This is a genomic window from Inquilinus limosus DSM 16000, from assembly GCF_000423185.1.
In the GTDB taxonomy this organism is placed as follows: Bacteria; Pseudomonadota; Alphaproteobacteria; order DSM-16000; family Inquilinaceae; genus Inquilinus; species Inquilinus limosus.
The window spans coordinates 56,503-111,510 of record NZ_AUHM01000030.1 but is presented as its reverse complement, the minus strand read 5'-3'; the positions used below and the strand labels follow the sequence as shown (position 1 = coordinate 111,510).

At 69.9% G+C, this 55,008-nt stretch carries 47 protein-coding genes (1 of these 47 only partly in view); 29 read left to right on the top strand and 18 right to left on the bottom strand.

Annotated features, from left to right (window positions below):
- Positions 1 to 292 (top strand): transposase (locus G537_RS0122870; protein ID WP_026872098.1); only part of this gene is annotated, 292 nt, incomplete at its 5' end.
- A 110-nt stretch (positions 293 to 402) separates the two neighbouring features.
- Here G537_RS0122870 and G537_RS39390 read toward each other — a convergent pair.
- Positions 403 to 1,317: a LysR family transcriptional regulator gene (locus G537_RS39390; RefSeq protein WP_064742194.1), complete on the bottom strand. Its 915-nt coding sequence runs from the start codon at positions 1,315 to 1,317 to the stop codon at positions 403 to 405.
- Positions 1,318 to 1,422: 105 nt separating this feature from the next.
- Here G537_RS39390 and G537_RS0122860 point away from each other — a divergent pair, with 105 nt between their 5' ends.
- The 12 genes from G537_RS0122860 to G537_RS39375 all read left to right on the top strand — a co-directional run bounded on the left by G537_RS0122860 (position 1,423) and on the right by G537_RS39375 (position 14,927).
- A complete protein-coding gene (locus tag G537_RS0122860) occupies positions 1,423 to 2,457 on the top strand; it encodes an aldo/keto reductase (RefSeq protein ID WP_026872097.1) in 1,035 nt (344 codons plus the stop codon).
- 100 nt (positions 2,458 to 2,557) lie between these two features.
- A complete protein-coding gene (locus G537_RS0122855) occupies positions 2,558 to 3,778 on the top strand; it encodes an aromatic ring-hydroxylating oxygenase subunit alpha (protein ID WP_081688978.1) in 1,221 nt (406 codons plus the stop codon).
- A gap of 107 nt (positions 3,779 to 3,885) precedes the next feature.
- Positions 3,886 to 5,517: a phytoene desaturase family protein gene (locus tag G537_RS0122850; protein ID WP_026872095.1), complete on the top strand. Its 1,632-nt coding sequence runs from the start codon at positions 3,886 to 3,888 to the stop codon at positions 5,515 to 5,517.
- A 34-nt stretch (positions 5,518 to 5,551) separates the two neighbouring features.
- On the top strand, positions 5,552 to 6,592 hold the full coding sequence (locus G537_RS0122845) for a M14 family metallopeptidase (protein WP_026872094.1): 1,041 nt from the start codon (positions 5,552 to 5,554) through the stop codon (positions 6,590 to 6,592).
- A 43-nt stretch (positions 6,593 to 6,635) separates the two neighbouring features.
- Positions 6,636 to 7,412 (top strand): ABC transporter substrate-binding protein, encoded by a 777-nt coding sequence (locus G537_RS0122840; protein ID WP_026872093.1) that lies wholly within the window; start codon positions 6,636 to 6,638, stop codon positions 7,410 to 7,412.
- 9 nt (positions 7,413 to 7,421) lie between these two features.
- Positions 7,422 to 8,135 (top strand): ABC transporter permease, encoded by a 714-nt coding sequence (locus tag G537_RS0122835; protein WP_026872092.1) that lies wholly within the window; start codon positions 7,422 to 7,424, stop codon positions 8,133 to 8,135.
- Between the two features lie 3 nt (positions 8,136 to 8,138).
- Positions 8,139 to 8,882 (top strand): ABC transporter permease, encoded by a 744-nt coding sequence (locus G537_RS39385; protein ID WP_064742193.1) that lies wholly within the window; start codon positions 8,139 to 8,141, stop codon positions 8,880 to 8,882.
- Positions 8,883 to 9,007: 125 nt separating this feature from the next.
- On the top strand, positions 9,008 to 9,841 hold the full coding sequence (locus tag G537_RS0122825; protein ID WP_034852678.1) for a transporter substrate-binding domain-containing protein: 834 nt from the start codon (positions 9,008 to 9,010) through the stop codon (positions 9,839 to 9,841).
- A gap of 16 nt (positions 9,842 to 9,857) precedes the next feature.
- Positions 9,858 to 10,847 (top strand): amino acid ABC transporter permease, encoded by a 990-nt coding sequence (locus tag G537_RS39380; RefSeq protein WP_245579080.1) that lies wholly within the window; start codon positions 9,858 to 9,860, stop codon positions 10,845 to 10,847.
- A 177-nt stretch (positions 10,848 to 11,024) separates the two neighbouring features.
- Entirely contained in the window at positions 11,025 to 12,314 is a 1,290-nt protein-coding gene (locus tag G537_RS0122815) for an ABC transporter substrate-binding protein (RefSeq protein WP_026872090.1), read from the top strand.
- Positions 12,315 to 12,387: 73 nt separating this feature from the next.
- Positions 12,388 to 13,029: a ThuA domain-containing protein gene (locus G537_RS0122810; protein WP_026872089.1), complete on the top strand. Its 642-nt coding sequence runs from the start codon at positions 12,388 to 12,390 to the stop codon at positions 13,027 to 13,029.
- Positions 13,026 to 14,927, top strand: coding sequence for a DUF2264 domain-containing protein (locus G537_RS39375; RefSeq protein WP_051248920.1), 1,902 nt, complete (start codon positions 13,026 to 13,028; stop codon positions 14,925 to 14,927). Before G537_RS0122810 ends, G537_RS39375 begins: the two co-directional genes overlap by 4 nt.
- A 12-nt stretch (positions 14,928 to 14,939) precedes the next feature.
- Here the strand turns inward: G537_RS39375 and mdoH are convergent, their stop codons facing one another.
- The 4 genes from mdoH to G537_RS0122785 form a co-directional block, all read right to left on the bottom strand.
- A complete protein-coding gene (gene mdoH, locus G537_RS39370; protein ID WP_051248917.1) occupies positions 14,940 to 17,021 on the bottom strand; it encodes a glucans biosynthesis glucosyltransferase MdoH in 2,082 nt (693 codons plus the stop codon).
- Positions 17,022 to 17,047: 26 nt separating this feature from the next.
- Positions 17,048 to 17,512 carry a hypothetical protein gene (locus tag G537_RS0122795; RefSeq protein WP_026872088.1) on the bottom strand — a complete coding sequence of 155 codons (465 nt, stop codon included), beginning with the start codon at positions 17,510 to 17,512 and terminating at the stop codon, positions 17,048 to 17,050.
- A 20-nt stretch (positions 17,513 to 17,532) separates the two neighbouring features.
- Positions 17,533 to 19,065: an OpgD/OpgG family glucan biosynthesis protein gene (locus tag G537_RS0122790; protein ID WP_064742195.1), complete on the bottom strand. Its 1,533-nt coding sequence runs from the start codon at positions 19,063 to 19,065 to the stop codon at positions 17,533 to 17,535.
- A 333-nt stretch (positions 19,066 to 19,398) separates the two neighbouring features.
- The gene (locus G537_RS0122785; RefSeq protein WP_051248914.1) at positions 19,399 to 21,057 is read right to left on the bottom strand and encodes a sulfatase-like hydrolase/transferase; all 1,659 of its coding nucleotides are present in this window, start codon (positions 21,055 to 21,057) and stop codon (positions 19,399 to 19,401) included.
- A gap of 118 nt (positions 21,058 to 21,175) precedes the next feature.
- Between G537_RS0122785 and G537_RS0122780 the strand changes: the two genes are divergently transcribed.
- The 3 genes from G537_RS0122780 to G537_RS0122770 are packed head-to-tail and all read left to right on the top strand — an operon-like array spanning position 21,176 to position 24,391.
- Entirely contained in the window at positions 21,176 to 22,312 is a 1,137-nt protein-coding gene (locus G537_RS0122780) for a peptidase C39 family protein (RefSeq protein WP_026872085.1), read from the top strand.
- Complete coding sequence (locus G537_RS0122775) at positions 22,309 to 23,772, top strand: RimK family protein (protein WP_026872084.1); 1,464 nt, start codon at positions 22,309 to 22,311, stop codon at positions 23,770 to 23,772. The genes G537_RS0122780 and G537_RS0122775 overlap by 4 nt, the downstream gene beginning before the upstream one ends.
- A 25-nt stretch (positions 23,773 to 23,797) precedes the next feature.
- Positions 23,798 to 24,391 carry a DUF4893 domain-containing protein gene (locus G537_RS0122770; protein WP_026872083.1) on the top strand — a complete coding sequence of 198 codons (594 nt, stop codon included), beginning with the start codon at positions 23,798 to 23,800 and terminating at the stop codon, positions 24,389 to 24,391.
- Between the two features lie 22 nt (positions 24,392 to 24,413).
- Here G537_RS0122770 and G537_RS0122765 read toward each other — a convergent pair whose 3' ends face one another.
- Positions 24,414 to 25,268, bottom strand: a complete 855-nt coding sequence (locus tag G537_RS0122765; protein ID WP_026872082.1) for a helix-turn-helix domain-containing protein — start codon at positions 25,266 to 25,268, stop codon at positions 24,414 to 24,416.
- 162 nt (positions 25,269 to 25,430) lie between these two features.
- On the opposite strand from G537_RS0122765, the gene G537_RS0122760 reads away from it, so the two are divergent.
- From G537_RS0122760 to G537_RS39360, 4 genes are read left to right on the top strand one after another with little or no spacing between them, the layout of a single operon-like run.
- Positions 25,431 to 26,186, top strand: a complete 756-nt coding sequence (locus tag G537_RS0122760; RefSeq protein WP_026872081.1) for an SDR family oxidoreductase — start codon at positions 25,431 to 25,433, stop codon at positions 26,184 to 26,186.
- Between the two features lie 12 nt (positions 26,187 to 26,198).
- Positions 26,199 to 26,780 carry a hypothetical protein gene (locus G537_RS39365; protein ID WP_026872080.1) on the top strand — a complete coding sequence of 194 codons (582 nt, stop codon included), beginning with the start codon at positions 26,199 to 26,201 and terminating at the stop codon, positions 26,778 to 26,780.
- Between the two features lie 34 nt (positions 26,781 to 26,814).
- Entirely contained in the window at positions 26,815 to 28,008 is a 1,194-nt protein-coding gene (locus tag G537_RS0122750) for a low temperature requirement protein A (RefSeq protein ID WP_026872079.1), read from the top strand.
- 14 nt (positions 28,009 to 28,022) lie between these two features.
- A complete protein-coding gene (locus G537_RS39360; RefSeq protein ID WP_051248911.1) occupies positions 28,023 to 30,143 on the top strand; it encodes a mechanosensitive ion channel domain-containing protein in 2,121 nt (706 codons plus the stop codon).
- Positions 30,144 to 30,155: 12 nt separating this feature from the next.
- Here G537_RS39360 and G537_RS0122740 read toward each other — a convergent pair whose 3' ends face one another.
- From G537_RS0122740 to G537_RS0122730, 3 genes are all read right to left on the bottom strand, one after another.
- Complete coding sequence (locus tag G537_RS0122740; RefSeq protein ID WP_026872078.1) at positions 30,156 to 31,697, bottom strand: SpoVR family protein; 1,542 nt, start codon at positions 31,695 to 31,697, stop codon at positions 30,156 to 30,158.
- Positions 31,694 to 33,001 (bottom strand): YeaH/YhbH family protein, encoded by a 1,308-nt coding sequence (locus G537_RS0122735; protein ID WP_026872077.1) that lies wholly within the window; start codon positions 32,999 to 33,001, stop codon positions 31,694 to 31,696. The genes G537_RS0122740 and G537_RS0122735 overlap by 4 nt, the downstream gene beginning before the upstream one ends.
- Before the next feature lie 179 nt (positions 33,002 to 33,180).
- Positions 33,181 to 35,127: a PrkA family serine protein kinase gene (locus G537_RS0122730; protein ID WP_034852676.1), complete on the bottom strand. Its 1,947-nt coding sequence runs from the start codon at positions 35,125 to 35,127 to the stop codon at positions 33,181 to 33,183.
- Between the two features lie 655 nt (positions 35,128 to 35,782).
- Between G537_RS0122730 and G537_RS0122725 the strand changes: the two genes are divergently transcribed.
- From G537_RS0122725 to G537_RS0122715, 3 genes are all read left to right on the top strand, one after another.
- Positions 35,783 to 36,664: a LysR family transcriptional regulator gene (locus G537_RS0122725; RefSeq protein ID WP_026872075.1), complete on the top strand. Its 882-nt coding sequence runs from the start codon at positions 35,783 to 35,785 to the stop codon at positions 36,662 to 36,664.
- A gap of 80 nt (positions 36,665 to 36,744) precedes the next feature.
- A complete protein-coding gene (locus G537_RS0122720; RefSeq protein ID WP_026872074.1) occupies positions 36,745 to 37,476 on the top strand; it encodes an AzlC family ABC transporter permease in 732 nt (243 codons plus the stop codon).
- Complete coding sequence (locus G537_RS0122715; RefSeq protein ID WP_026872073.1) at positions 37,469 to 37,798, top strand: AzlD domain-containing protein; 330 nt, start codon at positions 37,469 to 37,471, stop codon at positions 37,796 to 37,798. The genes G537_RS0122720 and G537_RS0122715 overlap by 8 nt, the downstream gene beginning before the upstream one ends.
- Here G537_RS0122715 and G537_RS0122710 read toward each other — a convergent pair.
- Positions 37,795 to 39,462 (bottom strand): thiamine pyrophosphate-binding protein, encoded by a 1,668-nt coding sequence (locus tag G537_RS0122710; protein WP_034852675.1) that lies wholly within the window; start codon positions 39,460 to 39,462, stop codon positions 37,795 to 37,797. The genes G537_RS0122715 and G537_RS0122710 overlap by 4 nt on opposite strands.
- Positions 39,463 to 39,594: 132 nt before the next feature.
- On the opposite strand from G537_RS0122710, the gene G537_RS0122705 reads away from it, so the two are divergent.
- Positions 39,595 to 40,605, top strand: a complete 1,011-nt coding sequence (locus tag G537_RS0122705; RefSeq protein ID WP_026872071.1) for a serine hydrolase domain-containing protein — start codon at positions 39,595 to 39,597, stop codon at positions 40,603 to 40,605.
- 10 nt (positions 40,606 to 40,615) lie between these two features.
- Here the strand turns inward: G537_RS0122705 and G537_RS0122700 are convergent, their stop codons facing one another.
- On the bottom strand, positions 40,616 to 41,269 hold the full coding sequence (locus G537_RS0122700) for a TetR/AcrR family transcriptional regulator (RefSeq protein WP_026872070.1): 654 nt from the start codon (positions 41,267 to 41,269) through the stop codon (positions 40,616 to 40,618).
- Positions 41,270 to 41,435: 166 nt separating this feature from the next.
- Here G537_RS0122700 and G537_RS39355 point away from each other — a divergent pair, with 166 nt between their 5' ends.
- From G537_RS39355 to G537_RS0122685, 3 genes are all read left to right on the top strand, one after another.
- Complete coding sequence (locus G537_RS39355; RefSeq protein WP_155888725.1) at positions 41,436 to 42,668, top strand: lipase family protein; 1,233 nt, start codon at positions 41,436 to 41,438, stop codon at positions 42,666 to 42,668.
- A 188-nt stretch (positions 42,669 to 42,856) separates the two neighbouring features.
- Positions 42,857 to 43,306: a Dps family protein gene (locus G537_RS0122690; RefSeq protein ID WP_034852674.1), complete on the top strand. Its 450-nt coding sequence runs from the start codon at positions 42,857 to 42,859 to the stop codon at positions 43,304 to 43,306.
- Positions 43,307 to 43,423: 117 nt separating this feature from the next.
- On the top strand, positions 43,424 to 43,942 hold the full coding sequence (locus G537_RS0122685) for a hypothetical protein (RefSeq protein WP_155888724.1): 519 nt from the start codon (positions 43,424 to 43,426) through the stop codon (positions 43,940 to 43,942).
- A 78-nt stretch (positions 43,943 to 44,020) separates the two neighbouring features.
- On the opposite strand, the gene G537_RS0122680 is transcribed toward G537_RS0122685, so the two are convergent.
- Together G537_RS0122680 and G537_RS0122675 are read right to left on the bottom strand one after the other, a co-directional pair.
- Entirely contained in the window at positions 44,021 to 46,075 is a 2,055-nt protein-coding gene (locus tag G537_RS0122680) for a calcium-binding protein (protein ID WP_026872067.1), read from the bottom strand.
- A gap of 188 nt (positions 46,076 to 46,263) precedes the next feature.
- Positions 46,264 to 47,163: a LysR family transcriptional regulator gene (locus tag G537_RS0122675; RefSeq protein ID WP_026872066.1), complete on the bottom strand. Its 900-nt coding sequence runs from the start codon at positions 47,161 to 47,163 to the stop codon at positions 46,264 to 46,266.
- 121 nt (positions 47,164 to 47,284) lie between these two features.
- Here G537_RS0122675 and G537_RS0122670 point away from each other — a divergent pair, with 121 nt between their 5' ends.
- Positions 47,285 to 48,115 carry an oxidoreductase gene (locus G537_RS0122670; protein ID WP_026872065.1) on the top strand — a complete coding sequence of 277 codons (831 nt, stop codon included), beginning with the start codon at positions 47,285 to 47,287 and terminating at the stop codon, positions 48,113 to 48,115.
- Between the two features lie 82 nt (positions 48,116 to 48,197).
- Complete coding sequence (locus tag G537_RS0122665) at positions 48,198 to 49,619, top strand: APC family permease (protein WP_026872064.1); 1,422 nt, start codon at positions 48,198 to 48,200, stop codon at positions 49,617 to 49,619.
- A 13-nt stretch (positions 49,620 to 49,632) separates the two neighbouring features.
- Here the strand turns inward: G537_RS0122665 and G537_RS0122660 are convergent, their stop codons facing one another.
- The 5 genes from G537_RS0122660 to G537_RS39350 all read right to left on the bottom strand — a co-directional run.
- Positions 49,633 to 50,448: an ABC transporter permease gene (locus G537_RS0122660; RefSeq protein ID WP_034852673.1), complete on the bottom strand. Its 816-nt coding sequence runs from the start codon at positions 50,446 to 50,448 to the stop codon at positions 49,633 to 49,635.
- 5 nt (positions 50,449 to 50,453) lie between these two features.
- Positions 50,454 to 51,686: an ABC transporter permease gene (locus tag G537_RS0122655; protein WP_026872062.1), complete on the bottom strand. Its 1,233-nt coding sequence runs from the start codon at positions 51,684 to 51,686 to the stop codon at positions 50,454 to 50,456.
- Between the two features lie 189 nt (positions 51,687 to 51,875).
- Positions 51,876 to 52,916, bottom strand: a complete 1,041-nt coding sequence (locus G537_RS0122650; RefSeq protein ID WP_026872061.1) for an ABC transporter substrate-binding protein — start codon at positions 52,914 to 52,916, stop codon at positions 51,876 to 51,878.
- 48 nt (positions 52,917 to 52,964) lie between these two features.
- Positions 52,965 to 53,717, bottom strand: a complete 753-nt coding sequence (locus tag G537_RS0122645; RefSeq protein ID WP_026872060.1) for an SDR family NAD(P)-dependent oxidoreductase — start codon at positions 53,715 to 53,717, stop codon at positions 52,965 to 52,967.
- A gap of 123 nt (positions 53,718 to 53,840) precedes the next feature.
- Positions 53,841 to 55,008 carry the 3' portion of a bifunctional DedA family/phosphatase PAP2 family protein gene (locus G537_RS39350; protein ID WP_051248905.1) on the bottom strand. The gene runs 803 nt beyond the window's last position, so the window shows 1,168 of its 1,971 coding nt (coding positions 804-1,971); its start codon lies off the right edge, out of view; it ends in the stop codon at positions 53,841 to 53,843.

Genomic DNA, 55,008 nt, shown 5'->3' with positions numbered 1-55,008 from the left:
CCCGACGCTGAACCCGGGCGACATCGTCGTCATGGACAACCTGCCCGCCCACAAACCTGCTGCCGTGCGCAGCGCCATCGAAGGCACCGGCGCCAAGCTGCGCTTCCTGCCGGCCTATAGCCCAGACTTCAACCCGATCGAGATGGCCTTCTCCAAACTCAAGGCCTTCCTCAAGAAGCTCGCCCCCAGGACCGTCGACGACCTCTGGCAGGCGATCGCACTGGCCGTCGACGCCTTCACACCTGACGATTGCCAGAACTACTTTACTGCTGCCGGATATGACCGCGACTGATCGGAAAATGCTCTAGACAATTGGCGGAGCCGGCTTCTCCCTCACCGTCCCGTCGCTGACGCGACGGGCCCCTCCCTCTCCCCGAGGAGAGGGATCAGGAGCTGCTGCTTCTACACCTCTCCTTGGGGAGAGGTCGAAATCGCGTCAGCGATTTCGGGTGAGGGGGCGGCTCCGCCCTCGCCGCTGAACAGCGCCCGGTTCTCCCGCATCAGCCGCACGATGCGCTCGATCACCGCGCGCACCGCGGGATGGCGGCGCTCCTCCTGGTGCAGCACCAGCCATTGCTGGTGGCGCAGTTCCTCGATCTCCTGCAGCCGCTCCAGCCCGGGATCGGCATCGCCGACGAAACAGGGCAGCACCGCCCGGCCGACGCCGCGGCGCAGCAGATCCAGGATCAGCCGCGGGTCGTTGCCGCGGGCGACGATGGCGGCGGCGTGCCGCTCCGCCACCCAGCGGGCCGAGGGGGTGACGGCACCGTCCCCGGTCACCCCGATCCAGCGATCCTCCGGTACGGCGCCGCGCCGGCCATAGACGGCGAAGGCGACGTCGCCGGTCCGCCGCCCGGCCAGCCAGGGCTCCTCCGGCCGGCGGTTGCGCAGGCCGATATCGGCTTGGCCGCGGGCGATGTCGAGCCGGGCGTTGGCGGCGACGAAGTCGATCGTCCACGGCTCGCCGGGCGACCACAGCGCGTCGATGTGCCGGGCCAGGAACCAGGAGGTCCAAGTCCCGGCCGAGATCCGCACGGTGCGGCGCGGCGACAGCCCGTCGCGCCAGCGCTCGATGCCGGTGGCGGCGGCCTCCATCTCCTCCGCCTGGGCCAGGAACTGGCGTCCCGCCTCGGTCAGGCGATAGCCCAGCCGCTCGCGCAGGAACAGGCGCTGGCCCAGGCTGCGCTCCAGCGCCGTCATCCGGCGCCCCAGCGTGGCCGGGCTCGACCCCGACTGACGGGCCGCCGCGCTCAGCCCCTCGCCGCGGGCCACGGCCAGGAACAGGCGGATGTCCTCCCAGTCGACCGGCCTTTTCATCTTTGAAATGGTCTTTTCAGCGCTGCGTGTTCCGGGGCCGGATCATAGCCGATAGCCTGCCTTCGTCTGATCCAGTTTCTTTTCGATCCTGAAAAGGAGGGCGCCATGAACGATCAAGCCGGACCTCTTCCCGCCACCCTGATCCGCCTGTGGGACGGGCGCGAGGTGCCCCGCCTCGGCCTCGGCTGCTGGGCGGTCGGCGGTCCGTTCTTCGCCGGCGACACGCCGCTCGGCTACGGCACGGTCGACGACACGGACTCGATCGCCGCGATCCGCTGCGCGGTCGACCTCGGCATCCGCTTCTTCGACACCGCCGACGTCTACGGTGCCGGCCATTCCGAGGAGGTGCTGGGCCGGGCTTTGGAGGGGCGGGACGACGTGGTGATCGCGACCAAGCTGGGCAACCGCTTCGACCCGGCGACGAAGCAGCTCACCGGCAGCATCGCGGAGGGCGACCTGCGGCGCGAAGCCCGCAGCGCGGTGGAGGCTTCGCTGCGACGGCTGCGCCGCGACCGCATCGATCTGGTGCAACTGCACCTCAACAACCTGCCGATCGACCGGGCCGGCGAGGTGTTCGAGGTGCTGGACGATCTGCGCGCGGCCGGCACCATCGGCGCCTATGGCTGGAGCACCGATTTCCCGGAGCGGGCGGCCGCCTATGCCGGGCGCGACGGCTTCGTCGCCGTGCAGCACGGCATGAACCTGTTCTTCGACGCGCCGACCATGCTCGGCGTGATAGAGGCGCATGGGCTGATCTCGATCAACCGCTCGCCGCTGGCCATGGGGCTGCTGACCGGCAAGTTCGCGGCCGGCCAGGCGCTGCCCACGGACGACGTCCGGTCCAATACCTTCGCCTGGATGGACTATTTCAAGGACGGCCGCGTCGCGCCCGGCTTCGCCGACCGGCTGGCGCGGATCCGGCACCTGCTGACCGCCGACGGCCGCACCCTGGCCCAGGGGGCGCTCGCCTGGCTGTGGGCCAAGTCGCCGCGTACCCTGCCGATCCCCGGCTTCCGCTCGGTGGCGCAGGTGCGGGAGAATGCCGGGGCGCTGGAGAAGGGGCCGCTGCCGTCCGAGGCGATGACCGAGATCGAGCGGCTGATCGACCGCCCGCCGGAGGGCGCGGCGCGGGAGCGGTGAGGGGAGGGCCGGTGCCGGTCGATCGGTGATTGACCGCCTCTCCGAAGCTGTTATACGGTCGTATAACAAGGGCGGCCGGAAAGGCCGCGGGAGGCCAGCCATGATCGAACCGATGCACCGGCGCGCCGAGGCGCCGCCGACCGAGGCGCGGCTGCCGGAGGACGATGTCAGCCTGCCGGCCTGGATCTATCACGATCCCGAGTTCTTCGCGGTCGAGCGGGAGGCCGTCTTCCGCTCCTCCTGGCAGGTGGTCTGCCATCTCAACGACATCCCGCAGCCGGGGGACTTCCACACCTTCGACTTCCTGGGCGAGAGCATCGTGGTGCTGCGCGGCCGCGACGGGGCGGTGCGGGCCTTCCACAATGTCTGCCGGCACCGCGCGGCGCGACTGCTGGACGGGCCGAAGGGCCAGTGCGGCAGCCGCATCGTCTGCCCCTACCACGCCTGGACCTACGAGCATGACGGCCGGCTGGTCGGCATGCCGCAGCGCGCCAGCTACGGCGATCTCGACCTCTCCGGCCACGGCCTGGTGCCGGTCGAGCACGAGCTGTTCTGCGGCTTCGTCTTCATCCGCCTCGCCCCCGGCACGCCGAGCGTGGCCGAGATGATGGGCGCTTACGCCGAGGAGATGGCCGCCTACCGGATCGAGGAGATGGTGCCGCTGGGCCGGGTGACGCTGCGGCCGCGCTCGGTCAACTGGAAGAACGTCGCCGACAACTATTCCGACGGGCTGCACATCACCGTCGCCCATCCCGGCCTGACCCGGCTGTTCGGCCGCGGCTACGGCGTCGAGGCCAGGCCCTGGGTCGACAAGATGTGGGGCCATCTGCAGGAGCGGCCCTCGGCCGTGCTGTCGGAGCGGGCCTATCAGCACTTCCTGCCGAAGGTCGCCCATCTGCCGCCGGAGCGGCAGCGGCTGTGGACCTATTTCAAGCTCTGGCCCAACATCGCCTTCGACATCTATCCGGACCAGATCGACTTCATGCAGTTCATCCCGGTCTCGCCGACCGAGACGATGATCCGCGAGATCGCCTATGTCCATCCGGACCATCGGCCCGAGATGAAGGCCGCGCGCTATCTCAACTGGCGGATCAACCGCCGGGTCAGCCTCGAGGACAAGGCGCTGATCGACCGGGTGCAGGCCGGCATGGGCTCCTCCAGCTACACCGTCGGGCCGCTCGGCCAGACCGAGGTGTGCCTGCGCAGCTTCGCCCGCGCCATGCGCCGGCTGATCCCGGAAAGCCGGCTCGATCGGCCGCCGCCCGCGGGCTGGAGCCTGCGCCGCGCGGCGCCGGAGACGCCCGCCTTCGCGGCGGAGTAAAGTCAGTTTTGTCGTCACTCCCGCGAAAGCGGGAATCTCGATGAGACTGCGAAAAGATCCCTGTTTCCGCAGGGATGACGAAGAAGGACAGGGCCAGGCGGATCTTCATGGCGAATTCACAGATGTTCGACGTCGCGGTGATCGGCGGGGGCCACAACGGCCTGGTCTGCGCCGCCTATCTGGCCGCCTCCGGGCTGAAGGTGGTGGTGCTGGAACGCCGCAAGGTGGTCGGCGGCGCCGCGGTGACCGAGGAGTTCCATCCCGGCTTCCGCAACTCCGCCGCCTCCTACACGGTCAGCCTGCTGAACCCGAAGGTGATCCGCGACCTCGACCTGCCGGGCCACGGGCTGAAGGTGATCGAACGGCGGCTGGCCAATTTCCTGCCGGTGGACGACAGCCGTTCCCTGATCGCCGCCCCGGGCGGCCGGACCAAGCAGGAGATCGCCAGGTTCTCGGCCCGCGACGCCGAGCGCTACGACGCCTACAGCGACCGGCTCGATGCCATCGCCGACGTGCTGCGCGACATCGTGCTGCGCACCCCGCCGAACGTGATCGAGGGCGGCTGGTCGGCGGCGCTGCCGCAGCTGGTCCGGGCCGGATCGCTCGGCAACCGGCTGCGCCGGCTCGACATGGTGATGCGGCGCGACCTGCTGGACCTGTTCACCAAATCGGCCGCCGATTTCCTCGACGGCTGGTTCGAGACGCCGGCGGTGCAGGCGCTGTTCGGCTTCGACAGCATCGTCGGCAACTACGCCAGCCCGTACCATCCCGGCACCGCCTATGTGCTGCTGCACCACGTCTTCGGCGAGGTGAACGGCAAGAAGGGCGTCTGGGGCCACGCCGTCGGCGGCATGGGCGCGATCACCCAGGCCATGGCGAAGTCGGCGGCGTCGCGCGGCGCGGTCATCCGCACCGATGCCGCTGTGCGCGAGGTGATCGTCGAGGGCGGCCGCGCCGCCGGGGTGGTGACCGAGGCGGGCGAGACCATCCGCGCCGGCTGCGTCGTCTCCAACCTCAACCCGAAGCTGCTCTACGGCAAGCTGGTCGACCCGGCGGTCCTGCCGCAGGATTTCCGGGAGCGGATGGCGCGGTTCAAATGCGGCTCCGCCACCTTCCGCATGAATGTGGCGCTGTCGGAGTTGCCGGACTTCACCTGCCTGCCCGGCAAGACCCTGGCCGACCACCACACCAGCGGCATCATCATCGGCCCCAGCCTCGACTACATGGACCGGGCCTATCTCGACGCCAAGGCCGGCGGCTGGTCGAAGGCGCCGATCATCGAGATGCTGATCCCGTCCACCCTCGACGACTCTCTGGCGCCGCCGGGCCAGCACGTCGCCAGCCTGTTCTGCCAGCATTTCGACCCGAACCTGCCGGACGGGTCGAGCTGGGACGACCATCGCGAGACGGTGGCCGATCTGATCATCGACGCGGTCAACGCCTGGGCGCCGAACTTCAAGGCCTCGGTGCTGGGCCGGCAGATCAACAGCCCGCTCGACCTCGAACGCACCTTCGGCCTGGTCGGCGGCGACATCTTCCACGGCGCCCTGTCGCTGGACCAGATCTTCTCGGCCCGGCCGGTGCTGGGCCATGGCGACTACCGGGCGCCGGTGCCCGGCCTCTACATGTGCGGATCGGGCACCCATCCGGGCGGCGGCGTCACCGGCGCGCCCGGCCACAACGCGGCGCGCGAGATCCTGGCCGATTTCAAGCGACGGCGGCTGAGGCGCGCGGCATGATCATGCCCCCATCCGAACAGGAAGCAGGAAGGGCATGGACCGATCCTGGGAAGTGATTCCCGGCGATATGCCGGGCGCCGAATGGCGCATTCCGGTGCTGCGTTTCAAGGGCCGAGGCGACGGCCCGCCCGCCTATCTCCAGGCCGCGCTGCATGCCGACGAGCTGCCGGGCGTCGTCGCCCTCGACGCCCTGTGCACGAGGCTTCGCCGGGCCGAGGCCGCGGGCGACATCCGCGGCGATATCACCATCGTCCCCTGGGCCAACCCGATCGGGCTGCAGCAGCAGCTGCACGGCGCCTGGCAGGGGCGCTACGACCTCGACACCCGGGTCAATTTCAACCGCGACTTCCCGCTGCTCGACCGGCCCGACCCGATGCTGCTGCCGGGCGAGGATGTGGTGCTGCCGGCCAGCACCCGACTGAAGACGCGGCTTCTGGCCCTGGCGCTGCAGTCGGACGTCATCCTCGACCTGCATTGCGACGAGAACTCGCTGCTCTACCTCTACATCCCGGCCTCGCTCTGGCCGCTGATGTCCGACCTGGCCGACGCCATGGATCCAGGGGCGGTGCTGGCCTGGGACGGCGACGGCGGCGGCGCCTTCGACGAGGCCTGCGTCGTGTCCTGGCTGCGCGGCGGCGTCGAGCTGGCCGGGAAGGCGGTGTCGACGGTGGAGCTGCGCGGCCGGGCCGATATCGACGCCGAGCTGGCGGAGCGCGATGCCGAGGGCCTGTTCCGCTTCCTCGCCGGGCGCGGCGTGATCGCCGGCGACCCGCCTCAGCATCGCTGGTCCGGCCCGGTCAGTGCGCTCGACCACATCGAGATGATCCGGGCCCCGGTGGGCGGCGCCGTCTGCTTCATGCGGGCGCCGGGCGACCGGGTCGAGGCCGGGGACCTGCTCGCCACCGTCCTGGTACGGCCGGGGGAGGAGGGCGGGGCGGTGCCCGTCCGCGCCCCGCAGGCCGGGCTGGTGCTGAGCCGGCGCGACCACGGCCGCACCAAGCCGGGCGAGGACATGATGAAGCTGGTCTGCGGTTCGCCGAGCGCGACCGCCCGGCCGGGCCCCCTGGAATCCTGAGAGGCCCGGCCACCCTTCAAGCAAGACGCAGGGAGCGCAGCAGATGAACCGACCGATCCTGTCCGCCTGTCTGGCGATCGCCGCCCTCGCCGGCCTCGCCGTCCCCGCCGCGGCGCAGGAAGTGGTGCGCATCGGGACCACGCCGGAATCCTACCCGCCCTTCTCCTGGGTCGACGCGCAGGGCAGGCTGAACGGCTTCGAGATCGAGCTCGGCGAGGCGCTCTGCGCCCAAATGCAGGTCAAATGCGAATGGGTGCTGCAGAGCTGGGACGGCATCATCCCGGCGCTGCAGGAGAAGAAGTTCGACGCGATCATCGCCTCGATGTCGATCACCGACGAGCGCAAGCAGGTCGTCGACTTCAGCGACAAGTACTACAACTCGCCTGCCGTCTTCATCGGCCGCAAGGACGAGGCTGTCGAGATCAGCCCCGAGGGGCTCGACGGCAAGACCGTCGGCGTCCAGGTCTCGACCATCCACGCCAACTATGTCGAGGCGAAGTACAAGGGCGTCGTCACGATCAAGACCTACGACACGCAGGAGAACGCCAATCTCGACCTGATCGCGGGGCGGGTCGACCTGCTGCTGGCCGATTCCGTGGCGCTGACCGACGGCTTCCTGAAATCGCCCGAGGGCGCGGATTTCGAGGTGAAGGGCCAGCCGATCCGCGATCCGCTGCTGGGGGCCGGCGCCGGCGTCGCGGTGCGCAAGGGCGATCCGCTGGCCGCCAGATTCTCCGCCGCCGTCCAGGCGATCCGCGCCAACGGTCTCTACAAGACGATCAACGACAAGTACTTCTCCTTCGACATCTACGGCGACTGAGCCGGAACGATGGAGGATCTCGCCGCCCTGCTGGGGTTCGGGGAGAAGGGCTGGGGGGCGCAGCTTCTGGCCGGGGCGCTGGTGACGATCGAGATCGCCGTCGCCTCCTATCTCGTCGGCCTGGTCCTCGGCCTGCTCGGGGCCTGGGCCAAGCTGGCCGGACCCCGGCCGCTGCGGGCCCTCGGCAACGCCTACACGACGATCGTCCGCGGCGTGCCGGACATCCTGATCATCCTGTTCGTCTATTACGGCGGCACCGGCGCCCTGCGCTCGCTGATCGGCCTCGTGGTGCCCGGGGTGACGGTGGAGATCGACGCCTTCGCCGCCGCCGTCGCCTCCCTCGGCTTCGTCTCCGGCGCCTATGCGACCGAGCTGTTCCGCGGCAGCATCCTGGCGGTGCCGCCGGGGCAGGTGGAGGCGGCGAAATCCCTCGCCCTGCCGCCGCGGGTGATGTTCTTCCGCGTGCTGCTGCCCCAGGCGCTGCGCTTCGCCCTGCCGGCCCTGGGCAATCTCTGGGTCGTGGTGCTGAAGGACAGCGCGCTGATCAGCGTGGTCGGACTGCGCGACCTGCTGGGCAGCGCCGCCACCGCGGCCGCGACCACGCGCATGCCCTTCACCTTCTACGCCGTGGTGGCGCTGATCTTCCTCGTCCTGACCATGGCCTCGGTCGGGCTGTTCCAGCTGGCCGAGCGCGCCTATGGCCGCGGCTTCCGGCGGTCCTGAGCCATGGATCTCGACTTCGTCCAGCGCATCCTCGGCAGTCTCTTCGACGGCGTCCTCGTCACCATCTTCCTGGTCACCGCGTCGATGGTCTGCGGCAATGCCCTGGCGGTGCCGGTGGCGCTGGCGCGGGTGTCCCGGCGCTGGTGGCTGAAGGCGCCGGCCTTCCTCTTCATCCTGTTCATCCGCGGCACGCCGCTGATCGTGCAGATGTTCATGATCTATTACGGCCTGGCCCAGTTCCCGGCGGTGCGGCACAGCGTGCTCTGGCCGATCCTGCGCGAACCGATGTGGTGCGCGGTGATCTCGCTCAGCATCAGCACGGCCGCCTATTCCGGCGAGGTGCTGCGCGGCGCCATCCAGGCGGTGCCGCGCGGCGAGGTCGAGGCCGCGCGCTCGGTCGGCATGCCGCCCGGCCTGATGCTGCGCCGGATCGTGCTGCCGATCGCGCTGCGCCAGAGCCTGCCGGCCTTCGCCAACGAGACGGTGCTGCTGCTGAAGGCCAGCGCCATCGTCTTCACCATCACCGTGCGCGACCTGATGGGCGAGGCCAACATCATCCGCGCCCAGACCTTCCGCACCTATGAGCCGCTGATCACCGCCGCGCTGATGTATCTGGTCCTGACCTGGATCATCGTCCGCGGCTTCGCCTGGCTCGAGGCGCGGCTGAGCGTCCACCGGCGGGCCGTGTCCGCCGGGGCGCCGGGCCGCGTCGCCCCGGCCGCGGCGGTGCCGCTCGACGCGCGATGACCCAAAAGGGGGAGGGGGCCGGCTCGGCTGCCTTGCCGATTGTGCGGCGCGGCGGCGCGGGATTAGGCTTGCTCTGACGGATTGCCCGGAAGAGGCGCCGTCCTTGCGTCACTGGGAGATCGATCATGCGTCTGCGCAGCATCGTCCTGGCCGTTGCCGCCATGGGCGTCCTGTCCTCGGGCCCGGCCTTCGCCGGCGCCGTGCTGGACCGGATCATGCAGAACAAGAAGATGGTGATGTCGACGGATCCGGAATATCCGCCGCAATCCTCGCTCAACGCCAGCAACCAGTTCGAGGGCTTCGACATCGATGTCGGCACCGAGATCGCCAAGCGGCTCGGCGTCTCGATCGAATTCGTCACCCCGGGCTGGGAAACCATCGTCTCCGGCAAATGGGCCGGGCGCTGGGACGTCTCGGTCGGGTCGATGACCCCGACCAAGGCGCGGGCCGAGGTGCTGGACTTCCCGGCGATCTACTACTACACGCCGGCCGCTCTGGCGGTGCATTCGGCCAACACCACGATCAAGACCCCGGCCGACGCCTCGGGCAAGAAGATCGGCGTCGGTGCCGCGACCACCTATGAGAGCTATCTGCGCGGCGACCTGGTGATCGACGCCGCCGGCGCGCCGCCGTTCCAGTTCCTGGTCAAGGACGCGCAGATCCAGTCCTACGACACCGACGTCCCGGCGCTGGACGACCTCCGGCTCGGCGACGGCACCCGGCTCGACGCGGTGGCCACGGCGCTGCCGACGATCCAGGGGGCGATCAAGAACGGCTACCCGATCAAGGTGGTGGGCTCGCCCCTGTTCTACGAGCCGCTGTCGGTGGCGATCGAGAAGGGCGATCCGGAGCTGCACGCGAAGCTCGCCGAGATCGTCAAGGCGATGCATGACGACGGCACGCTGAGCACGCTGTCGATGAAGTGGTATGGGGTCGACCTGACCAAGCCCGCGGCCTAAGCCCTTGGCTGGTGGCGTGATCCGCCTGTTCGAAGCCCTGGCGCAGCCGCTGGTGCTGCGCGGGCTCCTGTTCCTCCTCTCCGTTGCCGCGCTGGCCAGTTTCGACTATGGCGGGCTGGTCGCGCGGCTGGCGGCGATCGTGCCGGCGCTGGCCCTGCCGGCCGGCCAGGCGGCCGGGCCCTGGCTCGTCGTCGCCGCGCTGGCGGCGCTGGTGGTGGCCAATTTCTGGCTGCTGTCCCACCTGCCGTTCCGGGCCCAGGTGACGATCATCTGGGTCGAGCTCTTCGCCCTGTTCCTGGCCTTCTGCTGGAGCTTCGGCCTCAGCTATCCCTTCATGCTCGCCCGGGCGCCGATCCTGCTCGGGCTCGAGCTGCGCGACGGCTTCATCCAGGGCGCGGCGCTGACCCTGTTCATCTGCGCCGTGTCGATCGCGATCTCGACCGTGATCGCGCTCGCGGCGGCGCTGGCCCGGCTGTCGCAGAGCGGCCCGGCCTTCGGCGTCGCCACCTTCTACATCTCCTTCTTCCGCGGCACGCCGCTGCTGCTGCAGACCATGCTGATCTATCTCGGCCTGCCGCAGCTCGGCGTCGTCATCGACGCCATCCCGGCCGGCATCATCGCCCTGTCGCTGTGCTACGGCGCCTACATGGCCGAGATCTTCCGCGCCGGCATCCTGGCGATCCCGCGCGGCCAGACCGAGGCCGCGCTGTCGCTCGGCCTGAAGCCGGGCGAGGTCACCTGGCTCGTGGTGCTGCCCCAGGCGATGCGGCTGATCATCCCGCCGACCGGCAACCAGTTCATCGCCATGCTCAAGGATTCGTCCCTGGTCTCGGTGATGGGCGTCTGGGAGATCATGTTCCTGGCCCGCACCCATGGCCGGGCCGAGTTCAAATACATGGAGATGCTGATCGTCGCCGCGGTGATCTACTGGGCGATGTCGGCGGTCTTCGAGGTGGTGCAGGCCCGGATCGAGAAGCGCTTCGGCAAGGGCGTGTCGGCCCGCTGAGTCGGCCCGGCGCGCCGCTTCTAGATATATCCAATTGGTTACATCCGGCAGCACAGCAAGGCAGAGCCTGGCTCGACCATTCCTGGTTTGACATCACCCGAGTCCGGCCAATAATTAGTAACCAAATGGTTATAACGTGGCGGCCGAACGCCGCCGTGCCAGAAGGGGAGGCAACCGATGAAGGCTTTCAACCGCCGTTCGTTCCTGCAGGGCTCGATCGCCGCCGGGGCGGCGTTGTCCCTCGGCGCCGGCCGCGCCATGGCTGCGGAGACTCGGCTGCGCATGACCTGGTGGGGCTCGCAGGAGCGGGCCAAGCGCACCCAGGACGTGGCCAAGCTGTACGAGCAGAAGGTGCCGGACATCGCCATCGTCGGCGAGCCGCTGAGCGGCGACGCCTACTGGACCAAGCTGTCGACCCAGATGGCGGGGCGCAACGTCTCCGACATCTTCCAGCTCGAGCCCAGCACCGTCTCCGACTACTCCAAGCGGGGCGCCTGCATGGCGCTCGACCAGTTCATCCCGAAGCCGCTCGACGTCGAGGCCTTCGGGCCCAAGATGCTCGATCTGTGCCGGGTCGACGGCAAGATCTACGGCGTCGGCCTCGGCCTCAACTCCTTCTCGATGTTCTATGACACCACCGTCTTCGCCAAGGCCGGCATCCCGGTGCCGACGCCGGAGACGACCTGGACCCAGTTCGCCGAGCTGGCGGCCGAGCTGACCAAGGCGGCGGGCAAGGACCAGCTCTGGGGCGCGGCCTACGGCGCCCGCTACGCCTATGTGCTGGACGTCTGGCTGCGCCAGCGCGGCAAGGCCCTGTTCTCGCCGGAAGGGTCGATCGGCTTCGGCGTCGAGGACGCCAAGGAGTGGTACGCCTACTGGGAGGATCTGCGGCAGAAGAACATCTGCGTCTCGGCCGACCTGCAGACCCAGGACCAGAACACCATCGAGACCAACCCGCTGACCCGCGGCAATGCGGTCATGGGCTTCACCTATTCCAACCAGCTGATCGGATACCAGGCGATGATGCCGAACAAGCTCGGCATCACCATGGTGCCGGCGCTCGGCGGCGGCGCCCCATCCGGCCACTATTACCGGCCGGCGCTGATCTGGAGCATCGGCGCGACCTCCAAGCATGGCGAGGCGGCGGCCGCCTTCATCGACTTCTTCGTCAACGACATCGAGGCCGGCAAGATCCTCGGCGTGGAGCGCGGCGTGCCGATGTCGCCGAAGGTGCGCGAGGCGATCCTGCCGCAGCTGAACGAGACCGAGCGGGCAACGGTCGACTACGTCAACCTGCTGGCCGACAAGGTCAGCGCCTATCCGCCGCCGGCGCCGGTCGGGTCGCAGCAATTCGACCGCGACGTGGTGCGCAAGACGGCGGACCAGGTCGCCTTCGGCAACCTGTCGATCGACGAGGCGGCGCAGCAGCTGGTCGATCAGGGGAAGGCGATCCTGCGGCCGAAGTGAGCGGACGAATGGGTGAGGGCGGCATGATCGGTCGCGCGATCGTGCCGCCCGGCCGGGAGCGAAGGGGATCGCGATGAAACGCGCCATGATCGTCTGGGGCGGCTGGGACGGGCACGAGCCGGAGCCGGGGGCCGCCTATGTCGCCGCGATGCTGCGGGACGAGGGTTTCGAAGTCCGGGTCGAGGGCGATATCGGCGCCTTCGCCGATTCGGCCCTGCGCGACATGGACCTGATCGTGCCGGTGATCACCCGCGCCGCCATCGCCAAGGAGCCGCTGGACAACCTGCTGGCGGCGGTCGAGGGCGGGGCCGGGATCGCCGGTTATCACGGCGGCCTCGCCGGGTCGTTCCGCGAGGCGGTGGCCTTCCATTTCATGGCCGGCTGCCAATGGGTGGCGCATCCCGGCGGCATCATCCCGTTCCGGGTCAACGTCATCCGGCCGGACGACCCGATCATGGAAGGGATCGGCGACTTCGACTACCGGTCGGAGCAGTACTACCTGCATGTCGATCCGGCGGTGGAGGTGCTGGCCACCACCACCTTCTCGGGCCAGCACGCGCCCTGGATCGACGGCGTCACCATGCCGGTCGTGTACAAGAAGCGCTACGGCGCCGGGCGGGTGTTCTACACCGCGCTCGGCCATGTGGTGCGCGAGTTCGACCATCCGCAGATGCGCGAGATCCTGCGCCGCGGCCTGCTCTGGGCTTCCCGATGACCGATATTTCCGAACGCGTCCGCGCCAATCCGCTGGCCACCCGCGCCGATGCGCAGCGCCTGCTGCGCGACCTGACCGCGCCGCTGGAATCCGGCTTCAGCCCGGGCCGGGCGCAGATCCGCCTCGGGCTCGATTCCGCGCATTTCAACCGCAAGGCGCAGTGGTTCGAGGGCTATGCGAGGCCGCTCTGGGGCTTGGCGCCGCTGCATGCCGGCGGCGGCGGCTTCGACTTCTGGGACAGGTTCCGCGAGGGTCTCGCCAGCGGCACCGATCCGAACCACCCGGAATACTGGGAGGCGGTGACGGATCTCGACCAGCGCTCGGTCGAGATGGCGGCGCTGGGCTTCGCCCTGGCGCTGGCGCCGGACCAGCTGTGGGACCCGCTGCCGGAAGCTGCGAAGCGGCGCGCCGCGGCCTGGCTCGGCGGCGTCCAGTCGGTCGAGATGGCCGACAACAACTGGCACTTCTTCCCGGTGATGGCCGGGCTGGGGCTGCAGCGGGTCGGGGAGGCGATCGACACCGCCTCGCGCGACAGGCACTTGGCCCGGATCGACGAGTTCATCGGCGCCGAGGGCTGGTACGGCGACGGCGCCGGCGGCTGGATCGACCACTACAACGGCTTCGCGCTGCATTTCTACGGCCTGATCTACGCCGCCCATCGGGCGGAGCGGGATCCGGCGCGAGCCCAGGCCTACAAGGATCGCGCCGCCGCCTTCGCCCAGGGCTTCCGCCACTGGTTCGGGGCCGACGGCGCGGCGCTGGCCATCGGCCGGTCGCTGACCTACCGCTTCGCCATGGCCGGGTTCTGGGGCGCGCTGGCCTATGCAGGGGTCGAGGCGCTGCCCTGGGGCCAGATCCGCGGCCTATGGGCCCGGCAGATCCGCTGGTGGATGCGGCAGCCGATCTTCGACGCCGCCGGCCGCCTGCCGGTCGGCTATCGCTGGCCCAATTACTTCATGAGCGAGGAGTACAACTCCCCCGGCTCGCCCTACTGGGCGTTCAAGGCCTTCCTGCCGCTGGCTCTGCCGAACAGCCATCCCTTCTGGACGGCGCGGGAGGAGGCGCTGGACGCGCCGGACGGCACCACGACGCTGCGCGGCGCCTCCATGCTGGTGCGGCGCAGCCAGGGCGATGTGGTGGCCCTGCCGGCCGGCCCGGTGCGCACCGAGATGCGCGGGTCGACCGACAAATACGGCAAGCTGGCCTACTCCTCGCGCTGGGGCTTGGCGGTGGAGGCCGACCGCTGGCTGCAGCTCGGCTTCTGCGGCGACAACATCCTGGCCGTCAGCCGCGATGGGCAGGAGTTCCGGGCCCGCGGCGCGCTCACCGCCTCCCGGGTCGGCGACGGCTGGATCGAGACCGTCTGGCAGCCTATCGCCGGGGTGCGGGTGACGACGCTGCAGGCCTTCGCCGGCGACTGGGAGGCGCGGCTGCACCGCATCGCGTCCGACGCGCCGCTGGCGGTGATCGAGACCGGCCATGCCGTGCCGGCGCACAGCCGCACGCGGGGCAAGCTGAAGCAGGCGTTCGAGACGCGGGAGGCGGGGCCGCAGGGCCTGACCCTGGCGGTCGCCGACGGCCACGCCTCCAGCCTGGCCGACCTCGGCGGGCTGCGCCGCGCGGTCGAGGCGGATGTGGCGCCGAACACCCATCTGGTCTTCCCGCAGGCCTCGGTGCCGGCCCTGGTTGGCCGCATCGGCGCCGGCGAGACGCTGCTGGTCTCCCTGGTCCGGCCGTCCTGGGGCCTGGATCCGGAGGCGCTGCCGGCGTCGCTGCCCTCGGCCGACGACCTGCGCTCGATCGCCGAGGCCGCGGGCTGGAACGCCGCGATCCTCGACTGGGTGACCGTTCCCCGCAGCCTGGAGATCCGCCGCCGGCCGGTCGCGGAGTGGGAGTGAGGCCGGGCCGCCTCAGCCGCGCGGTGCGGCCTGCAGGCGGCCGCCGGCCAGGGCGGTCAGGTGCAGCTCGCTCAGGGACCGGGGGTCGAACAGCAGCGCGACCTTCTCGTCGCGGCTGAGGGCGCCGGTGTTCAGCGTGCCGGGGCCGCCGGCGGTCAGCTTGCGGCGCGCCGCGTCGACCGCCTTCGGGTCCTCGCGCCCAGCTTCGGGCGACCCGGTCAGCAGCGTCATGTGGATGGCGTTGGCCAGCGGGTCGCGAACCACCATGGCCAGCCCATCCTCCACCGGCTTGGTGGTCGCGGCCAGCTGCTCGCCGAGCGCCGCCGCCTCGACTACGATCTGCGGCTTCTGCCGCTCCTCCGGCGTGACCAGCAGGCCCAGCTTCCGGGCCCAGACGCCGGCGGAATGGCGCGAGGTGATCACCGACAGCGGGATCGACAGCAGCAGGCCGATCACCAGCGGTGACAGCCAGGCCAGCATCGAGGGCGAGATCCACAGCGCCACCACGCCCAGCACCACGCCGAAGATGGTGTGGCCGCGATGCATCTGCACCGCGTCGCCCCAGGTGGTGCCGCGGTCGTCGCGCGACTGCGTGCCCCAGCCGGAATCCCGGCCGAGGAACGCCTGCAGCACGAAGCTGGAGTGGAACAGCATCATCACCGGCGCCTGGAAGACCGAGAAGAAGGTCTCGAACAGCAGGCTCACCAGCGCCCGGAAGGCGCCGCCGTAGCCGGCCGCCAGCTTCCGGTCGAACAGCAGCAGCAGCCAGCCGAAGATCTTCGGCGCCAGCAGCATGCCGAAGGAGATCACCAGGAGGCGCACCGCCAGCGTTTGGTCCTGCACCGGCCAGACCGGGAACAGCGACTCGGCCGTCGGGAAATAGACCGGTATCTCCAGCTTGTGCTCCAGCGCCGTCAGCATGCCGACGCAGATGAAGACCAGCCACAGGGGCGAGGAGACGTAGCTCATCACCCCCATCGCCATGTGCTGGCGCGACAGCGGGTGCAGGCCGCGCGCCACCAGCACGCGCAGATGCTGCATGTTGCCCTGGCACCAGCGCCGGTCGCGCTTGGCGTGGTCGATCATCGTCGGCGGGCATTCCTCGTAGCTGCCGCCCAGCTCCGGCACCAGCCAGGCCGTCCAGCCGTTGCGCCGGATCAGCGCCGCCTCGACGAAGTCGTGCGACAGGATGTGGCCGCCGAAGGGCGGCCGGCCCGACAGGATCGGCAGGCCGCAGCTCTCGATGAAGGCGCGGGTGCGGATGATCGCGTTGTGGCCCCAGTAGTTGCCGTCGCCGAGCTGCCAGAAGGCCAGGCCGGCGCTGACGATCGGGCCGTAGAGGCGCCCGGCGAACTGCTGCATCCGGGCCCACAGCGTGTTGCGGTTCACCACCAGCGGCGGCGCCTGGATGATGCCGGCGCGCGGATTGGCCTGCATCAGCCGGGCCATGGTGACCAGCGTGTCGCCGGCCATCAGGCTGTCGGCGTCCAGCACCACCATGAAGTCGTAGCGGGCGCCCCAGCGGGTGCAGAAATCGGCGATGTTGCCGGCCTTCTTGGCGACGTTGTGCCGGCGCTTGCGGTAGAAGATGCGGCCGCTGCCTTCGGTGCGGCGGCACAGCGCGCTCCAGCCGATCTCCTCCGCCACCCAGACGTCGGGGTTGGTGCTGTCGCTCAGGATGAAGATGTCGAAGGCGTCGAGATGCCCGGTCCGTGCCAGGCTGTCGTGGATCGCCTGCAGGTTGGCGTAGATGCCGGTCGTGTCCTCATTGTAGACCGGCATCAGCACGGCGGTGCGGCTCTTCAGCGGCGCCACCGCCTCGGCCCCTTGCGGCCAGACCAGGCCGGGCTGGCCCCAGCGCAGCAGCAGCGTCAGGAAGCCGGGCAGCGCGGTCCAGAAGGACAGCGCGATCCAGGAGAAGTTGATGGCGAACATCACCACCAGGGCCAGCTCCAGCCCGGTGACGCCGCCGACAGACAGGAAACGGTAGAGCGCGAAGGCGGCCGCGATCGTCGAGAGCCCGGTCGCGCCGAAGACCGCAAGGCGGCGCCAACGAGCCGCGGAGGCGTAGGACGCCGCTTCGAGTCCGGTCATCGGTTAGGTCGGACGCCTTTCTTCCGTCAGGCCGGACGCCGTTCGGCGGCTTCGGGCGACCACCAGCCGGCCCAGATCGGGTCGAGCGGCTGGTCCAGCATCGGCGTCGGCTTGGAGCGCGGCACCGGCACCGGCGACACCCGGCGCAGCGCCTGCTCCATGGCCTGGGGCAGGGGGTCTTCGGACAGGAAGTGCTCGGGCCAGCGGCGGGCGGCGTCGGTCAGCAGATAGGCGGCCCGGCCGATGGTCAGGATGGCGTCGTCGCTCTTCTCGTTGCGGTTCAGCACCACGGCGAACCAGTCGGCGGTCCGCCGGCGCGCATGCTCCAGCAGCGCCTGGGCCGGCATTGTCGACGGGTCGACGTCGCAGAACGCCGTCTCGATCGCACCGGAGAGCGCGGCCGGGTCGGTGAAGCCGAGACCCTGGAAGAAGGCGATGACGTTGTCGGGCATGTTGATGTTGACCGGGGTTTGCAACCCGACCTGGGACATGGGACGATTCCGATGCGTCGTCAAGGCGTCCATTGGAAACTCCATGTTTCGGTCAGGGCATCGCTGCCCTGCCGTAAGAAGCACCGAAGCTCGGCGGGATCGTCGCCGGCGGGCTTCAGGTCGAAGAAGGCCCGCCAACCGCCGATCTCCGGATTCCGCTGCGCGACGGGAAACTGGATTTCCCCCGCGGAAGCCGTGACCACGGCCTCCAATGACGCGTCCTGCGGCAAAGAGTCAAGCGCGCCGCCCCGGAAGTCGATGACGAACTTGCGGGTGTCGCTGGTCTTGCTGTCGCTGCCGGACACGCCGCCGGCGCCGGTGCGGGTCGACACCACGGCGCCGCGGTCGCTGCTGACCGGCGGGTTCATGCCCCAGTGCAGCCGGTAGGACAGCTTCCATTCCTGGCCTGCATCGACCGGCTGCTTCGGCACCCAGAAGGCGACGATGTTGTCGTGGATCTCGCGGTCGGTCGGGATCTCGACCAGCTGCACCACGCCCGGGCCCCAGCCGCTCAGCGGCTCGACCCACAGGCTCGGCCGACGCTCATACATCGCCTCCAGGTCCTGATAGGCGCTGTAGGAGCGCTGGCGCTGCATCAGCCCGAAACCGCGCGGGTTCTCGTCCATGAAGGAGCTGATCAGCAGGCGCGACGGGTTGCGCAGCGGCCGCCAGATCCACTCGCCGGCCCCGCTCCACATCGACAGCCCGTCGCTGTCGTGCACCTCCGGCCGGAAGTCGTCGAAGCTGCGGTGGTCCTGCGGCCCGAACAGGAACATGCTGGTCAGCGGTGCGATGCCGAACTTCTCGATCGGGTGGCGGGGGTAGAGCGTCGCCTCGATGTCGACCGTGGTGATCTCGCCCGGCTTGATCAGGAAGCTGTAGGCGCCGGTCACGCCCGGGCTGTCGAGCAGGGCGTAGAGCCGGATCTGCTTCGCGTCCGGCGCCGGCGTCTCGACCCAGAACTGGCGGAAATACGGGAACTCCTCGCCGCGGGTCGATCCGGTGTCGATCGCCAGGCCACGGGCCGACAGGCCGTAGATGTTCTTGCGGCCGAGGCAGCGGAAGTAGCTGGCGCCCAGGAACACCGCGATCTCGTCCAGGAACTCCGGCCGGTTGATCGCGTTGTGGATCCGGAAGCCGGCGTAGCCGAGATGGTCGGGCGGCGTCTCCGGGAACTTGGTGCCGCCCAGGTCGAACAGGTCCTGGCGGTACAGCACCTCCCGCGCCTGGTAGCCGTCGACCTGGAAAATGTGGACCGGCTTGTCGTAATAGGCGCCCAGATGGAAAAACTGCATCTGGAACGGCAGGTTCTCGGGCTTCCACAGCGCCTGCTCCGGCAGGAAGCGGATGGCGCGAAGCTGGTCGTAGCTGAGCTGGGTGATCTCCGCCGGCAGGTTCTCGTCCATCGGCACGAACGGGGCCTGCGACACGGTCTTGGCCCGGTCGATCAGCCAGGTCATGCTGAACGGCGTGGCCTCGCCCAGGCTGGGGGCGGCGAGAACGGGCCGTGCGGTTCCGAACAGCGAAGACGCCGCGAGCGCGGTCGTTCCCATCAAGATCTGGCGTCTGGTCAGCCCCACGTTACCACCACCGGCTTTTTGCACCGCAACATCCCGGTACCTTCGATCGTGATTGTGGCGGTTCCTGGACAAAGACCACCGCACGCGGCACCGGGTCGCGCCGCGCACGGCCAAGCCACCACAACCCGGTCCCGACGTGCGGCACTTCTGCCGCAGGCCGAAGCCGTCCGATCAACGCAACCTTCGTGAATTTGTTCCGATGTTACCCTAACCGCTTCGCAAACCGCGCAGAAGCGGGCGAATCCAAGCGCTTCGGCCGGTGCTGCCCTGCACTTTCACAGATTGACACGCGACAATGACTCGCTTTTACGGGGAGAAGGACCGCGCGAACGCATCCCGGAAACCCGCCATCGGCGCCACCGGCCCGGCGGCCGGGGGCACCAGCCCGTCGGCGAAGCCCCAGTCGCGGAACCGGGCGACCAGATCCGGATCGCGGCTGAAGACGTGCACCGGTACGTCGCGCGGCGTGCCCGGGCCGGTCACGATCGGCGCCGGCTGGTGGTCGCCCAGCACGATCATCAGCGTTTGCTCGTCCAGCCGCCGGGCGGCGTAGTCCAGGACGGCGCGCAGCGAATAGGCCACCGACAGGCCGTACTGGGTGCGGATCCGGTCCGGGTCGCGCCACACCTCCTCGGGCGTACCGCCGCCCGCCGGCAGGGTCCGGTACAGGCTGCCGTCGCCGATGCTGTCCCAGTCCTCGACCATGGTCGGCACCGGGGTCCAGGGTGCGTGGCTGGACACCAGCACGACCTCGCTGAACAGCGGCCGCGGCTGGTGCCGCCGCCAGCGCTCATAGGCGGCGAGCGTGTACTGGTCCGGCATCGTCACCCAGCCGAAGGGCGGGCCGGCATAGCCGAGATCGTCGGCGAACAGCGTCTGGTCGAAGCCGTAGAAGCGGGTCGCCTCCGGCAGGGGACGCGTGATCGCGGGGGCGATCAGCGCGGTGCGGTAGCCGGCATCGGCGAACAGCCGGACCAGCGTCATGCGCTTGCCGGTGACCAGCAGGTCGTAGCGCAGCTGGTTGTCGACCTCGAGGCCGCTCGCCAGCGTCGCATGCGCCAGCCAGGACTGGCCGCCGCGGGTCGGCGAGGCCAGCCAGCCGGAGGCGGTGTGGACCCCGGCGGCGGCCAGCTTCGGCGCCGCCTCGGCCAGCGCCGCCGTGGGCGCGGCGTCGAAACGCGGATCCTCCAGCGCGCTGCGGCCATAGGATTCGATGAAGACGACGGCGACGTCGGCCCCGCCCAGCCCGGCCAGCGGCGTTCCCGGCAGGGCACGGAGCAGCGGGTCCGCCGCCTCCTCGGCCCGGAACCGGCCGGCCATCGCCAGGGTCGAGGCCAGGCGGCCGACCTGGTCGGCGATCATGTGGCTGGCGACATCGCCGACCGGCTGCGCCGCGCCATATGCGTCGGGCACGGCGCGGCCGACGGCGAAGGCCAGGATCGCCAGCACCGCCAGCCCGCCGGCGGCGGCGCGGCGGGGGGCGGAGGCCGCGAGGGCGCGCTGCAGCGCGCGGATCGACCGCATGGTCGCCCACCAGACGCCCCAGCCGGCGACCAGCGCCGCGAGGGTCAGGCCGATCAGGCCGAAGGCGCCGATCACCCCGGTCGCGAGGTGCAGGCCGTTCACCAGCAGCAGCCGGTCGACATAGAGGTTCACCGGCCGGCCGAAGGAGAGCTGGACGACGAGGTCGGCGAGCTTGAGCGCGGCGAGCCCCAGTCCGAGGCCGCCGAGGGCGGCGGCGAGGGCCCGGGACCGGCGCAGCGGCGGCGCCAGCGCCAGGAGCGCGACCAGCACCGCCAGCTCGACCGGGACCGAGACGAGACCATGGGCCTGCCAGCCGTTCGGGTCCGACGGCGCGCCGAGCAGCAGCGTCAGCCAGACCAGCGCCGCGGCCACGCGCAGCCCGCCGAGCAGCGGCGCGAGCCGGCTGCGCAGACGGGGCAGGGCGGTGTCGGTCGAGGCCATGATGCGGGACGATGGCACAAAGGCGCATGGCCGGTGGATGAAATCTCCGTCAGCTTCGAATACGCCCTGGTGCCGGACCCGCATCGGCGCGATAACCAGAACGAGATTCGACCGCGCGATGCCCGACGACAGATCCGCCGCCCCCACCGCCGAGACCTTTCGGCTCGCCACGCCCGACGACGTGCCGCGGCTGCTGGAGATCGAATCCCGCGCCTTCGACCACGACCGCCTCAGCCGCCGCAGCTTCCTGCATCTGCTGACCAAGGGCCATGCCGTCTGTCTGGTGGCGGAGGCGGGCGGCCGGCTGCTCGGCTACGCCCTGGTGCTGCTGCGCCGGACCACGGCGCTGGCGCGGCTCTACTCCCTCGCGGTCGATCCGGAGGCGCGCGGCCGCGGCCTCGGCGCCCGCCTCCTGGAGGCGGCGGAGCGGGCGGCGCATGACGAGGCTGCCTTGTTCCTGCGGCTCGAGGTGCGGCCGGACAATGCGAAGGCGATCGCGCTCTACGAGTCGCGCGGCTACCGCCATTTCGGGCGCTATCTCGACTTCTATGAGGACCACGCCGACGCGCTGCGCTTCGAGAAGCGGTTGGGCACCGAGGACCTGCCGCAGATCGACCTGCACGTGCCCTATTACGCGCAGACCACCAACTTCACCTGCGGCGCCGCGGCGCTCCTGATGGCGCTGAAGGGGCTGGACCCGGACACGGAGCTGAGCCGGGCGCGCGAGCTGCGGCTGTGGCGCGAGGCGACGACGATCTACATGACCTCGGGCCATGGCGGCTGCGACCCCTACGGACTGGCGCTGGCGGCGCATGACCGCGGGCTGCGGGCGCGGATCTTCGTCAGCGATGATTCGATCCTGTTCCTCGACGGCGTGCGCAGCCCGGACAAGAAGGCGGTGATGACGGTGGTGCAGGAGGATTTCCGTGCCCGCTGCGCCCGCCGCCGGATCGAGGTTGCACACCGTGCCCTCGCTTTGCCCGAAATGTGCGCCTTGATCGCCGAAGGGGCGATCCCGATCGTCCTGATCAGCATGTTCCGCGGCTATGGCGAGAAAAATCCGCACTGGGTGGTGGCGAACGGCTTCGATGAGCGTTTCATTTATGTGCACGACCCCTGGGTCGCCGTGACGGAGATGGAAAGCGCCTCGGCCAAGGCCAATCTCCCGATCCCGCGCCAGGAATTCGAGCGTATGGCCCGCTACGGCCGCACCCAGCTCAGGGCCGCGGTCGTGCTCAGCAGGAAGGGCTCATGAGCGGTTGGATCATCGTCGTCGACCGTATCGGCGATTTCAAGGGCGACCCGGACGGCCGCCAGCTCGTCACCACCCGGGACTACATCGCCCGGCCGCAGACGCTGAAGGGAGGGGACGCCAAGGTCATCAACCTGTCGCGCTCCACCGCCTACATGACGCGGGGCTACTACGTCTCGCTCCTGGCCGAGGCCCGCGCCCACCGGGTCATTCCGATGGTCGAGACCATCCTCGATCTCGGCCAGAAGACGCTCTACAAGATCGCGCTGCCGGACCTGGAGGACGACCTCAACCGCCGGATCAAGCGGCTGTCGCCGCCGCCGGGCGGTCCGTTCAAGCTGATCATCTGCTTCGGCCGCGCCGACGACGACCGGTTCCAGGATTTCGGCCGCCGGGTGTTCGACTGGTTCCGGGCGCCGATCCTCGAAGTCAAGGTCCGCTTCACCGACCGCTTCCGCATCGCCTCGATCGGCGAGCTGTCGATCGCCGACATCGAGGGCGAGACCGAGGCCTTCTTCTACGACACGCTCGACCTCTACACGCGCCAGAGCTGGCGCAACCCGAAGGAGAACAAGCCGGCGAAATACACCCTCGCGGTTCTCTACAACCCGAAGGAGGAGTTCGCGCCCTCGACCCACCGCTCGATCCTGAAGCTCGCCCGCGTGGCCGAGACCATGGACATGGAGGTGGAGATCATCGAGAAGAAGGATCTGCTGCGCCTCGCCGAATACGACGCGCTGTTCATCCGCGAGACCACCGCGATCGACAACCACACCTTCCGCTTTGCCCGACGGGCGGAGCAGGAGGGCATGCCGGTGATCGACGACAGCACCTCGATCCTGCGCTGCACCAACAAGGTCTATCTCTACGAGCTGCTGACCGCGAACAAGATCCCGACGCCGAAGACCGTGGTGGTCGACAGCCTGAAGAACATCGAGCGGCTGGAGGAGGAGTTCGCCTATCCGCTGGTGCTGAAGATCCCCGACGGGTCCTTCAGCCGCGGCGTGTTCAAGGCCAATGACCGGCGCGAGCTGGAGCAGATGGCCGAGCAACTGCTGGACGATTCCGACGTCATCCTGGCGCAGGAGTTCATGCCGACCGACCACGACTGGCGGGTCGGCGTGCTAGATGGCGAGCCGCTGTTCGTCTGCCAGTACATGATGGCGAAGAAGCACTGGCAGATCGTCCGCCACTCCGCCGACGGCAAGGTCGGCTGGGGCAACTTCAAGACCTTCGCGCTGGACGAGGTGCCGCCCGAGGTGCTGGACGTGGCGGTGCGCGCGGCCAGGCTGATCGGCGACGGGCTCTATGGCGTCGACCTGAAGCAGACCGAGAAGGGCGTGTTCGTGATCGAGATCAACGACAACCCCAATCTCGACCATGGCTGCGAGGACATGATCGCCAAGGACGAGCTGTGGCGGCGGATCTGCCGCTGGTTCATCGACCGCATCGACGCCGGCTGATCCGGCCGACCGAGGGAGGGGGGAAATGGGGCTTCGCGCAGCGCTGGCGATGGTCCTGGCCTTGAGCGCGGCCATGCCGGCCCAGGCCGACGGCACGCTGGACGCCAGGCTCTCGGCCGACGACCGGCAGCGGCTCGAGGCGTTCGATTCCGTGCGCGGCGAGGCGATCGGCGCCGCCCGCGAGAGCGACGACAAGGCGGCGCTGGCGACGCTCGACGAGATCCTGTCCGGCCGGCCCGAGACGATCCGCGGCGCCGGCGACCTCGCCGGCGACTGGCGCTGCCGGGTGGCGAAGCTGGGCGGCAACCTGCCGCTCGTCGTCTATGGCTGGTTCCGCTGCCGGATCACCGACGACGCGGCCGGGCTGCGGCTCGACAAGGTCTCCGGCTCGCAGCGCACCAGCGGCACCTTCTACGACGACGCGAATTCCGAGCGGCTGACCTATCTCGGCGCGCTGTACTACGGCACCGAGGGCAAGCCCGGAGCCTATGGCAGCGACCCCGAACGCGACCAGGTCGGCTACCTGGTCCGGGTCGGGCGCGACCGGCTGCGGCTCGAATTCCCGTCGCCCCGCTTCGAATCCCAGTTCGACATCATGGAGCTCGAGCGCGTCCGCTGAACGGCGCGATCAGGCCCCGCGGTCAGACGTCCTCGCGCCAGCGCCGGCGGAAATCCCGCGGCGTCAGGCCGACATGGCGCTTGAAGGCGGTGGTCAGGTGGCTGTGGCTGGCGAAGCCGGTCTCCAGCGCGATGGTGGTGATGTCCTGCGCGGTGTTGGCCAGGAGCCAGCGCACCCGGCGCAGCCGCTGGGCGATGACGTATTGCGCCGGAGTGGTGCCGAAGGCGTGCCGGAAGGCGACCAGCAGATTGTGCGGGCTCATGCCGGCGAGGTCGGCCAGGTCGTCCAGCGTGATCCGCTCGCCGAGATGGGCGTGGATCCGCTCCTGCAGCCGCGCCTGGGCCTGCTCGGTCAGGCGCGGCCCCCGCTGCCCGGGCGTGGGGTCGCCGGCCTGGTAGCGCTGGATCAGATGCAGCGCCAGCGCCTGGCCCAGGCTCGTCCCCAGCATCTCCGACACGTCGTCGCCATGGCCGATCAGCTCGGCCAGGCGCTCCACCGATCGGTACAGGAACTCGTCGCGATGGGCGAAGCGCGGCGCGATCTCGCCGCCCTCCGGGCCTGTCCCGGCCAGCTCGGCCAGCGACCGCGGATCGACATACAGCACGCCGTACCGGATGGTGCCGCCGCGGGCCTGGCTGGCATAGCTGCGGCCGGCCGGCACCACCCAGATGTCGCCGGCGGCGGGCGGGCCGGGCCTGGCCGCCACCCCGTCCAGCTCCGTCTCCAGCTGCCGCATCGGGCCGCCGAAATGGATGATGACGGCATGCCGGTCCTCCCGCATCCGCCAGGCCGTGGCGGCGCGGATGTCCTCGCGCGTGACCACCAGCTCGACCGCGCCCCAGCGCCCTTGGATCTCGGTCGGGATCGTCTCGGCCATCTCACCTGCCTGCAAGGTCGAGAAAGATAAAATTTGATAAATCCTAGGCCTCGCCGGAGATTTTGCAATCGGGGCGGGCAATCTGGAAGCACCGCGGGACGGGCGAGGACAAGATCCGACGGTCAGCCGGCTTCCATGTCGGCCGGATCTCAGGAGCATGCCATGACCAACCAGCCCCTCAAGGACAAGGTCGTCGTCATCGGCGGCGGCGCCAAGAATCTCGGCGGCCTGATCAGCCGCGACCTGGCCGGTGCCGGCGCGAAGATCGTCATCAATTTCAACAGCGACGCCACCCGCGCCGCGGCGGAGGAGACCGTTGCGGCGGTCAAGGCGGCGGGCAGCGACGCCTTCGCCCTGCAGGGCGACCTGACCCGGGTGGCCGAGGTCGAGCGTCTGTTCGCCGAGGCGAAGTCGCGCTACGGCCGGATCGACATCGCCGTCAACACCGCCGGCAAGGTGCTGAAGAAGCCCTTCGTCGAGACCACCGAGGCGGAGTATGACGAGATGTTCGCCGTCAACGCCAAGGCGGCCTATTTCTTCATCCGCGAGGCGGGCCGGACGCTGGAGGACGGCGGCCGGATCATCACCATCGTCACCTCGCTGCTGGCCGCCTTCACCGGCCTCTACTCGACCTATGCCGGGGCCAAGGCGCCGGTCGAGCACTTCACCCGGGCGGCGGCCAAGGAATTCGGGCCGCGCGGCATCTCGGTCAACAACATCGGCCCCGGCCCGATGGACACGCCGTTCTTCTACCCGGCGGAGACGCCGGACTCGGTCGCCTACCACACCGCGGCGTCGGCCCTGGGCGGGCTGACCAGGATCGAGCAGATCGTGCCGATCGTCCGCTTCCTGGCGACCGAGGGCGGCTGGATCACCGGCCAGACCCTGTTCGCCAATGGCGGCTACACCACCCGCTAGCGGGACCGGATGATGGCCGAGGCCCTCGCGGATGGCACGAGCGGATGGGCGCTGGCGCCCGTCCTGCTGTGGCTGTTCCGCGAGGGCCGGTTCCTGGCCGACCCGAACGAGCTGACCCGGACCCTGGCCCTGCGCCTGGTCGAGGCCGGGGCGCCGCTGGTGCGGCTGCGCCTGTCGCTGCGGGCCGACGGACCGCGCCTCGCCGGCTGGGCCGCGGTCTGGACGCGGGGGCAACCGCTCGACCGCGACCGGGTCGCCCGGACGGGGCTGGAGACGCTGCCGGCCTATCGCGGCAGTCCGCTGGAGCATGTCGACCGCACCGGCACCGCGTTCCGGCTGCGGCTGGAGCCGGCCGTGCCCGCCTCGGCCCACCCGTTGCTGCACCGGCTGGCGGCGCAGGGTGCCTCCGACTATCTGGCCCTGCCGATGCCCTTCGCCGACGGCCGGATGGCGTCGCTGGTCGCGGTCACCGACCGCTGCGGCGGCTTCCGGCCCGACGACATCGACAAGCTCGCGACGCTGGCAGGGGGCCTGAGCCCGGTGCTGGAGGCGGCCGCCGCGCGGCATCTCGCGCGGATCCAAGGCCAGGCATAGGATCGGGAACGATCGGATTCGGGGGAATTCGCACATGACCACGCGCAGCCTGCTCCGACCGCGCAAGGCGCATGAGCACGGCAAGGTCACCTTCGTCGAGCTGTTCTTCGACCTGGTCTTCGTCTTCGCCGTCACCCAGCTGTCGCACGGGCTGCTGAAGGACTTCACCCCGCTCGGGGCGGTGCACACGGTCCTGCTGTTCCTGGCCGTCTGGTGGGTGTGGATCTACACCTCCTGGGTCACCAACTGGCTCGACCCGGACCGCACCCCGGTGCGCCTGCTGCTGCTGGCGCTGATGCTGGGCGGGCTGGTGCTGTCGACCTCGCTGCCCGAGGCCTTCGCGGAGAGGGCGCTGGGCTTCGCCGGGGCCTATGTCGCCATGCAGGTCGGGCGCAGCCTGTTCATGGTGGCGGCGCTGCGCGGGCACAGCCCCGGGAATTACCGCAATTTCCAGCGCATCACCGCCTGGCTCGTGCTCTCCGCCGTTTTCTGGATCGCCGGCGCCTTCGCGGAGGCGGAGGCGCGGCTGGCGCTCTGGGCCGTGGCGCTGGCGATCGAATACGTCTCGCCCTCGCTCGGCTTCTGGACGCCGGGCCTCGGCCGCTCGACCACCGCCGACTGGGATGTCGAGGGCGGCCATCTGGCCGAGCGCTGCGGCCTGTTCGTCATCATCGCGCTGGGCGAATCCATCCTGGTCACCGGCGCCACCTTCGCCGAGCTGGAGCCGGACGCCGCCACCGTCGCCGCCTTCATCGTCTCCTTCATCGGCAGCGTGGCGATGTGGTGGATCTATTTCGACATCGGGGCGGAGCGCGGCAGCCGCCGGATCGCCCATGCCGACGACCCCGGCCGGCTGGCGCGCATCGCCTACACCTACATCCACCTGCTGATCGTCGCCGGCATCATCGTCGGCGCAGTGGCGGACGAGCTGGTGCTGGCCCATCCCGAGGGCCATGCCGACGGCAAGACCGTGGCCGCCCTGCTGGGCGGGCCGGCGCTCTACCTGCTCGGCAACGCCCTGTTCAAATGGACGACCGCCGGCCGGATCCCGCTGTCGCATCTGGTCGGCCTCGTCCTGTTGGCGCTGCTGATCCCGGCAGCGGAGGCGCTGTCGCCCTTGCTGCTCGCCACAGCCGTGGCGGCGGTGCTGATCGTTGTTGCGGTGTGGGAGCGGCTGTCGCTTCGCCGTGTGCGGGCGGAAGCCCTATCATCGCCCGAGATCGGCTGAAGGGCTGTCCCGCCATGCATCGCCTGCTGCTTCTCGTCGTCCTCCTGCTCGGGCTGGGCGTGTCCGGTGCTGCCCCGGCCCAGACGCCGGCGCAGCCGAGCCCGGAGAAGCTGCGCAGTCTGGCCGAGCTGCTGCAGGATCCGGAGGTGCGCGGCTGGCTGCAGGCCCAGGTTGCGGCGCCCGCCGTGGCCCCGGCGGAGAGCGGACCGGGCGTGGCGCCGGCCTTGGGCTCGGGGATGCAGCAGAGCATGGCCGGCGGCATCGAGGCGACGCGCGGCTTCCTGCGGTCGCTGATCGCCGCCGCCCCGACCCTGCCGGCGGAGCTCGCCGCCGCCTGGCGGACCCTGACGGCGCAGCTGATGGAGCAGGGGCTGGCCTGGACGGTCCTGTCCCTGGCCGTGTTCATCGGCCTCGGCTTCGGCGCCGAGCAGCTGTACTGGCGGCTCTCCACCCGGTTCCGGCAGCGGCTGATCGGCACCCAGCTCGACACGCTGCGCGGCCGGCTGCGGGCGGTGTGGCTGCGGACGATCTACGGACTCGGCCTGATCTTCGTCTTCGCCCTCGGCAGCATCGGCGCCTTCCTGCTGTTCGACTGGCCGCCGCTGCTGCAGGAGATCGTGCTGTCCTACCTGCTGCTGGTGCTGATCGTGCGGGTGATGCTGGTGGCCGGCCGCATCATCCTGGCGCCGGGGGCGGAGCGGTTCCGGCTGGTGCCGATGGCGACGCGCACCGCGCGATTCTGGTTCATCTGGTCCGCCATCCTGGTCGGCTGGTTCTTCTTCGTGCAGTTCACCCTCGGCGTGCTGGCGACGCTGGGGCTGCGGCGCGAGTCCTGGTACCTCGTCGGCCTCGCCTGCGGCGTGGTGCTGCTGGGCCTGGCCCTGACCTCGCTGTGGCGCGCCCCGACCTTCGACGGGCGCGAGCGGGTCGGCCACGACCACCGGATCGGCACTTGGCTGCTGACCCTCTACATCGTCGGGATCTGGCTGGCGCTGTTCACCGGGTCGGTCGCGCCCTTCTATGTCGGCATCATCCTGCTGCTGCTGCCGATCGCGATCCGCGGCACCCATCTCGCCGTCAAGCACGTGCTGCGCCCGGCCGGCGCGGCGGTGGCGGAGGAGGTGCCGTCGCTGCTGGCGGTGTCGCTGGAGCGCGGCCTGCGCGCCGTCCTGGTGATCGGCGCGGCGCTCGCCGTCGCCGACGTGCTCGGCCTGGATCTCGGCGCCCTGACCTCGCGCGACACGCTGGCGACGCGGCTGCTGCGCGGCGCCATCAACGCCGCGATCGTGGTGCTGGTGGCGGATTTCGCCTGGCATCTGCTGCGCGCCTGGCTGGACCAGCGCATCGCCGCCGCCAACGCCGGGGGCCCCGGCTCGGGCGACGACGCCCGGCGCCACGCCCGGCTGCGCACCCTGCTGCCGATCCTGAAGAATGTGCTGTTCGTGGTGCTGGCGGTGATGGCCGGGCTGATCGCGCTGTCGGCGCTGGGGGTGGAGATCGGGCCGCTGATCGCCGGCGCCGGGGTGGTGGGCCTCGCCGTCGGCTTCGGCGCCCAGACGCTGGTGAAGGACATCATCTCCGGCATGTTCTTCCTGTTCGACGACGCCTTCCGCGTCGGCGAGTACATCGAGAGCGGCAGCATCCGCGGCACGGTGGAGGGGTTCTCGCTGCGCTCGCTCAAGCTGCGCCACCACCGCGGCGCGCTGCACACCATCCCCTTCGGCTCGCTGGAGAAGATCACCAACTATTCGCGCGACTGGGTGATCGACAAGATGACGGTGTCGGTCACCTACGACACCGATCTCGACAAGATCAAACCGATCGTCAAGCAGGTCGGCAAGGAGCTGCTGGCCGACCCCGAGATGGCGCCGCACATCCTGGAAACGCTGAAGATGCAGGGTGTGGAGCAGTTCGGCGACTACGCCATCCAGATCCGGCTGAAGATGATGACCAAGCCGGGCGAGCAGTTCGTGATCCGGCGCAAGGCCCTGGCCATGATCAAGAAGGCCTTCGAAGCCAACGGCATCGCCTTCGCCGTGCCGACCGTCACCGTGGCGGGCGGCGGCGGGGCCGCGACGCCGGCTGTGGCCCAGCACGCCCTCGACCGCGCCAGGCCGGCGGGGGAGGCGGGGTAGGGGCGTCCAGCCTCAGAAGAACGTCGACCGGGCGCTGGCGGAATGCTCCTTCAGCACGGCATTGCTGGCCGGGTCGATCTCCTTCAGCAGCACGTCGTAGCCCCAGAGGTCGGCCAAGTGCTGCAGCACGTGTCTCGTGTCGTTCTCGGCCAGCAGGATGCCGTTGACGACGCTGTGGTGCAGGATCAAGCGGCGGTCGCCGGCGAGGTCGACATCGACCACCTGGATGTCCGGGTCGATCCAGGCGACGTCGTATTGCCGGGCCAGCGTCCGGCGGATCCGGCGGTAGCCGCTCTCGTCGTGGATGGCATCCACCCGCAGCTCGGGCTGGCCGGAATCGTCCAGCAGGTGGAACATCCGCCACTGCCGGATCAGCCGCGGGCTGAGGAACTGCGAGACGAAGCTCTCGTCGCGGTAGTTCGCCCAGACGTCCTGCAGCACCGCGGTGGCATCGCCGCGCCCGGCGATGTCCGGGAACCACTCGCGATCCTCATCGGTCGGCTCGGTGCAGATCCGCTCGATGTCCTGCATCATGCCGAGGCCGAGGGCGTAGGGGTTGATGCCGTTGTAATGCGGCTCGTTGAACTCCGGCTGGTACACGACGTTGGTGTGCGACTGCAGGAACTCCAGGAAAGCGCCGTCGTTCAGCGCGCCCTGCTCGTGCAGCGTGGTCATGATCTTGTAGTGCACCCAGCAGGCGCAGCCCTCGTTCATCACCTTGGTCTGCGACTGCGGGTAGAAGTACTGCGCCACCAGCCGGACGATGCGCAGGATCTCGCGCTGCCAGGGCTGCAGCCGCGGCGCCGTCTTCTCCAGGAAATAGAGGATGTTCTCCTGCGGCAGCTCCAGCAGGGCGCGGCGGCGCTCCTCGCTCAGCGTCGGTCCGGCGGCGCGGGCCGGGGCGTTGGGCAGGGTGCGCCACAGGTCGTTGAACACCTGCTCCTGATAGGCCTGCCGCTCCTTCGCCCGCTGCTCTTCGGTCCTCAGGTCCGGCCGGCGCGGCCGCGGGTAGCGGTGGACGCCGTGGCTCATCAGCGCATGGGCCGCGTCCAGCAGCTGCTCGACCGCCATCTGGCCGTAGCGCTCCTCGCATTGCGCGATATAGCCCTTGGCGAATTCGAGATAGTCGAGGATGCCCTCGGCGTCGGTCCACTGCTTGAACAGGTAGTTGGTCTTGAAGAAGGTGTTGTGGCCGAAGGCGGCATGGGCGATCACCAGCGTCTGCAGGGTCGCCGTGTTCTCCTCCATGATGTAGCTGATGCAGGGGCTGGAATTGATCACCAGCTCATAGGCCAGGCCGCGCAGCCCCTTGCGGTACAGCACCTCGTTCTGGGCGAACTGCTTGCCGAAGGACCAGTGCTTGTAGAACAGCGGCATGCCGATCGAGGAATAGGCGTCGAGCATCTGCTCGGCGGTGATCACCTCGATCTGGTTGGGATAGGTGTCGAGCTTCAGCTCCTGGATGCCGACCCGCTCGACCCGGTCATAGATCCGCTGGATCGTGCCGAAGTCCCAGTCGGTGCCGGGGAAGAGCAGCGTGTCGTCCGCCATCATTCGGCCCCCACGCCGACGTCCCGACGCTGGAACAGCTCGCGGAACACCGGATAGATGTCGCGGCGGTGCCAGACCTTGCGCATGGCGAAGGGGGCATCGGCCTTCCGCACCCGGTCATAGGTCTGCCAGAGATCGGTCTGCCGCGGCACCACGCCGGAGGACATCGGGTCCTCGTCTCGGCCGACCTCGAGATAGGCGAAGTACTGGCACAGCGGCAGGATCTCGTCGCTCAGCAGCGCCGCCGACTTGGCGCTGTCGCTCGACAGGTTGTCGCCGTCCGAGGCCTGGGCCGCGTAGATGTTCCAGTCCTCCGGCCGGTAGCGCTGGGCGACGATCGACGCCATCATCTCCAGCGCGGTGGAGACCACCGTGCCGCCGCTCTCGGTCGAATAGAAGAACGTGTCCTCGTCCACCTCCTCGGCCTGGTGGGTGTGGCGGATGAAGACGATCTCGACATGCTTGTAGCGGCGCTTGAGGAACAGGTGGAGCAGGGCGAAAAAGCGCTTCGCCAGGTCCTTCATGTGCTCGGTCATCGAGCCGGAGACGTCCATCAGGCAGAACATCACCGCCTGGGCCACCGGCTTCGGCGTCGCCTCCAGCCGGCGGTAGCGCAGGTCGACCGGGTCGATATAGGGGATGCGCCGGCTGCGCGTCAGCAGGTGGTCCAGCCGCTCCTGCAGCTGATCGATCTTCTCCTGGTCGGCGTCCTCGTCGCCCTCCAGCGCCGCGATCTCGGCCTCGACGTCCTTGATCTCGCCGGATTTCGGGCGGCGCAGCGCGATCCGGCGCGACATCGCCTTCTGCATCGTGCGGGTCACCGCCAGGCTCGCCGGCGGTCCGCTGGTGGAATAGCCGGCCCGCCGCCAGCCCACGCTCTCGGCCGCGACCAGCTTGCGCTTGGCCAGGTCGGGCAGCTCCAGATCGTCGAGGAACAGCTCCAGATACTCTTCCTGCGACAGGACGAAGCGGAACTCGTCCTGGCCGTCACCGTCGGGCGCGCCTTCGGTGCCGCCGCCCCCGCCGCCGCGCTTCGGCCGCGGAATGGTGTCGCCCTCAACGAACTCCTTGTTGCCCGGCAGCACGTGGTCGCGGATGCCGCCGGAGACCGAGCGGTGCAGCCGGGGCTCGTTCACCCCGGTGACCGGGATCGAGACCTCACCGCCCTGCTCGAGATCCTTGATGCTGCGCTCGCGCGAACTGTCCCGGACCGCCCGCTGCACCAGGGCCTTGGCCCGGCGCAGGAAACGCTGGCGGTTGACGAGGCTCTTGCCGCCCGGATTGAGCCGCCGGTCGATGATGTGCATGGACATCGTTGCGTCGCTTCCGACCTCCGTCCTCAAGGGCCTCCTGGAAACGCGGCTGGCGTGGCCGGCCGACGGCGGTTTCTCCGCTTCCGGTGCTCGCGGCCGTCCAGGCCCGCCGCGCTCCGGTTCTCGAAACCACCGCCAGTCGACTCACGCCAGCGCATGTCCGAAAAGACCTCTCAGCCTGCTTGCTTCACCCGCATGTACCATTCGACCAGGCGCCGGACCTGCCGCTCGGTGTAGCCGCGGGCGACCATGCGCTGGACGAACTCCTCGTGCTTCTTCTCGGTCTCGCCGTCCTTCTTCGAGCCGAAGCTGATCACCGGGAGCAGCTCCTCGACCTGGCTGAACATCCGCCGCTCGATCACGTCGCGGATCTTCTCGTAGCTGGTCCAGCTCGGGTTCCGGCCCTCGTTCGCGGCGCGGGACCGCAACGCGAACTTGACCACCTCGTTGCGGAAATCCTTCGGGTTGGCGATGCCGGCCGGCTTCTCGATCTTGGTCAGCTCCTGGTTCAGGAGATCGCGGTTCAACAGCTGGCCGGTGTCCGGGTCCTTGAAGTCCTGATCCTCGATCCAGGCGTCGGCATAGTCGACATAGCGGTCGAACAGGTTCTGGCCGTAGTCGTGATACGATTCCAGATAGGCCTTCTGGATCTCGTGGCCGATGAACTCGGCGTAGCGCGGCGCCAGCTCGGCCTTCAGGAACTCCAGGTAGCGCTTCTCGGTCTCGGCCGGCAGCTGTTCGCGCCGCACCATCTGCTCGACCACATACATCAGGTGCACCGGGTCGGCGGCGACCTCGTTGGTGTCGTGGTTGAAGGTCGCGGCCAGCGCCTTGAAGGCGAAGCGGGTCGAGACGCCGTCCATGCCCTCGTCGACCCCGGCGGCGTCCTTGTACTCCTGCAGGCTGCGGGCGCGGGGGTCGACCTCGCGCAGGCTCTCGCCGTCATAGACCCGCATCTTGGAGTAGAGGTTGGAGTTTTCGTGCTCGCGCAGGCGGGACAGAACCGAGAAGCGGGCCAGCATCTCCAGCGTGCCGGGAGCGCAGGGCGCGTCGGCCAGCTTCGAGCCGCGGATCAGCTTGTCGTAGATCTTCTGCTCCTCGGTCACCCTCAGGCAGTAGGGCACCTTGATCACATAGATCCGGTCGATGAAGGCCTCGTTGTTCTTGTTGTTCTTGAAGCCCTGCCACTCGGCCTCGTTCGAATGCGCCATGATGATGCCGGTGAAGGGCAGGGCGCCGATGTTCTCGGTGCCGACATAGTTGCCCTCCTGCGTCGCCGTCAGCAGCGGGTGCAGCATCTTGATCGGCGCCTTGAACATCTCGACGAATTCGAGCAGGCCCTGATTGGCCCGGTTCAGGCCGCCGGAATAGCTGTAGGCGTCCGGGTCGTGCTGCGGCAGCGTCTCCAGGCTGCGGATGTCCACCTTGCCGACCAGCGAGGAGATGTCCTGGTTGTTCTCGTCGCCCGGCTCGGTCTTGGCGATGGCGATCTGGCGCAGCCGGGACGGCTGCAGCCGCACCACCTTGAAGCGCGAGATGTCGCCGCCGAACTCGTCCAGGCGCTTCACGCACCAGGGGCTGACCAGCCCGGTCAGGCGCCGGCGCGGGATGCCGTAGCGGTCCTCGAGCTCGGCGCCCATGGTGTCGGGGTTGAACAGGCCCAGCGGGCTTTCGAAGATCGGGCTCAGCTGGTCGCCCGCCTTCAGCACGTAGATCGGGTTCACCTCCATCAGCGCCTTCAGGCGCTCCGCCAGCGACGACTTGCCGCCCCCGACCGGGCCGAGCAGGTAGAGGATCTGCTTGCGCTCCTCCAGCCCCTGGGCCGCGTGCAGCAGGAAGCTGACGATCCGCTCGATCGTCTCCTCCATGCCGTAGAACTCGGAGAAGGCCGGGTAGACCCGGATGGTCCGGTTCATGAAGATCCGGCCGAGCCGCGGGTCGCGGGCCGTGTCCACGATCTCCGGCTCGCCGATGGCGGCGAGCAGCCGTTCGGGCGCGCTCGCATACATCATCGGATCGCTGCGACAGCCCTTCAGGTATTCTTCGAGCGACATCTCCGCCGCGCGGCGGGCCTCGTAGGACTTCGCATAGCTGGTGAAGAGGTCGTCGGTCGATGCCATTGCCACCCGCCTAGAGGTTCGAGGATCGAAACTCACCGTCTGCAGCTTCTGGGCGTCTGCCTCGGCGCATGATGTGCCGGGGTTTGCGGCGAGAATCAGGTGGCCGACGAGGTGCAGCCTCACCGCCCTTGCCCACAGACCCAACAGGGTCTGGGCAGTTCGGGATCCGGTGAGGTGTAATATCTGGCACTACCCCTTCTCCACCGCTCGCTCTGGATATCAATATAGGGCTGAAACTGGGCGATAATACTACTGCTTTGAATTTTCTGTCGGCCCGTTGCCCCGTTGATCGGGATCTTGGCTTAGCCTGCCACCGGACCGGATCGTCGGATCAGTCGTAACAGGGTATGCCCACTTCGCCAGAAAGGCGATGCGGCTTTTCGGCCAACTCGCCTTAAGCACGAGATATGGGGCCGTACGATCGGCGGTGCCTATCGATTCGATCGGAATAAGTCGCCTGCTCGATCGGTTCGGCGGCCCGAAGGTCCCACGGGCGGGGCGACGACACTCGCCACCACTCCGGGGCGCCGGTCTCCGATTCGCGCCGCCCTCGAGATTCGGTTCCGGCCTGCCCGTCGCCGCCCGTGTCGCCGCCGGCCTCGACCTGAACAAGCTGTGCTTCTGATCGGCCGTTCGGCTGCGCTAGGGTCGGCGCATGACCCTGGAGCAGCTCCGGATCTTCGTCGCCGTCGCCGAGCATCTGCACGTCACCCGTGCGGCGCAGGCGCTGAACCTGACCCAGTCCGCCGCCAGCGCCGCGATCCAGGCGCTGGAGGCACGCCACGCCACCAAGCTGTTCCACCGCGTCGGCCGCGGCATCGCCCTGACCGATGCCGGCGCCGCCTTCCTGCCGGAGGCGCGGGCGGTGCTGGCCCGCGCCGCCCTGGCCGAGCGCGCGCTCGACGACCTGTCCGGGCTGCGCCGCGGCGTCCTGGCGCTGCACGCCAGCCAGACCATCGGCAACTACTGGCTGCCATCCTTGATGCACCGGTTCCGGGCGGCGCATCCCGGGCTGCGGCTCGACCTCACCATCGGCAACACCGCCCAGGTGGCGGAGGCGGTGCGCGAGGGGCGGGCCGATCTCGGCTTCGTCGAGGGCGACCTCGACCTGGCCGGGTTCGAACATGCCAGCGTGCCGGGCGACCGGCTGGTGCTGGTGGTCGGAAGCGGTCATCCCTGGGCCGGGGAAGCGGTGGTCGCGCCGGCCCGCTTCGCCGACAGCGCCTGGGTGCTGCGCGAGCGCGGCTCCGGCACCCGCCAGGTGTTCGAGTCGGCGCTCGAACGGCTCGGCGTCGACCCCGCTTCGCTGTCCGTGGCGCTCGAGCTGGCCAGCAACGAGGCGGTGCGGGCGGCGATCGAGGCCGGGGCCGGGGCCGGGGTGCTGTCCAGCCTGGCGGTGGAGTCGGGGCTGCGCTTCGGCACGCTGCGCCGGCTCGACCCGCCGTTCCCGGCCCGCCGCTTCCGGGTGCTGCGGCATCCGGACCACTACCGCAGCAAGGCGGTCGAGGCGTTCCTCGGCATGCTGAATCTCGGCTAGGCGGTCGGGCGCCGCGCCGCAGATCCTCCATGCCGGATCGGCATGCCGGCGGATGCGATCGCCGTCCTAAAAGCGAGTCCATGCCCGACCCGATCCGCGCCTATGCCTCGCCCCGTGCCGCCTTCCGCGGCGGGGCGAGGGACATCCTGGGCGCACCGCTGCTGGTGCTCGGCGCCTCCTATGTCGGCTTCGGCTCGCTGGTGCGGGCCAGCGGGCTCGACCTCTCGGTCGGGCTGCTCTCGACTTTGACCGGCTGGGCGCTGCCGGGCCAGATGGTGATGATCGAGGCCTATGCGGTCGGCGCCTCGCTGCTGGCGCTGGTCGCGGCGGTGGCGCTGGTCAATGTCCGGCTGCTGCCGATGACGCTGGTGCTGCTGCCCGGGCTGCGCGTGCCGGGGCGGCCGCGCTGGTGGGACTATGCCGCCGCCCATCTCGTCGCCGTCACCGGCTGGGTGCAGGGGATGCGGGTCTGCCCGACCCTGCCGCCGGAGCAGAGGCTGCCCTATTTCGTCGGCTTCGCCGGCACCTTGTGGGCGTCCTGCATCGGCTGGACCGCGGTCGGCTACCATCTGGTGACGGCGGTTCCGGCCTCGGTTTCGCTGGGCCTCGTCTTCCTCAACCCGCTCTATTTCATCCTGGTGCTGACCGCGGATCTCAGGAACCGGGCGCGGCTCGGAGCCATGGTGCTGGGCGCGGCGCTGGGGCCGCTTCTCTATCAGCTCGACCCGGAATGGGGGCTGCTGGCGACGGGGCTGATCGCCGGTTCGGCCGCCTTCTTCGCCGATCGCGCATGGCGCCGCCGCCATGGGTGATGCGGCGCTGCCCTGGCTGATGCTGCTCGGCGCCGCGCTCGCCACCTATGTCTGGCGGGCGTTCGGCGTCTATCTCGCCGGCCGGGTGCGGGAAGGTGGGGCGCTGCTCGACTGGGTCGGCTGCGTCGCCTACGCCATCCTGGCCGGGCTGATCGCGCGCATGATCCTGCTGCCGGCCGGGCCGCTGGCCGCGACTTCGATGGCGGAGCGGGCCGGCGCCACCGCGCTCGGCCTCGCCGTGTTCCTGCTGTTCCGGCGCAACGTGCTGCTCGGCGTCAGCGCCGGCGCCGGGTCGCTGATGCTGATGGCGGGCTGGGCCTAACCCTTCTGCTGCGCCGCGGCGCGGATCTGGCTCAGGCTGGCGCGCGGGGTGATCGCCTCGGGGTCCAGCTTGATCCAGATCAGCGCCGGGCGGCCGGAGGCGACCGCGCGTTCGAAGGCCGGCGCGAAGTCCTCGGTCCGATCCACCGTCTCGGCATGGGCGCCATAGGCCTCGGCCAGCCGGGCGAAGTCCGGGTTCTGCAGCCCGGTGCCGCTGATCCGGGCGGGGTATTCCCGCTCCTGATGCATGCGGATGGTGCCGTACATGCCGTTGTCGATCACCAGGAACACCACGGCGGCGCCGTACTGCACCGCGGTCGCCAGCTCCTGCCCGTTCATCAGGAAGCAGCCGTCGCCGGCGGCGGCGATCACCACCCGCTCGGGATGCGTCAGCTTGGCGGCGACCGCCGCCGGCACGCCGTAGCCCATCGACCCGTTGGTCGGCGCCAGCTGGCTGCGCCAGCCGCGGTAGCGGTAGAAGCGGTGGAACCAAGTGGCGTAGTTGCCGGCGCCGTTGCAGATCACGGCATCGGCCGGCAGCCGGCCGACCAGCCAGCGCACGATCTCGGACATCTGCACCTGGCCGGGCGAGACCACCGGCTGCTGCCAGGCCTCGTAGTCGGCGCGGGCGGCGCGCACCCAGTCGCGCCGCGCCTGGATGTCGCCGGCCGGGGTCAGCCCGGCCAGCGCCTTCGCGACGGCAGCGGAGCCGGCGTTGATCGCGAGCTCCGGCTGATAGACCCGCCCCAGCTCCTCCGCCCCGGCATGGATGTGCACCAGCCGCTGCGCCGGCACCGGCACCTCCAGCAGGGTGTAGCCGCTGGTGGTCATCTCGCCCAGCCGGGCGCCCAGCACGATCAGCAGGTCGGTGGTCTTCACCCGCTCGGCCAGCTTCGGGTTCGGGCCGATGCCGACATCGCCGACATAGTGGGTATGGTCGTTGTCGACATAGTCCTGGCAGCGGAAGGAGACGGTCAGCGGCACCTCCCACGCCTCGGCGAAGGCCTGGATATCGGCGCGGGCCTGGGCGCTCCATCCGCCGCCGCCGATCAGCAGCAGCGGCCGCCTGGCCTCGGCCAGCAGGTCGCGCAGCTGCGCCAGGGCCTCGGCGCCGATGCCGGTGTCGGCCGGGGCGGCGGGGCGGACATCCGGCGCCCCGGTCTCCTCGACCAGCATGTCCTCCGGCAGCGCCAGCACCACCGGGCCGGGACGGCCGGAGGTGGCGGTATAGAAGGCGCGGGAGACGAATTCCGGCACCCGGTCGGGGTCGTCGATCTGCGCCGCCCATTTGGTCATCGAGCCGAAGACCTTGCGGACATCGACCTCCTGGAAGGCCTCGCGCTCGAACATGTCGCGGCCGACCTGGCCCATGAACACGATCACCGGCGACGAATCCTGCTGCGCCACATGGATGCCGACCGAGGCGTTGGTGATGCCTGGGCCGCGGGTGACGAAGCAGATGCCGGGCTTGCCGGTGGCCTTGGCATAGGCGTCGGCCATGTAGGCGGCGCCGCCTTCCTGGCGGCAGACCACCAGCTTGATCTCCGGCACGTCGTGCAGCGCGTCGAGCACGGCCAGATAGCTCTCGCCCGGCACGCAGAAGATGGTGTCGACGCCGTTCAGGCGCAGGGTGTCGACCAGGGCGCGGGCAGCGGTGCGGGGCATGATGGCGACCGTTGTTCGTGGGCGTTTGCGCCGGTCTAGCATGCGGCTTGCGGCCGTCCAACCCGCCCCGGTCTTGCGGCCGCCGTCGCCCCCGTGCTCTAACGACGCCGTCTGTCCCGACGAGCCGCGTCCATGAGCCTCGAGACCCTCGCCGACCATGCCTTCGCTCCCGTGGCCCTGGCCCTGGAGGAAGGCCGGATTCCGGGCGCGGCCCTCGGCATCGCCACCGCCGACGGCCAGCGCGCCATCCGCTGGGGCGGCGTCGCCACCACCCTGCCGAAGCCCGAGGCGCTGCAGCGCGACACCTGGTTCGACCTCGCCAGCCTGACCAAGGTCGTCGTCACGGTGACCGAGATCCTGCGGCTGGTGGAGGAGGGGGTGCTCGACCTCGACGACCCGCTGTCCAAGCACCTGCCGGATGCGGCGCCGCTGCACGGGGCGATCCCGCTGCGCCGGCTGCTCGACCATTCCAGCGGCCTGCCGGCGCAGGAGCGGATCTATCTCTGGCCCGGCCCGGCGGAGCAGCGGCGCACCGCGGTGATCCGCAAGCACTGGCCGGTGAAGGCCGAGCCCGTCTATTCCGACATCAACTACATGCTGCTCGGCTTCGTGGTCGAGCGCTGGCGCGGCGTCGCCTTCGGCCAACTCCCGGTCGGCACCGGCCTGTCCTTCGCGCCGCCGCCGGCGCAGTCCGCGGCGACCGAGGTGTGCGCGGTCCGCAACCGGCTGCTGCGCGGCGAGGTGCATGACGAGAACGCCTGGTCGCTCGGCGGCGCCGCCGGCCATGCCGGGCTGTTCGGCACGGTGCGCGGCGTGCTCGATTTCGGGCTGGAGCTGCTGCGCGGCCGGTTGCTGAGCCCGGCGGCGATGGTCGAGCTGTGCGCGCCGCAGCAGACGCCGGGCCGGGCCCTGGGGTGGGAGCGGCGCCATCCCGGCTGGCGGGGCGGCAGCCTGTGCTCGCCGCGCACCATCGGCCATCTCGGCTTCACCGGCACGGGACTGTGGATCGACCTCGACCGCGGCATCGCCTGGACGCTCCTGACCAACCGGGTGCATCCAAGCCGCGAGATCGACACCGGCATCCAGGACCTGCGCCTGTCGGTCGGCAACCGCATCGCCGCGCGCTGGCGCGACTGGGCCTGATCGGGGCCGATCAGGCCAGCCCCAGATGCGGGCGCAACAGCGCCAGATGCATCCTCTCCAGATCCGCGACCATGAGGTCCCGGACAGGGGCCGGCTGGCGTACGGCAGCAGCAAAGCCGGCATGCCCCGTCTCCAGGATGACGAGGCCCAGCCGGGCCGCGGTGTCGCGGTCCAGCGCCGGGTTGATCCGGGTGAACCAGTCGGCCTGGGCCTTCACGATCGCGGCATCGTGATCGCCGACGATCCGGCGCAGCTCGGCATTCGCCTGCATCGCCTCCAGCACCGGCAGCAGGTCGGCGTGGCTCCGGTAGAGACCGGCCAGCACGCCGACGAAATCGTGGAAGACCTGCTCGAACCGGCTCCAGCTCCGCACCGGCGCGGCGTCGCGCTGGGCGTCGAGGACGGTGCGGAAGGCTGAGAACCAGCGGCGGGCCAGCTCCAGGATCACCGCCTCCTTGTTCGGGAAGTACTGGTACAGCGATCCGACCGACAGCTCCGCCCGCTCGGCGATGGCGATCGTGGTCAGCCCCTTGAAGCCGACCGCGCCCAGCAGCTGCTGGGCCGCCGAGAGGATCCGCTCGACCATGCCGCGCGACCGGTCCTGCCGCGGCCGGCGGCGCGGCTCGATCGTGGTCTCCTGTTCTTGTCTCCGGCTGCGGGTCATGGCTCCCGTCGCTCGTCATCGGCGCGTCCGGCCGGAGTGTAGGAAGCGCGGTCGGCTTCCGGCCATCGGAAAGTGGCCACGTTGCGCTTGACGGCCGTCTTCACAGAACGCGAATATATATTCGCGTTCAAGCTGTCGGGGAGGCAAGCGAATGCGTGCGTGTGGCATGTCACGGCTTCGGCCGCGCTGGCTGATGCTGTTGGTGCTGGGCGGGGCGATCGCGTCCGGTGCCCTGCCGGCCGGGGCCGATGAGACCGGCCTACCGAAGACGGTCGCCGAAGCCGTGGCGTTGGAGCAGAGCACAGCCCTGCCGATCACCGCCTTCTACGACACGCCGGCGACCCTGGCCTCGACCAGGCCCGGCGACCTGCTGCGGCAGGAGGCCTTCAGCGGCTATGCGCTGCCGCCGGGCGCCTCGGCGGTCCGCATCCTCTACCACTCGGTCGCGCCGGACGGTGCCGATGTGGCGACCTCCGGCGTCGTCCTGGTTCCGGCCGGCCGGCCGCCGGCGGGCGGCTGGCCGGTGATCGCCTGGGCGCACGGCACCAGCGGCGTCGCCCGGCACTGCGCACCCTCGGCGATGTCGGACGTCTATTACGGCGGGCTCGGCCTGTCGGAGATGCTGGAGGCCGGCTTCGCCGTAGTGGCGACCGACTATCACGGGCTCGGCACCGAGGGCGCCCATCGCTACATGGACAAGGCCGCCCAGGCGCTCGACGTCATCCACTCGCTTCCCGCCGCCCGCGCGGCGGTGCCCAGTCTCGGCCGGAGCTGGGTGGTGGACGGGCATTCCCAGGGCGGGGCGGCGGCCTGGGGCGTGGCCGAGATGCAGACGAAGCTCGACGACCCCGGCTATCTCGGCGCCGTCTCCGTCGCCGGAGCCACGCATCTCGCCCGGCTGGCGACGCATCCGCGGGAGGCCACGGGGGGCGGGTTCTACCTGCCCTGGATCGCCTACGCCATCCACACGCGCTCGCCGGAGTTCCGGCCGGAGGACATGCTCTCCGCCGCCGGCGCCGCCCGTTACCGCGAGGTGACGACCGAAGGCTGCTGGTACTACGGCTATGCCAACTACCGCAGCGTCGATGCCGCGGCGATGCTGAAGGCCGGCTGGGCGGAGAACCCGTCGGTGAAGGCCTTCTTCGACCAGAACGCGGCCGGCGCAGCGCCGATCAAGGGACCGATCTTCGTGATCGCCGGCGAGGCCGACACGGCGGTGCCGCTGGCCGGGATCCGCGAAACAGTGGACCGCGCCTGCCGCAGCGGCCAGGCGGTGACGTTCCGCAGCTATCCGGGCTTCGACCACGACCCGGCGATGGGCGAGACGGTGGCGGACCAGCTCGCCTGGATCCGCGACCGCTTCGCCGGGAAGCCGGCCCCCGGCGACTGCCCCGGATAACGGCGCCCGCATCGCGCGAACGGGGCGTCGTCACCCTTGTGCCGCCGCCCTGCGTTTTCCGATAAGCAGGGTCGATTGTCGCGATCCGACGGATCGATTGGAAGTTGCCGCAGGCGGCCCCATTCTATGATCCGTGGCGCCGATCCCCGAGCCGGGACGGATCGCCTCCCAAAACGAGGAGAAGGGTGATGAGCAAGGCCTCCAATACGCCGGTCGTGGACGCGCTGAAGCAGGTGCTGGCCGATACCTACGCCCTCCAGATCAAGACCCAGAACTACCACTGGAACGTCGAGGGTCCGCAGTTCCACTCGCTGCACGGCCTGTTCGAGGAGCAGTACAAGGCCCTGTTCGAGGCGGTGGACGAGGTGGCGGAACGGATTCGCGCCCTCGGCGAGCACGCGCCCGGCAGCTTCGAGGCCTTCGCCAAGCTCACCAAGGTGTCGCCGCCCAAGGACGGGATCGACGGCATCGCCATGGTCAAGGATCTCGCCAAGAGCCACGAGCTGCTGGCCGACCAGGCCAAGGCGGCGCTGGCGGTGGGCGAGAAGGCCGGCGACGATTCGACGGTCGACCTGCTGACCCAGCGCATCTCCTATCACGACAAGGCCGCCTGGATGCTGCGCGCGACCGCGGCGTAAGCGGCCCCGGGGAAGCCCGCATCAGAACGAAGGCCCGGGTCGACCCGGGCCTTTTCTGTTGCGGCAGGACCCGCATTCTCGGAGCATCGCCGCGCCGGCAGAGCGAGAGGGGGCGTGATGCGGCGTGCATCGATTTGCGGACTTCTGGTTCTGATAGTGCTGGCCGGGTTTGCCCGCCTCGCTTCGGCAGGCCCGCCGGAGCCCATGGATTGCCGGATCTATTCATACCGCGACCAGCGGGTTCTGCTGATCCGGAAGCTCGAGCAGGACGGGTACTCGGCCGAGCAATCTAAATTCCTGATGTGGCTTTCCGACCTGAAGGCCAGCAGCATCAAGGAAGGCTGCCTGACCGATGAGGGCCGGCAGTGCGGGGTGGGCAGCATCAAAGGAATGATGCTGGAATGCACTCGGAAATTTCTTGACGAGGTCGTCGCCAAGGCCGGGATGACGCCGACCTCGCCAGGGTTGGACGAGATGAGGCCGATGGCCCTGTATGGCAGGACTGAATTCGCAGTTCGCGAAATTCTGGCTCTGTCGATGATGGAGGCGTGCTCCGGCAGCGCGAAGAAGCGGTTCTTCAGGCTGCCTCAGCAGGGGCATTGCCTGATGGATATGGACGCCACACCACCCCGGTGAGCGTGAGCGCCACCTCGTCGCGCTGCCTGCTCAGCCAGGAGGCGAAAGGCCCGGACCTGGGTCCGGGCCTCTGTCCTGCTACAGCACGAAGTCGGCGACGGTCAGCGCGGTGGCGGTGACCACGTCGATCGCCATGTCCGCCACCCGGTCGCCGTTCTGGTCGCCCATGACCGTGGACACGCCACCATCGGCGACCACGATCAGCTCGCCGGCGAGGCCGGTGAAGGCGCCGCCCTCGGTGAAGGTGAAGCTGCTGCCCCGGGTGCCGTCCGCATGGATGGCGAACAGGTTGATCTTGTCGCCGTCGGCCGCGGAGAAATCCTCGATCCGGTCGCGGCCGGCGGCGGCGACGGTGCTCTCCCCGAAAAACCGATAAAGGAAGGTGTCGGCGCCGGTGCCGCCGGTCAGGATATCGGCGCCGTATTCACCCTCCACGCGATCGTTTCCGCTGCCCCCGATCACCGTATCGTCGCCGCTGTCGCCGACCAGCGAGTCGGCCCCGGCCCCGCCTTCCAGCCGGTTGGCCACCTCATTGCCGCGAATGGTGTCGTCGAAGGCCGATCCGATGATGTTCTCTGCGGCCCGGACTTCCGAGGTCAGATAAAACGAATTGTCGTCGATCCGGATCAATACGCGGGCTGTCGCGTCGGCGAAGGTGACCGTATCGATGCCGTCGCCGCCGAAGATGTTGTCCCGCCCGCCATGGCCGTTGATCAGGTCGTCTCCGTCCGCGCCGTTGAGGGTGTTGACGCCGGCATCGCCGGACAGGACATCGTCGAAGCGCGAGCCGAGGATGTTCTCGATCCCGACATAGGTATCGCCCTCGGCATCGCCGCCCGAGTTCTCGCCGGCCGCGAGGTCGATCGTCACCGCGGCGGCCGAGTGCAGATAGGAGGCCGTGTCGCCCCCGTCGCCGCCGTCGAGCCGGTCGGCCCCTGCGCCGCCCTCGAGCGTATCCTGGTGGATGCCGCCGGACAGCGAGTCGGCCCCCGCGCCGCCATAGAGCGCGTCGATGCCCTCGCCACCGGTCAGGGTGTCGGTTCCCTCGCCGCCATAGAGGTGGTCGCTCCGAACCCCGCCGACGAGCGTATCGTCGCCCGTGCCGCCGACGAGCCGGCCGTTGAGGGCCCCGGCCCGCAGCTCGTCGTCGCCCGCTCCGCCTTCGAGCCGGGCGGAGAACTCGGCGCCACCGGTCAGGACGTCGTCATGCGCCGATCCGCGGAGGTACTCGATACCGATCAGGGTGTCTCCCTCGGCGTCGCCGCCGCTGGCGGTCCCGGCTGTCAGATCGACGATCACCCCAGCCGCGCTGGTCTGGTAGGAGGCCCAGTCGAACTGGCTGTCGTCGAACTCGCCGTTCTGGCCGTAGCCACCGATCAGAGTGTCGGCGCCGATGCCGCCGATCAGTACGTCGTCGCTGGAATCGCCCTGGAGACGGTCGTTGCCGCTGTGGCCGAAAAGCGTGTCGCTTCGGCCCCCGCCGTCCAGGACGTCCGCCCCGTTGCTGCCGGCCAGCCGGTCCTCGCCGCCACCGCCGACCAGGTTTTCGATGCCGCTGAAGCTGTCGCCCTCGGCGTCGCCGCCCGTCGCGGTGCCGAGCAGCAGGCTGACCGAGACGCCGGCATAGGACCCTTCGTAGGACAGCGTGTCGGTGCCGGCGCCGCCCTCGATCCGGTCGGCGCCCGCGCCGCCGTCGAGCGTGTCGTCGCCGTTGCCGCCGGTCAGGGTGTTGGCGCCGTCGCCGCCGGTCAGCACGTCGTTGAAGGCCGACCCGATCAGGCTCTCGATGGCGCGCAGGGTGTCGCCCACGGCATCGCCGCCCGCGACCGTGCCGGCGCCGAGGTCGATCGTGACCGCCGCGGCGGAGCCGGCGTAAGAGGCGGTGTCGATGCCGGTGCCGCCGTCGATGGTGTCGGCGTCGGCACCCCCTTCCAGCACGTCGTTGCCGCTGCCGCCGGTCAGCGAATCGTCGCCGGCGGCACCGGTCACGGTGTCGTCGCCGCTGCCGGCCTGGACGATGTCGTCGCCGCCGGCGGCGGTGATCCGGTCGGCCCCGCCGAAGCCGTTGATCGAATCGTCGGTCTCGGTGCCGGTCAGGACATCGTCCTGCTCGGTGCCGTTGATGATCGCCATGTCGTCCTCCCTTCCAAGAGACGGCGCCAAGGATCAGGATCCGTCAGGCCGTCGAAATCCTTAGGGGAGGATTTTGCCAGAAGATTTCGTCACGAGTCTCGAAGTTAAATCATGAAAGGCAATCCGAGCGATGCTAATCGCTAATCAGATTAGATGCAGTGTCTTGAATCTTTCAAGATTTCACCACTCTAGCTCTCCGGCCATTCCTCCCGCGCCATGTCGATGAAGGCGCGCAGGCCCAGCGGCAACTGCCGCCGGCTGGGGTAGTAGAGGAAGAAGCCGGGAAAGTCCGGGCACCAGTCCTCGAGCAGGCGGACCAGCCGCCCGTCGGTTAGGGCGGGCGCCGCGACCGCCTCGAACACGCAGGCGATGCCGGCGCCGTCCAGCGCGGCCCGCAGCATCAGCTCCTGGTCGCCCAGCGTCAGCGGCCCATCGACCTCGACCTCCAGCGCCTCGCCGTCCTTCTCGAACTCCCAGCGGAGAAAGGCGCCGCTGTGGAAGCGGTAGCGGATGCAGGCATGACCCTTCAGCTCATGCGGGGTGCGGGGCCGCTCCCGTCCGTCGAAATAGCCCGGCGCGGCGATCACGGCCCAGCGCTGCCTCGGTCCGAAGCGGACGGCGATCATGTCCTGCTCCAGGCTCTCGCCGAAGCGCAGCCCGGCGTCGAAGCCGCCGGCGACGATGTCAACCAGGTCGTCGTCGTTGACGATCTCCAGCCGCATCTGCGGATAGGTCCGCACGAAGCGCGCCATGATCGGCGCCAGCACCTGCCGGGCCCCCTGATGCGGCGCGTTGATGCGCAGCGTGCCGGCCGGCCGGTCGCGGAACTGGTTCACCTCCTCCAGCGCGTCGCCGAGGTCGCGGAACATCGGCTGCAACCGCTGCAGCAGCCGCGCGCCGGCGTCCGAAGGCGCGACACTGCGGGTGGTGCGGTTCAGCAGCCGGACGCCCAGCCGCTCCTCCAGGTCGCGCAGCAGATGGCTGACCGCGGAGGGCGAGACGCCCAGCTCCGCCGCGGCCCGGCGGAAGCTGCGATGGGTCGCCACGGCGACGAAGGCGGAGAGACCGGGGAAATCGATCCGTGCCAAGATTGATGACTCTTTCTCAACGACCAATGGAATATTGATGGGATTATTGTGCAATCGGCCAGCCCTTAAATTCGGAAACGCAACGGCCCGAGGGCGGGCCTGCAGTCCGAAGGAGGGCATCATGAAGGTCTGGTTCATCACCGGCGCGTCGCGCGGCATCGGCGCGGAGATCACCCAGGCGGTGCTGGACGGCGGCGACGCCGTGGCCGCGGCCGCACGGGACGCGAAGGCGGTCGTGGAGCGCTTCGGCGACCACCCGAACCTGCTGCCGCTGACGCTCGACGTCACCGACGAGGCGCAGGCGCGGGCGGCGGCACAGGCCGCGGTCGAGCGCTTCGGCCGGATCGACGTCCTGGTCAACAATGCCGGCTACGGCCTGCTCGGCGCGGTCGAGGAGGCGGATGCCGTCGAGGTCGAGCGGCTGTTCGGCACCAATGTCTTCGGCCTCTTGAACGTCACCCGCGCGGTGCTGCCGCAGCTGCGCCGCCAGCGCTCGGGCCACATTCTGAACATCTCCTCGGTCGGCGGCTACCAGGCCTATCCGGGCTGGGGCGTCTACGGCGCGACCAAATTCGCGGTCGAGGGGCTGACCGAGGCCCTGGCGGCGGAGCTGGCGCCGCTCGGGATCCACGCCACGGTGGTCGAGCCCGGCTTCTTCCGCACCAACTTCCTGGACGGCAGCTCGCTGAGCCGGACGCGCACCGAGATCGCCGACTATGCCGAGACGGTCGGCCGGATGCGCGACTTCGCGGCCGGGCACAACTACCAGCAGCCCGGCGACCCGAAGAAGCTGGCCCAGGCGTTGCGCGCCGTGGTCGCGGCCGAGGCCCCGCCGGTGCGCCTGCCGCTCGGCCGCGACACGGTCGAGCGGATCGAGGCCAAGAACGCCTTCGTCGCGAAGGAGCTGGCGCAGTGGCGCAGCCTGGCGGAATCGACCGGCTTCGAGGACTGACCGCCTGGGCGGCATCCCGGGGCGACATCCGGCGGGAAATGATGTTTCATGCAGGACCGTTCGCGATCGGAAGGGGGAGTTGATGGTCGACATCGCCAAGAACACCCACACCGCAAGCGCCGAAGCCGCGGCCGAGCCGAGCCTGCGCCGGGTGATGGGGCCCTGGCTGCTCCTGCTGTTCATCGTCGGCGACATTCTCGGCACCGGCATCTACGCCCTGACCGGGCAGGTGGCGAAGCAGGTCGGCGGCGTGGTCTGGCTGCCCTTCCTGGTGGCCTTCGCCGTCGCCCTGGTCACGGCCTTCAGCTATCTCGAGCTGGTGACGAAGTACCCGCGCGCCGCCGGCGCGGCGCTGTACGCGCACAAGGCCTTCGGCGTCCATTTCATCACCTTCATCGTCGCCTTCGCGGTGATGTGCTCGGGCATCACCTCCGCCTCCACCGCCTCGCGCGCCTTCGCCGCCAACCTGTCGAACGCCTTCGCGCTCGGGCTCTCCAGCCAGGGCGTCACCGCCATCGGCCTGGCTTTCATGGCCGCGGTTGCGGCGATCAACTTCCGCGGCGTCGGCGAAAGCGTGAAGGCCAATGTCGTGCTGACCACGGTCGAGCTGACCGGCCTCCTGATCATCATCGTCATCGGCCTGTGGGCGATCGGGCTGGGCCAGGGCGACGTCTCCCGCGTCACCCAGTTCGCCCCGGCCGAGCGCGGCGCCGTCTGGTCGGTGATCGCCGCCACCACGCTCGCCTTCTTCGCCATGGTCGGCTTCGAGGATTCGGTCAACATGGCCGAGGAGGCCCGCGAGCCCAGCCGGATCTTCCCGAAGGTGCTGCTGACCGGGCTGTGCATCACCGCCGTGATCTACACGCTGGTGTCGATCTCGGCGATCACGCTGGTGCCGCCGGAGCAGCTGGGCGAGGGCGAGACGCCGCTGCTGAAGGTGGTGCAGGCCGGCGCCCCCAGCTTCCCGATCGAGATCTTCGGCTTCATCACCATGTTCGCTGTGGCCAACACCGCGCTGATCAACATGCTGATGGCCAGCCGGCTGGTCTACGGCATGAGCCGGGAGCGGGTGCTGCCCGGGGTGCTGGGCCGGGTCCATCCGGTGCGGCGCACCCCGGCCGTGGCGATCGGCTTCACCACGCTCCTGGCCTTCGGCCTGATCGGCTTCGTCGGCGGCATCCCGGCGCTCGGCGGCACCACGGCGCTGCTGCTGCTCTGCGTCTTCACCGTGGTCAACATCGCCGTGCTGGTGCTGCGCCGCGACACGGTCGAGCACCAGCATTTCCGCACACCGACCATCCTGCCGGTCATCGGCGCCGTGGCGTGCGGCTTCCTGGTCGGGCCGTGGACCGGCCGCAACCCCGAGCAATACGCGATCGCCGGCGTCCTTCTGGCGATCGGCGTCGGCCTCTGGGTCGTGACCGTGCTGATCAACCGCGCCACCGGCCAGACGGCGGCGGAGCCGGCGATGGAGGACCTCGGCGGTGACGGCCCGGTGAACTGAGGCGCTCCTGCGCCTAACGCCGGGCCCGCAGCCTCTCGCCGCGGCGGCGCAGCGCCTCGATCGCGACCAGCATCAGGGTCGAGACCACGATCAGCACGCTGGCGGCGGCGGTGATGGTCGGGGTGATGCTCTCGCGGATGCCGTTGAACATCTCGCGCGGCAGGGTGCGCTGACCCGGCCCGGCCAGCAGCAGCGCCACCACCACCTCGTCGAAGGAGGTGACGAAGGCGAAGAGGGCGCCGGACACGACGCCCGGCAGGATAAGCGGCAGCGTCACCTTGAAGAACACGGTGGTCGGCCGGGCGCCCAGGCTGGAGGCCGCGCGCGGCAGGTTGCGGTCCAGCCCCTGCAGCGTGGCGCCGACGGTGATCACCACGAAGGGCGCGGCCAGCGCCGTGTGAGCCAGGATCAGCCCGGCATAGCTGTTGGTCAGCCCGACCGCGGCGAAGGCGAAGTAGAGGCCCACGGCGACGATCACCACCGGCACGATCATCGGCGAGAGGAGGAGGCCGGTCAGCAGGCCGCGGAAGCGCAGGGGGGCGTGGTTCAGCCCCAGCGCCGCCGGGATGCCCAGCGCCGTGGCCAGCACCGTGGTGGCCCCGCCGACGATCAGGCTGTTGGCCAGCGCCCCCATCCAGCGGTCCGAGTTGAAGAACTCGGCGAACCAGCGCAGCGACACGCCGTCCAGCGGATAGGTCAGGAACGACCCGCCGTTGAAGGACAGCGGCATGATCGCCAGGATCGGCGCGATCAGGAACAGGAGGGCCGCGCCGCCGGCCAGCCACAGCAGCGCGCGCCAGAAGGCTAGGTTTTCGAGGATCCGTCCCATGGCGGTCAGCCCAGCCGCATGCGGTCGGCGCCCACCAGCCGGGCATAGACCGCGTAGAGGGCGAGGGTGGCGACCAGCAGCAGCAGGCCGAGCGCCGAGGCCATGCCCCAGTTGACCGTGCTGGTGGTGTAGAAGGCGATGAACCAGCTGATCATCTGGTCCGCCGGCCCGCCGACCAGTGCCGGGGTGATGTAGTAGCCGAGCGCCAGGATGAAGACCAGCAGGGCTCCGGCGCCGATCCCGGGCAGGGTCTGCGGCAGATAGATCCGCAGGAAGGCGCCGACCGGCCGGGCGCCCAGCGAATAGGCGGCGCGCAGATGCGCCGGCGGGATCGAGCGCATGACGCTGTACAGCGGCAGGATCATGTAGGGCAGCAGCACATGGGTCATGGCGATCAGCACGCCGACCCGGTTGTAGACCAGCTGCAGCGGTTCCCCGACCAGCCCCAGACCGGTCAGGATCCCGTTCACCGTGCCGTTGGTCTGCAGCAGCACCACCCAGGCGGTGGTGCGGACCAGGAGCGAGGTCCAGAACGGCAGCAGCACCAGGATCATCAGGATGTTGGCGATGCGCGGCGGCCGGGTGGCCAGCAGATAGGCGACCGGGAAGCCGATGACGAGGCACAGCGCGGTGACCGAGAGGGCGACCAGGAAGGTGCGCAGGAACACCTCGCGGTAGATCGCCTCCTCCGGCGGGGAATGGAGGATCGCGCCGGCGGCGTCGCGGCGCAGATCCAGCGCCGCCAGGAGATAGAAATCGGTGGTCGGCCCGGCGGCGCGGGCGATGGCGCCCCAGATCTCGGGGCTGCCCCAGGCCGGGTCGATCGCGGTCAGCGTTTCCCGCCAGCTGCCCTTGGGCGCGTCGGGCAGCTTGCGCGCGGTGTTGGTCACCACCGTGCGATAGCCGTTGTGGTCGTAGTTCAGGCGCCGCGCCGCGGTCGGCAGGGTCTTGTCGGCCCGCGCCTGCGCCAGGTCGGCGGCCAGCGCGGCGAAGGCGTCCTCGCCGGGCAGCCCGTCGCCGTGCCAGCCGGCCAGGGCGGCGACGGTGCGCGGCATCACCGGGGCCAGGTCGCGGTCGTCGACGGCGCGCCACAGCATGCCGGCGATCGGCGCCACGAAGACCAGCAGCAGGAAGGCGACCAGCGGCGCCAGCAGCAGCCACGCCTCGACCCGCCGGCGCCGCCCGGCTCGCCGCAGCGACCGCCGGATGGCGACGGCATCCTGGGCGAGGGCGGTCATGACGCAGACTCACGAGTCCCCCCTCCCCTTGCGGGAGGGGGGTGGGGGGAGGGGGTTGTCGATCGAAGGGAGCTGGCGAGGCCGGGTCGATCGCTCTGGCGGCGCGAACCCCCTCCCCCTGCCCCCCTCCCGCAAGGGGAGGGGGGACTCAATAGAATTGACGTCGGAGCCATCCGCGCCGACGGCCGCCTACTTCGCCGCCCAGGTGTTGAAGCGCTCGGTCAGGCTGTCGATGTTCTCCAGCCAGAACTCGGCGTTCAGCTCGACCGCCTGGGACATGTTGTCCGGGTTGGTCGGCAGGCCGGGCAGGTATTCCGCCGGGATCAGCGGCGTCGCCGCCTTGTTGGTCACGCCGTAGGCGATCTTGGTCGGCAGCTTGGCCTGGTTCTCCGGCTTGCCGACGAAGGCCAGGAACTTGGTGGCGGCGTCGACATTGGGCGAGCCCTTCAGGATCACCCAGCTGTCGATGGTGAACAGGCTGCCGTTCCAGACGACGCGGAAATCCTTCTTGTCGGCGACATTGGCGGCGGCGATGCGGCCGTTGTAGGCGGTGGTCATCGCCACTTCGCCCGAGGCCAGCATCTGCGGCGGCTGGGCGCCGGCGGTCCACCAGATCAGGTTCGGCTTCAGCTCGTCCAGCTTGCGGAAGGCGCGGTCCACGCCCTCGGGCGTCGCCAGCACCTTGTAGACATCGGCCGGGGCGACGCCGTCGGCCATCAGCGCGGCCTCCAGATTGATCTTCGGCCCCTGGCGCATCGCCCGCTTGCCGGGGAATTTCTGCACGTCCCAGAAATCCGCCCAGCTCTTCGGCCCGTCGGGAAATTTGGCGCCGTCATAGGCCAGGACGTTGTTGTAGACGATGGTGCCGACGCCGCAGTCGTTCACCGCTTCGGGCAGATAGGCGTCGCGGCCGCCGATCGCGTCCCAGTTCAGCGGCTCGAACAGCCCTTCCTCGCAGCCCAGCGCCAGCTCCTCGGACTCGACCTGGACGACGTCCCAGCTCGAATCGCCGCCCTCGACCTTGGCGCGCAGCACGCCGATGCCGCCGTCCCAGCTCTCGTCGTGCATCGGCACGCCGGTGGCCTTGAACGGCTCGAAATAGATCTCGCGCTGCGCGTCCTGATAGGCGCCGCCCCAGGACACCACGGTCAGGTCGCGGGCCGTGGCGGGCGCGGTGACGCCGGCCGCCAGCAGCACTGCCGCGGGCAGGAGGCGGGTGAAACGGATCATGATCGGCACTCCCTGTTTTTTCGTTCCGCCGAGGCGGCGGCTTAGACCCTAAACATGCTGGCCGCCGTTGATGTGGACCTCGGCCCCGGTAATGTAGGACGAACCGGCGGTGCAGAGGAACATGATCGTCGCGGCGACCTCCTCCGGCTTGCCCAGCCGCTTCATCGGGATCTCCTTGTCGATGATCGCCTCGGTGCCGGGCGACAGGATCGAGGTGTCGATCTCGCCCGGTGCGATCGCGTTCACCCGCACGCCGTGCGGCCCGAACTCGTGCGCCATCTCGCGGGTCAGGGCCGCCAGGGCGGCCTTGGAGGTGGCGTAGGCCGGGCCGGCGAAGGGATGGACGCGGCTGCCGGCGATCGAGGTGACGTTGATGATCGTCCCCTTCGCGGCCCGCAGCGGCTCGAACAGCCCGCGGGCCAGCAGGGCGGTGGCGAACAGGTTGACGTTGAAGACGTGCATCCAGGTCGCGTAGTCGGTGTCCAGCACGCCCATGCGCTTGCCGCCGGGCAGCTTCGGCGAGACGCCGGCATTGTTGACCAGCGCGTCCAGCCGCCCGTTCGGCAGCCGCGACCGCAGGGCGGACAGGCCCTGCTCGATCCCGTCCAGCTCGGCGAGGTCGAGCTGGACGTGGTTCTCCTCGCCCGCATGCCACGGGCAGTCCTTGGAGAAGGCCTGGCGCGAGACGGTGATCACCCGCCAGCCGGCGGCGCTGAAGCGCTTGACCGTGGCGTGGCCGATGCCGCGGCTGGCGCCGGTCAGGATCAGGGTCTTCGGCTCGTCCGTCGGGGCCGTGCTCATGGCTGCACCTGGATGTGAAGAGATCGACCCTTGAGAACGGATCGCGATCGCATCATGCGGTGCGCCGCAGCATCCGTCCAGGGGGCGGGAGGCATGGCTGCCGCTACCCTCCGCCGCACTGTTTCAGGGCTGGGCCAGCACGAGACCCGGCGTCGGCTCCCGCGCCTGCGGCAGCGACCGCAGTTCGGGCAGCGCCGGCAGCGGCGCCTCGTCCTCGGCGTCGATGGCGCTGACGAGGCCGAGCGGATGGTGGATGATCTCGACCCCGGGCGCGCCCAGCAGGATCGGCGGGCCGCCGCCATCCAGCGCGAAGCCCGAGGGCCAGAGCCGCAGCACCTGGCGGCTGGCGCCGTCCGCCCCGGGCCGGATCAGGGTCAGCACCGGCATCCGCCCGTCCTGCAGCACCGGCGGCACCGGCAGGGTGCGGGCATCCGCCGTGTCGTCGAGGAACCGCACGGCGGTGGCGACGGTCCAGCCGGGCGGCTCGATCCAGCCGAAGGGGGCGAGGGCGGCGGCCAGGGCCTCGGGCGGCCCGGCCCATTGCAGAAGGAAGGGCTGCTCGGCCTCGCCCTCCAGGTCGATCCGGCGCTGCGGCAGCCGGCGCCAGCCCTCCGCCCACCATTCCGCCGCCGGGATCGCGACGATCGCCTCGCGCGGGACATACATCGCCGCGGCCTTGTGGTAGCCGGTGGCGACATGGGCGCCGCCGGCGACGGCCAGCGCCGGCAGCAGCGCCAGGGCGAAGCGGCGCGGCCGGATCCGCTCCGGATCGGCGCGGCGGAAGATCATGGCGAAGGCGATGGTCATGCCCAGGCCGAACAGCAGCCCGGCCGCGACGTCGGACGGCCAGTGCGCGGCCAGGTAGACGCGCGAGGCGCAGATCAGCCCGATCAGGGCGGCGGCGACCGTGAGCGGCACCAGCTGCCAGCGGCCGGGCAGGCCGCGGGCCACCAGCCAGCCCAGGATGCCGAACAGCACGGCGGAGAAGCTGGCGTGGCCGCTGGGGAAGCTGAAGGCGTCGGCGCCGGCATAGAGGTCGGTCGGCCGGGCGATCTGCAGCCGTCCCTTGACCAGCGGCACGAAGCCGGCGGTGACCGCGACGGCGATGGCGACGCCGCCGGCCCGGTGCCAGGCCCGGTGCAGCAGCAGCCAGCCGATCGTCGCGATCACCAGCGCGGTGACGGTGCGGCCGTCGCCCAGCATGGTCACGATCGTCAGGGCGGCATCGCCCCAAGGCGTGCGCAGTCCCTGCACGAAGGTGCTGATCGCGCCGTCGGCCCGGGCCATCCCG

Bases quoted from the DNA above. Each gene is read 5' to 3' on its own strand.
- G537_RS39390 (WP_064742194.1), bottom strand. From the start codon at position 1,317: ATGAAAAGGCCGGTCGACTGGGAGGACATCCGCCTGTTCCTGGCCGTG.
- G537_RS0122860 (WP_026872097.1), top strand. From the start codon at position 1,423: ATGAACGATCAAGCCGGACCTCTTCCCGCCACCCTGATCCGCCTGTGG.
- G537_RS0122855 (WP_081688978.1), top strand. From the start codon at position 2,558: ATGATCGAACCGATGCACCGGCGCGCCGAGGCGCCGCCGACCGAGGCG.
- G537_RS0122850 (WP_026872095.1), top strand. From the start codon at position 3,886: ATGGCGAATTCACAGATGTTCGACGTCGCGGTGATCGGCGGGGGCCAC.
- G537_RS0122845 (WP_026872094.1), top strand. From the start codon at position 5,552: ATGGACCGATCCTGGGAAGTGATTCCCGGCGATATGCCGGGCGCCGAA.
- G537_RS0122840 (WP_026872093.1), top strand. From the start codon at position 6,636: ATGAACCGACCGATCCTGTCCGCCTGTCTGGCGATCGCCGCCCTCGCC.
- G537_RS0122835 (WP_026872092.1), top strand. From the start codon at position 7,422: ATGGAGGATCTCGCCGCCCTGCTGGGGTTCGGGGAGAAGGGCTGGGGG.
- G537_RS39385 (WP_064742193.1), top strand. From the start codon at position 8,139: ATGGATCTCGACTTCGTCCAGCGCATCCTCGGCAGTCTCTTCGACGGC.
- G537_RS0122825 (WP_034852678.1), top strand. From the start codon at position 9,008: ATGCGTCTGCGCAGCATCGTCCTGGCCGTTGCCGCCATGGGCGTCCTG.
- G537_RS0122815 (WP_026872090.1), top strand. From the start codon at position 11,025: ATGAAGGCTTTCAACCGCCGTTCGTTCCTGCAGGGCTCGATCGCCGCC.
- G537_RS0122810 (WP_026872089.1), top strand. From the start codon at position 12,388: ATGAAACGCGCCATGATCGTCTGGGGCGGCTGGGACGGGCACGAGCCG.
- G537_RS39375 (WP_051248920.1), top strand. From the start codon at position 13,026: ATGACCGATATTTCCGAACGCGTCCGCGCCAATCCGCTGGCCACCCGC.
- mdoH (WP_051248917.1), bottom strand. From the start codon at position 17,021: ATGACCGGACTCGAAGCGGCGTCCTACGCCTCCGCGGCTCGTTGGCGC.
- G537_RS0122795 (WP_026872088.1), bottom strand. From the start codon at position 17,512: ATGTCCCAGGTCGGGTTGCAAACCCCGGTCAACATCAACATGCCCGAC.
- G537_RS0122790 (WP_064742195.1), bottom strand. From the start codon at position 19,065: ATGGGAACGACCGCGCTCGCGGCGTCTTCGCTGTTCGGAACCGCACGG.
- G537_RS0122785 (WP_051248914.1), bottom strand. From the start codon at position 21,057: ATGGCCTCGACCGACACCGCCCTGCCCCGTCTGCGCAGCCGGCTCGCG.
- G537_RS0122780 (WP_026872085.1), top strand. From the start codon at position 21,176: ATGCCCGACGACAGATCCGCCGCCCCCACCGCCGAGACCTTTCGGCTC.
- G537_RS0122775 (WP_026872084.1), top strand. From the start codon at position 22,309: ATGAGCGGTTGGATCATCGTCGTCGACCGTATCGGCGATTTCAAGGGC.
- G537_RS0122770 (WP_026872083.1), top strand. From the start codon at position 23,798: ATGGGGCTTCGCGCAGCGCTGGCGATGGTCCTGGCCTTGAGCGCGGCC.
- G537_RS0122765 (WP_026872082.1), bottom strand. From the start codon at position 25,268: ATGGCCGAGACGATCCCGACCGAGATCCAAGGGCGCTGGGGCGCGGTC.
- G537_RS0122760 (WP_026872081.1), top strand. From the start codon at position 25,431: ATGACCAACCAGCCCCTCAAGGACAAGGTCGTCGTCATCGGCGGCGGC.
- G537_RS39365 (WP_026872080.1), top strand. From the start codon at position 26,199: ATGGCCGAGGCCCTCGCGGATGGCACGAGCGGATGGGCGCTGGCGCCC.
- G537_RS0122750 (WP_026872079.1), top strand. From the start codon at position 26,815: ATGACCACGCGCAGCCTGCTCCGACCGCGCAAGGCGCATGAGCACGGC.
- G537_RS39360 (WP_051248911.1), top strand. From the start codon at position 28,023: ATGCATCGCCTGCTGCTTCTCGTCGTCCTCCTGCTCGGGCTGGGCGTG.
- G537_RS0122740 (WP_026872078.1), bottom strand. From the start codon at position 31,697: ATGATGGCGGACGACACGCTGCTCTTCCCCGGCACCGACTGGGACTTC.
- G537_RS0122735 (WP_026872077.1), bottom strand. From the start codon at position 33,001: ATGCACATCATCGACCGGCGGCTCAATCCGGGCGGCAAGAGCCTCGTC.
- G537_RS0122730 (WP_034852676.1), bottom strand. From the start codon at position 35,127: ATGGCATCGACCGACGACCTCTTCACCAGCTATGCGAAGTCCTACGAG.
- G537_RS0122725 (WP_026872075.1), top strand. From the start codon at position 35,783: ATGACCCTGGAGCAGCTCCGGATCTTCGTCGCCGTCGCCGAGCATCTG.
- G537_RS0122720 (WP_026872074.1), top strand. From the start codon at position 36,745: ATGCCCGACCCGATCCGCGCCTATGCCTCGCCCCGTGCCGCCTTCCGC.
- G537_RS0122715 (WP_026872073.1), top strand. From the start codon at position 37,469: ATGGGTGATGCGGCGCTGCCCTGGCTGATGCTGCTCGGCGCCGCGCTC.
- G537_RS0122710 (WP_034852675.1), bottom strand. From the start codon at position 39,462: ATGCCCCGCACCGCTGCCCGCGCCCTGGTCGACACCCTGCGCCTGAAC.
- G537_RS0122705 (WP_026872071.1), top strand. From the start codon at position 39,595: ATGAGCCTCGAGACCCTCGCCGACCATGCCTTCGCTCCCGTGGCCCTG.
- G537_RS0122700 (WP_026872070.1), bottom strand. From the start codon at position 41,269: ATGACCCGCAGCCGGAGACAAGAACAGGAGACCACGATCGAGCCGCGC.
- G537_RS39355 (WP_155888725.1), top strand. From the start codon at position 41,436: ATGTCACGGCTTCGGCCGCGCTGGCTGATGCTGTTGGTGCTGGGCGGG.
- G537_RS0122690 (WP_034852674.1), top strand. From the start codon at position 42,857: ATGAGCAAGGCCTCCAATACGCCGGTCGTGGACGCGCTGAAGCAGGTG.
- G537_RS0122685 (WP_155888724.1), top strand. From the start codon at position 43,424: ATGCGGCGTGCATCGATTTGCGGACTTCTGGTTCTGATAGTGCTGGCC.
- G537_RS0122680 (WP_026872067.1), bottom strand. From the start codon at position 46,075: ATGGCGATCATCAACGGCACCGAGCAGGACGATGTCCTGACCGGCACC.
- G537_RS0122670 (WP_026872065.1), top strand. From the start codon at position 47,285: ATGAAGGTCTGGTTCATCACCGGCGCGTCGCGCGGCATCGGCGCGGAG.
- G537_RS0122665 (WP_026872064.1), top strand. From the start codon at position 48,198: ATGGTCGACATCGCCAAGAACACCCACACCGCAAGCGCCGAAGCCGCG.
- G537_RS0122660 (WP_034852673.1), bottom strand. From the start codon at position 50,448: ATGGGACGGATCCTCGAAAACCTAGCCTTCTGGCGCGCGCTGCTGTGG.
- G537_RS0122655 (WP_026872062.1), bottom strand. From the start codon at position 51,686: ATGACCGCCCTCGCCCAGGATGCCGTCGCCATCCGGCGGTCGCTGCGG.
- G537_RS0122650 (WP_026872061.1), bottom strand. From the start codon at position 52,916: ATGATCCGTTTCACCCGCCTCCTGCCCGCGGCAGTGCTGCTGGCGGCC.
- G537_RS0122645 (WP_026872060.1), bottom strand. From the start codon at position 53,717: ATGAGCACGGCCCCGACGGACGAGCCGAAGACCCTGATCCTGACCGGC.